Raw genomic sequence first — 57671 nt, 5'->3', positions numbered from 1 at the left:
AGTCGAGCAGGGCCGCGGCGATACCTCCGGCGGCGACGGCGGCGAGTATCCAGCCGATGACTGCGGCGAAGAACTCCGCCGAGACGGGCGATTCGACACCGGGGGTGTGCTGGTGATCCCAGGCCATGCGGGCACCGACGAAGATGATCTTTCCTACGCAGGCCACCGCGACGAGTCCGAGCATCCACCCGAGAGCGGTGTTGATGTTCTCGACGACATCGGCGGGCATGGCCAGGACAGTCCCGCCGTCGGTGGCCCCGGTCATCCGCCGGCGACGGCGTTGAGGATGGCGTTGGCGCTACCGGAGACGATCGCGCCGACCAGAGCGCCGAGCAGAATCTTCGGGGCTTGGATCGATCCCTGGTTCCACTTCTCCCAGGCCATCTTTCCGCCCGAGAACACGATCGCGGCCATGCAGGCCAGCAGCACTCCCCACAGCAGCCAGTTCAACAGTTTGAGCAGTCCGTTCGCACCGGGCGGGAGTTCGGCGGTGACGTTGAATTCGATGGCCTGGACCGAGAAGTCCTGCACGGCCTGTGCGGTTGCGAGAATCATGGGCGATCATCGAGCCTTTCGTGTCGTATTCGGGGAAGCGGTGAACATCGGTCGCATCAGTGCTGCGGTCCGAAACCGGTTGTGCTGCAAAGGCGCAACGGGGGATTCAAGTGAAGCTGGCAATGAACTGGTAAGCGGCGACGGACGCTACGAAGGCGAGCGCGGATCCGATCAGCCATTTCGTGTTCTCGGCTTCGCGGCCGTCGTCGTGTTTGTAGGTCCACACCATGCGTCCGACTCCGACCGCCAGCGCCGCCACCGAGACGACGCAGAGCGAGAGCAACATCCACCGAAACGTCTGCGAAGGCGGCACCCCGATGGGTGGGGGTTCTATGACTTCGGCCAGCGTCACGGTGCTCCGGGCGACGGTGAGCGCGGCGTTCACGAAGCGACCTGTCCGCTGAACAGCGACGGGATGCGTGCGTGCACGGCGTTGGTCAGGGCGATGCCGACGGTGTGGATATCGGTCGGTAGCGCTGGGTTGGGGGCGGTTGCGTCGGCGGCGAGGGGATGCCAGCGCGGGAGCCGATCCACCGACGCCGAGAGCAAGGTTCGATGCCATCCGATGTGCCAGGACTGCTCGAACGCCCCACCGACGACGTCGCGGTGTTGGCGTATCGGCTTGTCCAAGGTGGGGGCCGATGCAACGGTGATCAACCCGAGGAGCTCCGATCCGGACCCGATCTCCCCTCGCTGGTGCGCGAGAGCGAGATTCTGTGCGGCAGTGAGCGATTTGAAGCTGTCGCGTGCGACGATGACGACGTACGGGGAGACCCGTTCGCGGTCGTCGCCCGGTGGCCACGATCCTTCGCTGTCGGCGGTGAAGGACCAGAACTGTTCGAGGGTGCTCACCCCTGCTTCGCGGGTGGCACCGAGCAGCCACAGCGACGGTGAGATCCACTGTGCCGCTGAGTCGGTGGTGTCGATTATTTCGGTCATGCTTGCTCTCGCTTTCGTTGCTGGTCGGTCTCGAGGTCCGCGGCGGCGAGTGCGAGGGCCAGCGCGGCAGACGCAGCGGTGGACCATGCGGCCGTCGTGGCCGGGGCCACGCGGCGGTGATCGAACAATCCGGGTGCAGCCAGGGCACTGTCGAAGGGCACCTCGACCAATGCGCCGAGAACAGGGCTCAGTCCGGAGCGGACGGCGGTCAGATCGACGCTTCCGGCGGGGATGGTGTGGGAGATGACCACGATGGTGCGCGCGAGCGCATCCGCTCCGTGGGCGGCACGGATGTGCTCGAGGCGTCCTCGTAACCGGGTGAGTGGTTCGGCGCGTGCGATCGCGGTCAGGACGAGCACGGCCTGTCCTCGCAGGCTTGCCACGCGCGGTGCGTCGAGCGCCGTGCCGACGTCGTAGATGCGCGCTGCTTTGCGTGAGGCGAAAATGCTGTCGATCAGGGTCAGGTCGCTGCGGTCCGAGGTAGGTCCGCACACGGTTGCGTTCGAGGTGGTGGCGGCGCTGCTGACGGGTAGGCCGGCGGTGACCGGGGTGTCGAGGGTGTGCGCGGCGGCGCGCTCGAAGAGGTTGCCGCCGTCGGTGGTGGCGTCGGCCACCACGACCGGAAACTTCGGCGTGGTCATGGCGGCCGCGAGCCCGAGGGCGGTGGTGGTCGAGGACGCACCACCGGCGGACGACCCGACCACGATGCAGACCTGCTGCGGCGGTGGGGTTTTGCCCGGGCGGATGGGAACCACGGTGCTCACCGAACCTCCTCGACGTTGCTGATGGCGTAGTTCGCGCCGGTGCGCACGGTGGTGATCCGTGAGGCGATGGCCGATTCGGATCCGGACGGTGTTCGCAGTGCGAGTGCGACGGCATGAACGTCCGGGTTGTCGGTGGCGGCGATCGTCACGCAGTGCTCGGTACCGGCCGGGGTGCGGTCGATGACGGCCTGGATGCGTTCCGGTGGTGCCGGAGAGACCATGAGGGAGGCGACGGCCGTACCGGAGCGCTCCACGTAGTAGGCGTGCTCGAACGCTGCGATGACATCGACCGCGTTTCCGCGTCCCCCGGCGGCGTCGGTGGTCGTGGCGTCGGGGGTGCTGGCAGCTGTGCAGAAGGGAGCGGGGGCGGCGCTGGTGGGCGCGGTGGTGCTCGCTCTCGGTGCGGCGGTCGGGGCAGCCACCACGGTCGAGTTCGTAGGGTCGGGTGCGTCGTCCTGGCCGTTGACGACGACGACGGCACCGATCAGTGCGGCGGCCGCGACGCCGGCAGCAGCGATCCATGTCGGGGAGATCCGTCGACGCGGGCGCGCGGGCGATGGCGGGTGCTGCGATGTCGTGTCGTCGACCGGTGGAGTCGGCGCGGGTGCGGTGCGACGGCGACGAAACCGGCGTTGCGGCTGGTCCATCACGAGGCGGTCGGCCGGGACGTGTGCGGCGACCCAGTACGGAACGGGAACGGTCTCGGGGGCGATGTCGCCGAAATCGTGGTCGGCATCGGCGTAGGCGTGTTCGGTGCCGAGGTCGTGTGCCGGATCGGTTGTGGGGGAATCGTTGTCGCCTACTGCTGGCATCGCCGGTAGCGCAGGTGCGGGGGTCGTCGATGGGTGCACGGCGGAGTCTGCGGCCGGCTGCCACTGCGAGTGGTCGAAGTTTTCCTGGGGGTCAGGGAACAGCATCGTGCTGTCGCGGTGATTGTCGGTCGCCATTGTTTTCTCCTGTGTCCCTGAGACGTTCGATGAGAGCGCGAGGGGTTCGGGTGGAGTGGGAGCTTCGGGAAGGCCGGTTCCGGCCGCGTGCGGGTCGGTCGGAACGCGGCCTTCCCGAAGCAGGTCACTGGGTAGGTCAGGCAGGCACTGCCGGAGCGAGTGGGTTGGACAATCCGGCGGCCGCGAGAGCGTTGTCGATGGCGGCGAAGGCGGGTGCTGCATCGGCCACCGCGGCCTGCACCACAGGCGTTGCGTCGGCAACAGCCGCTTGCACCGCGGGGGTCGCGTCGGCCACAGCGGCATCGACGGTGTCGAGTGCCTGCTGGCCACCGGCGATCTGTGTCGTGACGAATCCGCGTGCGGTGTCGACAGGGTTGTCCGGAACGGTCCAGACCGGGGCGGCCTGCTCGATGACCGGGGCTGGTGCGGGAGCCGGTACGACCGGTGCCGGAGCGGGTGCCGGTGCGGGTGCCGGTGCGGGTGCCGGTGCGGGCTGCGGGAAGTCCGGCAGTTCGATCTTCTGCGGCTCGCCGAGATCGCCTGCACCGTAGGTCGTTCCGAGCGCAACGCCCGTAGCGAGACCGACTGCGCCGCCGAGAGCGGCCGAGGGCACACCTACGACCACTGCACCGATGGCAGCTCCCGCGGCAGTCCCGGCGACGCCGGTGGTGATCGGTGCGATGCCGGGGGCGATCGGGATCAGCCCGCCGGCGAGAGCGCCGCCGATACCGCCGATGGTTCCGCCGCCGAGAGCGCCGACCGCAGCTCCAGGTGTTCCGGCGGCGATAGCGCCGGTGACCAGGCCCGCGCCGCCTGCGGCGATCTGAGCAGCACCGAGGCGCTGGGCGCGGTCGGTCGGGACACCGATCGAGCGCCAGAAGTCGGTCACCTGCGCTTCGATGACGGCCGTGGAGTTGTTGGTGCGGTCACGGTCCTGGTCGGAGAGCCAGCTGGGCTGATCGGCGTAGAAGTCACCGATCTTGACCGTCTTGTCCGGGGCCGCGATCGGTGCGGTGGGGTCCTCGATAGCGGTCGGGCCGTGGAGGGTGTTCACGTTTAACGGAGCGGCGGGTTCAGCCGGTGCGGCCGGTTCTGCAGGCTCGACCGTGGTACCGGAGTTGTCCGAGGTCGTCGCCGTGCCGCTGTTGGTGCTGGTGGAGTCGTTGTCGTAGTACGCGTCCCAGGTCTTCCATTCGGTCTGGTCGTACTGCGCGGGCGGTGCAACCCAGTAGACACGCTTTTCGGGCTGCGGTGCGGGGGCGGTCAGTTCACCCTGTGTGGACGGTGCATCGGAGGTCAACGGGCCCTGGGTCGACGGGGCTGCGGTGGTGATGTCGCCCTGGGTTGCCGGGGCGTCTCCTGGTGCGGCCGATGCGGTGCCGTAGCAGAACACGGCCATGACCGATGCTGCGGTCGTGGCGGTGGCGATTCGGGTCAGTGACCGGGTGGGAATCTTGTGAGTGCCCATGAAGAAGTGGACCTTTCGTGTAGGTGGAGCTATTGGACGGGGCTTGCGGCCGGAATCGAGGTGACGGTTCCGGACGTGGTGGAGGGACGAGTCGAGGGCGTCGCCGTGGTAGTGCCGGCCGAGGTTGTGGGCGTTGCGGTGCGTGTCGTGGTGGAGCTCGACGGAGACGATGACGTCGACGTCGTATCGGTGGAACTGTCACCGAAGTCGGCTGCGGCGGCCGCGAGCCAGTCCGCGACGAACTGTGTCGTCGATTCGCCCTGTGGAGTCGCCGCCGCAGTGCCGTAACCGGTATGTGCGGCAATGGTGTTGGCGTAGGAGGTCAACGCTGCGAGGTCGAACAGGTCCTTGTTGGCCGTCACTTCGTTCTTGACGACGTCGAATGCCTGCTGCACTACCCGCTTCGATGTCGCAGGCGGGACGAGCTCTATGACGGCCTTGGCGGTCTTGGCTGCGATCACCGCGAATGCCGCTGCAGGATTGGACAATCCGGCGGCGGAGACTTCGGCGATGGTCTGCGGTGTGATGACCTTCTTCGCCACCGACACCACGGCATTGACCGCAACGAGACCGACCTTGGTCAGCGCTGCGATCGCTTCCTGCCCGGTCGGAGGTGTTGCCTTCGGGTCCGAGGCTTCGGCGAACCGTTGTGAGAGCGACTTCTTCGGTGCGATCGAGAGGTTCTCGAGGGAGTTCTTCGGGACCGAGACGTCTTCGTTGATGACGTCGACCGCGACGCCGAACGATGTCGAGGCCAACGCCATGCCGATGGACGACACGGCGCGGAACGGGTCACCACCGACCTCTGCCTGGCCGGCGACATTGGTGACCGCCCGCGCGATCGGTGCGTTCGCGGGTGCATCGCACGCGAGGTCGCCGGTCTGGCACATCGACGCCACCCGCCCGCTGAGCGATCCGTAGCTCGAGACGACGTCGCTGGCCGGGCCGATTCCCGAGCCGGCGGGTGCAGGGGCGGAGACCGGGGGAAGTTCGGCGACATGATTTCCGGACGAGCCGGGGGCTGGTGAGGGGTCGTCGCTACTGCTGCCAGGGAAGACAGGCGACCCGGCACCTCTGGTCGGCGAACCGAACAGCGCGCCGACCGCAACTTTGTCTGCGGGGATTGCGCTGGTGCCCGCGCCGACCGCCTCGAGGAAATTCGAGGCGGCGTGCGCACCCTGGCTGTAGCCGACGACGGCCAATCGGGTTGACGGGCAGCTCGAGATGACTTTCTCGGCAGCAGCTTCGAGGTTGGCTGCAGCTTCCTCCACCGAGACCGTGTAGGGCTGCTTCCCGCCAGGGACGGCACCGCCGAACGCAGCCGGGTACGGCACATACGCCCGATCCAGGGACGACCCAACGACCCGAGCCGCCTCGAGCGCAGGGCCGAGGACCGTTCCGAGCATTCCGGTGTCGGCCTTGATCGGTGCGTCCGGCGAGGACTGTCCGGTTCCCTGGACGGCGAGGGTGTAGAGGGCGGGGCAGTCGGTGACCAGTTCGTCGAGCCACGGCTGATCGGGGCTGGCTGAGGCCGTCGGCGGCGACACCAACAGGTGTGCCGCGCTGACCGACAGCGTGCACGCTGCGACGGCCATCATCGCGGCGATGGATCTGAAACGAGTTCTGTCGGACAATATTTCGACTCCTGTCAAAACCGAGAGAAACGTGGGCTGTGACGTCGACGACGCCGGAACGTGAAACTTCGGTGCGGCTTTCTGGTGGGTGTCAGGTCGATCGACAAACGCAGGCACCCACCGGCATGGTTGGAGAAGCGGTCAGCCCAGCAGGCCAATCCAGAACCAGAGCTGCGAGAAAATCCACGGCATCGGGCGTATTCCTTTCTGGCAGTGGAGGTCTAGGAATTCGGTGGATGTCCCGGCGGGTCGCGCAGCGCTGAACATGATGAAATGCGCTCGCTGCGCGACCCTCGCGCCGGTCCACCACCAAGTAAGGGGCTACGCGGAGGCCTCAGTGCAGTGAGTCCGCCGCGTAGACCCTCGCGACTGATCGCCTTTTCAGGCACCAGTCGAGATTGGGGGATTAGGCCACGTGGCTGAGAAGTGGAGAACGTGAGAGTGGTTCCAGGAACGCCGCATCGGCGTCAGTCCATTCACCGATCACCGAGCCCGTCTCTTCGCAGATCAGCCTGTGGTGGCTGTGGTGGGGCACGGCTGGGAGCGAACACACGGCCAGGCCCGCAACACGGTCGTTGACAGAGGTGCAGAGGGCGATGCCGGGACTGCAGGTGGAGCCCGGATGTAACGTTCGCGGTTGCGCGACAGATGTCATATGTGTCTCCGATCCGATTGCGGTTCTGCTAGATCCGCATAGGCTGGGAGGGCCTCTGCGGATACAAGTTGAGCCCGATATTGGGGCTTTGTTCTGTGGGTGGAGGGGACTCCGGATGCGTTTCGGGACGACCAATCACGGCGCATCTGGAGTCTGCTAATTCGAGTTACTTTGTGCCAGTTGGGCTCTCGCTTTCTATGGCGTATCAGCGATGTATAGACGCTGCGGTTGATGCGGTGTGCGCCTGTAAGCCGAATCTTGCTCTGTCGACGCCCAGGGGTGAACCGTTGTGCGTTGTCTAAACAACTGGTTCTATACACTAGCAGCGAAACATGCTTTATGTGCTACCGAATTGGGGCAAGTGGCATCGTGTCCTCTCGTGAGGTTCCATCGGTGAGGCGTCGGTTGCGTGGTTTCGCACCCGACAAGCTGCGGGCACGACGAATTGAACTCAAACTGAGTGGTGCCGAGGTTGCACGCGTTCTCGGCGTCGCTGTGACGACGTACTCACAGTGGGAACGAGGCCAGTCCCATCCCCGTATAGACACTCTTGCTCGATGCGCTAAGGAATTCGGCAGTGAGATCAGCGACTTCGTCTCAGTGCCGGAGGACGAGGAGTACCTCGGTGATCTGCGAATATCCAGGGGGCTGACCCAGGGGATGCTCGCGAGTGAAATCGGCGTCAGTAGCCAGTACATCGGGGCGCTCGAGCGCGGGCAGAGCAAGCTGAGCGCGCCGGCCGCCCGCCAGATAGCGGAAGCGCTGGGGTACCCGACGCAACGGGTCAGCGAGGCATACGAGCGTGTGCGGAAGCGGCCACGGGGCGAGCCGGCCTGACTGGGAACTTGACTCTGGATCGACATTCTGGCTCCAAGACGCGTGCTTGTTAGCCACGTGAAATGTGTTCCACGTGGTGCTCAAAGGCTGCGTCTGAGGGCCATGCGGCCGACAGGAAGTCTTCAACTCTTCGGGAGAGTGGAAGATGCCGAGGGCGAAGCTATCACGATCTGTCAGGGAGTGGGAACCTCGAGCGGCTGGTCGGAAGGTTGTAGCGCGGGGAGCACCGCGAGGACCAGACGGTCACCAAGTTGTCCGGGGTAGGGCCGTAGCTCGAGTCGGGTTTGCTGCCACTTCCAGCCGGCCACGTCGCCGTCGTCAATTGCACGGATGCGTACATCAGCTGACACGGGAGCCGTATCGTGGGTCCACTTTTCTAGAGCATCTGACAGTGTCGTCCGGTCGTCGTCGTGCAACACGCCGCAGCCGCTTGTGAGATCACGCCATTTCACCCAGGTTGGAGCTTCGGGTAACCACATCGTCAAAATCCCGGTTCGGCCGTCAAATACAGCGATGCGTGTTCCACCGCTCTCGAGTCCGCTCGGCATTCCCAGCTCAGCCAATGTCGGTTTGTCGGGTTCCGTGGTGTCTGTCACGTCGTGCCATAGCAGCCTGAGGCCGACGTTGGGAGGGTCAGTTCTCCCCCTGCCCCAGCAATGCCAACGCATGATTCGGCCATCTGCGTGGAGAACGGACATTGGGCCTTCCCACTTCTGACCGTGTGTAGGGACCAGCGCCTGGGCGAACAATTCCTCGGACCCATCGAATTTGACGGCCTTGGCGTTGTACTCCGCCGGTGTTCGTTCAGGTACGTGATCGGCAGCAGAGACGCCGGACATCATGGAAGCCTCGACTGTCTGCTCAATGACGGTGCGTTCGAGTAGCCAGGCTATTCCGGAAACGGTGCGCACAGGGTCGGGTTCGACCTCCCGGTCCCCCACCCAGACCTGTATGCCGTGGGTTTCCCCTGACGGCCCAAGAACTGGTACTGCGCGAATGCGAGCTTCACGCCGACGGCCTTTGAAGATCACATCTTGCTCGGCGCAAGAACTGCGTGTGAGTTCCAGAAAACCATGCAGATCGAACTCAGGACCAGGTGACAAGCGATCAATTTTGGTCCAATCTCGGACCTTCCCCCCAGTACTGATGACTGTCATCTGTTCTGGAACCAGGGTTTCCACCAGGTGCCAGCTGTTCACGATGTCCACAGGTTCCCCTTCCTGATCGACCTAGACAGACGACGGTACAGTCACGACCGCCGCGAAACAGAAAGTCTGACGCCATGTGGCCTCATTGTCACTGCTTCGCGCACGTCGAGCTGGTAATCGGGGTCTGCACGAATCTCGTACCGACGAGCTATGGACGCCAACGCAAGCACCGCCTCGTGTAGGGCGAATTGGCGGCCGATACACGCTCTCAGACCAGTGCCCCAAGGCTTGTATAAGCGGCGGTTGCTGTCGCTGGCCTGCCCTGTGGCGAACCTGTCCGGGTCGAAAGTGTGTGCCTCTGGCCCCCACTCCGGTGAGCGGTGCAGCTGTGGAAGGAGAACAAAAACCCATCCCTCGGGCACCTCATACCCGCCCAGCTTAGTTGCTCCGCGCTCACGTGCCTTGCGGAAGTAACCGGGTGCAGCGGGCCACAGGCGGAGAGTTTCGTCGACCACATGTCGTGTCCGTCGCAGCTTGGGCACGTTCTCGAACTCGATGTCGGTGCCATCAGGAGTGACGGCGTCGACTTCGGCCCGTATCCGCTGCATCTCATCGGGTCGGGTGCTCAGGAAATGCAACGCAAAGGCGATGGTTGACGCTGTTGTCTCGTTCCCCGCGATCAAGAAAGTGATGATCTGATTGCGGATGTTCTCCAGTGTCAGTCTGTCGCCCGTATGGGGGTCGGGCGTGTTGAGCATATGTTCGAGCAGATCCGGAGACGTTTTGCTGGAGTCAGGCTGGGCCATTCGCTGTTCGATCAGCGAGTCGACAGTGTGGCGTATGTACTGGAGGTCCTCATCATGCTGCCTCGTCGCTCGTCGACCTAGGACAGAGCGGATGATCGGCACATCGTTCGATGACTTGTTGACAAATTGAAGGACGCGAGCGATGGCGTCCGCAAAGGGTACGGGCTGGCGAAACGAGCCGAAATCATGCGACAGGGCGCAACGCCCGATCACGTCGAAGGTCAGTTTGGAGCACTCGTCGTAGGCGTCTACCGGACCCGATCCGCTATCCCACGAGGTCAGAAGTTCGTTCACTGACTCCTGCATGGCTTCGTGGTAACCGCGCATGGCCCCTTTGCTGAACGCCGGCCCTAACACGGCATGCGCGCGATGCCAGTTCGGCTCTGAGTTGAACGCGGTGAACAGACCGTCTTCGCCGATGGCGCGTAGCTTTCGATGTGGCAGGGCCAGAAATTTGGCCCAGTACTCCTCGTCGTTGACTTCCGCGACAAGCTCCGGTTCCGAGACCACGACGAGTCGGTGGCCAAGAATCTTGCGTTCGTAGATCCCCCCGAGTTCATCGGCCATTGCCATCTCTTTTTGAACTGGCTTGGTGGTATCGAGGCCAAGGATGTCTCCGGCAAACGGCAGTCGGTAGCGCGGGTGAGGCAGGGCCTTTGAGATGGTTTGGGCGATCTCCATGCCAGATAGTGTCCCCCACCTCCGCAGACACTGGTCGACGGCCATTATCTGACCACGCTGGGAGTGCTGACCGGGCAACGCGTGGAGACCGTTTGAATGACAAAGGTGTAATTCCTGGTGACATTCTCGGCGTGTCACCCACACCTCAAGGTGATTCTGCATCAGGATGGGGCGCAGGTTGGGAACGTACTTAGCCAGTCAGAAGGAGGCGCGTCATGCCGATGCCCAGTAAGGGTGACCGGAAACCATTGACCGTCAGACTCCCGTCGGAGCTGATCAAGTCCTTAGAGGCGCAGCGCAGTTCGGCTGGTGCGACCTCCCTCAGCCAGTACGTTTCGGATCTGCTGGCAATTGCGAGTGATCGGGAAGATCTTGCCCTTGAGCTCAATCGCCATCGTGACCAGGGGGTGCTACCTCTGACTGCGTAGAAAAATTCAGCCCGCCGGCTACCGGTGGGTTCGTAAAACTGCATCTGCGCAGCGCCTTACAAACGAAAAACCCCCGGCGTGCAGGCCGAGGGTCTTCGAAGTAAGAGAAACGAGCTACTAACTCGATTCTCGGTGTTGCGCATCCCCACGAAAGGGACTGTCTTGCTGGACAGGTCTCAGGGTACATCGTGCCCTGAAGTAGGTACAAGATTGAATGCTCGTGTCGTCCGTCCGGATGTTACGGCGGACCGGCTATGGCATCGATTCGCACCGGCCATTGCTGCTCGCCGATCGATGAGGCTCTACGACCCGACGACGGGCAAATACGTGTCGGCAGGGCCGTTGACGGTCAAAAGACCAGCATTGCCATCGGCTGTGCCGCTGTTCTCACGCGGGCGCGCCGGCATCGTTGCCCTGGACTTCGACACCAAACATCACGGCCACGCCGCCGTTGTCGCCGACGTGACGCGCCTGCTGGCCTGGTTGACCGAATGCGGTGGCCGCGCAGTAGTCGACGAATCGACCAGCGGCGGCCGACACGTACTCGTACCGCTGGCACCGGGAAAAACAGTCACCGCCCACGAGTTGCGTCCGTTGTTGCGCCTTCTCTCAGCACGGCTTCCCACCTTGGACATCACACCGATGACCAACGACTCCACCGGCTGCATCACCGTGCCAGGCTCGCACTGCAAAGAAGGTGGCTACCGCACCCTCGTCGACCTCGACCCGGCTACAGCGTCCGACATCCTGACCGTCGGGTCCGATGCCGGCACACTCCAGCGGCTCGAAGCCTTGCTCGGAGGAACGGGTCGATCGGCCTTAAGCCCCATCGACGCCCACGTCCGAGCCGAGACGTCGGCTGAACGGGTCCTCGGCAGCGGCGATGACGCCCGGTTGCATCCGCGTTTCTGCCGCTCCAGTCCGCCGCCGCGCTGCGTCCGCGACTTCGCCAGCAGCGGCCGCATCAATACCCGCCGCTGGCCCTCACGCTCGGAAGCACGCCAGTCCGTCATCACCCACGCAGTCCTCTCCGGTGCCAGCGCTGCCGACATCCTCACCCGCGTCACCGAACCTGCTTGGGCGGGTGTGCGGTCCGCGTACGCCCGCTACGCCGAACCCGAACGCGCCATCCGCCGCGATACTGCCCGTGCCCTCGACTGGGCCGCATCGGCACTCCCCGACCCAGTCCGGGATACCGGGCACAAGCAAAAGCACACAGGGGGCACCCACGATCCGATACTTCGTTTGTGGCTTACCCACGCCCAAACCTGGGTCGCTTCCGAGTTCCTTCACCGACGAGATCGCTGGACTACCCATGCAGTCGTTCAAGCACTGTCGTGGGCTGCAGCAGTGTCAGGGCAGATGGTCGAAGGGGTTCCCACTGTCGGTGTCGGTGGGAGGTCACTGTCCATCGCCGCTGGCATGCTTCCTGAATCAACGGTGTGGTCAGTTCTGGAGCGATTGCGGGATATGGAGGGCTCACCGCTGTTGCTGATTGAGCGCGGGGTGGGCCAGAATCCGGATCGGTATGCGTTGGTGCCCACGCCCGCGGGGCGAGCGGCGGTAATGGACACCGTGGCAGGGCCAGTAGAGGTGGAGTCTGTACACCCGGCGTGGAGTGTCATCGGATGGCGTCACCGCGTCCTCTACGACGCTGTGGTCGCCGCAGCGGAGCCTCTAACTCCGGACGAGTTGTTCACCGCCATCGGGGTCGGACGCACCAGCGGGTACGAGGCGTTGCTGGATCTGCGCATTGCCGGCCTGCTCACGGTCGAGAACGCCCACATCGGTGTCGGGCCGGTCGACCTCGACGACATCGGCCATCGTCACGGGCTTACGTCGGCCGTTCGTGCCCGCATCGTGCGCCACCGCGCCGAACGCATTGTTTGGCGAGAATGGCTCGCAGCTCGGGAGGACGCACGCACCCCGGCGGAACCGGATCGGTCGGTGTTCACAATTGCTGATGATCACCCGGCCGACCCACCGGACCACGACTACATCCTGGCCGTGATGAACACAGGACCACCAGACCCGCTCTGACGAACTGTATTTCACAGTCCACCACCTGGGGAAGACGCGGGCACGCCGGTCTGGATTTGCATCGCTCGCCCACCGCGAAGTTGGATGCTGCAACGCCGGACTTAACTGGATTCACATACCGCCGCCGCTGTGTGATGCCGGGCTGCGTGAGCGGGCGACGTGCTCGATGTCGACCCAGTCGACGTCCTTGGTCGTTGGGGTCAGATGACCGGTGCGTTGGGTTGACGGCGGATGAAGTCAGCCATCCCTGGGACGGTGAAGGCAACCAGGCCGCGCGGGCGGGAGACCATATGAGTCCCTTGCGTATGCAGGAGCGGGGCAACGAGTTGGGGTCCGATCGCTGTGTTCGACGGTGGGAGTCGCGTTGCGCCGAATCTCAAGCCCAACGTGTCAGGTGCTACCAGCTCTGTCGGATGAGCCAAGGAGGTGCAGGGTGCGTTCGAGGAGTTGCTCGATGCGGTCCTCGACGTCATCGACCATGTCCGGTACATCGGCCAGCGCCGTGTGGGCGCGACGACGTGCCTCGACACCCGATCGGTAGTACCGGGAGTCGAGGTCTGCAGAGACCGGCTCCGGCGCGGCGCTCGGGTCACGCCGATCGGTACCGTCGGACGGTCTGATGACGGGGCGACGTGGGGTGTGCAGCGGAGAAACGCCGGCGCGGTGCCTGGCGATCACCGCGCCGACCTCTGCTGCGGTCATCGCCGTGACCGGCAAGGGAAGGTGGCCCCACCGATCGATCGGCACCGCGACCGGACCGCGACGCTGCGGCAACCCGGTCATATCGGGAAAAGTATTGCGCTGCAGATGTTCTGCCAGCAGCGTCGTCGAGGGATAGCGCTCGGAAAACTGCAGGACCGTGTGCCATCGATCCCATATCGTGGCCGGCTCGACACCGGTGGTGCCGTTGGGGGCGATGCTGACTCGGTGGCGGCCGCCGATCCACACCCCGTCGCCGTCTGTGGTGATGTCTGTGCGGTCAAGTTCTGCAATTGCCCTGTGGGACAAACCCGCTCCGGCAAGAACGAGAAGAACGGCGTCGCGGCGGCCGAACAGTGCAGCTGTCGATCCGGAGATCGGTAGTCCGGCCGCGATCGCCTGGTTCTGCTCGGCACGCCGAAAAGTTCTGTCGCTACGTGCTGAGTCCAGTGCGATCCGAATCGACGTGACTCGCCCGGGAGCGGGCTGGCCGGCGTCGAGGTGAGCGCGGTTAATAGCGGAGACCCGGCGCAATTGGACCGCGTCGCCGGCGGGGTTTTCAGCGAGGAACTGCGCCAGCGTGATCGGCGACGCGGGTAGCGCCTCGACGTCGGCCGCAGCGCACCAATCGACGAACAGCGACCACTGATAGCTGTATCCACTCACCGTGCTGCCTCTCGGTGTCACAGGTGTGACGCTACCGGCTGAGGCCGACCGGATCAGACAGAGTTTGCCGCAGGTCGCTCGCCGCGAACCTTGGGCGTACGCGCGCGGACGGCTATCAATATCGACGATCGATGGCGCAGTATCACCGCTGATAGTGGCGTGGCCGAACGAGGGAGCACACAGCCTGCATAGCGTGAGTGCCGGGAGCCGATGCCAGGACCGGCACGTAAACATGTTCATGCGCAGGAATGATCTCGGCTTCAAGCTGGCCATGACAGCACTCGCCCAGCGCTCGCACCGACACGGTGATCATGGTCGACACTCCTCGCTGGGCAGGCGGCCGACTGCATGCTGGGCGGGCTTCCGGTCACGTGCCCGCGGTGGACGTCAACGTGTACCGCGCATCGAGAGACAGCTACAACATCAGCGTTGGAACCAACCATGGTGTGGTCGGCCAAGGTACAAGGTCCACCCAAACACAAACCAACAATCCGGCCCTCGCCGAAGTGGTCAAAGCCATCAGTCAGATACGCAATGCAGCGAGGCAGATCGACGACGACGAAGAACGATCCGACGCGGAACGAGCAATTGCCGATGTGGAAAGCGCAGTAACACAAAGCGATCCAGATGTTGCGACCGTCCACGGCCGGTTGCGCATGCTGCGCCGCATCGGTTCCGCTATTGGAGGTGCCTTCCTGACAGCAGTCACCTCCGAGAGCACCCAGCTAGCTTTCAACTCCGCAGGGTTCGGGGGCTAAAAGAACCCGGCAGACCTAGCAGCCGAAAGAGTGTCAAACGCTTCGCGCACTACAATCGGACTATGAGCTGGGACTGGGTGGGCCCCCTCGGCGGGGTCATCGGCGCGACCAGCGGCCTTATTGGCGGCTCTGCAGGCATCTGGGGCGGATACCGAGCAAGAGCAACAGACAACCGGGTCAAAGAGATCGACGCGAGAGCACAGGAGCGCAGCGATGTCGCGTGGGCCTGCGATTGGATCTCCGATCGTCCGGAGGAGCCGATTTGGCGGATCAAGAACATTGGCGCAGACACCGCTCACAACGTCGAAATCGTACTTCATGCGAATGACCCAACACACGAGCGTCCACGCCGCGTAAAGGTGGCCAGGGCCGACCCCGGCGCGGGAATTGACTTCGACCTGGCCCAAGAGTGGGCCGCAGAGCGGGTCCGCTACGACCAGGACTTCGAGTCAGGGACCGAAGACCCACAATTCCTTCATATCCCGCCGACAACGAGGGTGACCGTCACCGCCCGTATCCTCTGGACATCCGAATTGGGAACACCCCACCAGCAAGAACACCCCCAATCTAATTCAAGCTAGCTGAGCACCTCCTGCCCGAGGTGTTTGGGCTTCAGCCCCGCTTCGGGGATTAACTCAACAGACACTCCACACATCACCATCAGACAGGGTCTCGATGCCTCCGGTAGCTCATGTTCTCAACGCAGCACCTCACCCCCGCGTCCTGCTGTGGCTTGAGGACCGATATTTCGGTCCTACTGAGCTACTCGATGCAGCGCCACTCCCGCCTCAATGGGTGGATGTGATTGACCAACGACCCGGCACCTATAAGTTCATCAATGACTTAGATGAGGTAGATCTTACAGAGTGGGATGCCATAGTCACCGACAGTCCACTTATTCAGTACTTTCGAAGTTCTGCGCCTTCGAGTGGCCCAAGATTCAGGCAGCACATCCCCAAGAACCTCTTTGTCTTCCACATCTTTCGCCCCAGTAAAACGGCGTATACCAAAGTTGTCGATAACATCACAGATGCGAGCGGGAACAACAGATGGTTGCAGATCAGGTCGGTTCCTGGGTCGCAGATTTCAGCCGGAACAGTGGATCTAGACCCTTACACTGACCAGCTCCGCGACGCACTCTTGCTGGTCGCTTCCACACGGGACGAACAGATCGGCGCAACACTGCAATTGACAGCAGACGCCCATGACAGCCACCCCACCATCGAAGTGTTGGCGTTCGGACCATCGAACGTGATGCTCGCAGGCCGCTACCGCCATATCGACGGCGGCGCGGTTTGGTTCGTTCCCGAGGACATCACCGACTTCACGCCGTGGTGGGATGCAGCTCTTCGACACTGGCACACCATCGACAGCGACAAGTTCCCGGATCTCCCGGGGTGGGTCGAAAGCTACGACTGGCTCACATACGAGGAACGATCTGCGGTCGACGCGATAGCTGACGAAGAAGAACGGTTCGCCGCTGTCCAGTCGGAACACAGACAACGTATGGAAGACCTGCAAAGTAAGGCCGCAAACGCCACGGACAGTCACATGAAGGCACTGCTGACAGCGACCGGAGCAGAGTTGCAGAACGCAGTACGCGACGTTCTATGCGAATTCGGTTACGACGTCCTCGACATGGACAAAAAGTACCCCGCTCGCGAACCACGAGAAGACTATCGAATTACCGATCCTGACCTGCATGAATGGCTCGCCATCGGTGATGCAACGGGAATCGCAAGAGGGGCGAAGTCAGCCAAGGTCATGGCGCTGGCGCGGTACGCTGCCCACTTCGAACGCGAGGAAAAACCCCCGTTCATTCCGCGTCAGTGGTTGCTAGTCAATCGGATGATTGCACACGACCCCACCGCTCGGGGAGCGCACATCTACCGGGACGACGACCGAGAACAGCTCACCGCAGCACCAGGCCTCGCCATCGATACGCCCGCACTATTCATCCTTCATCGAGCCATGCGTAACGCCCAGATCACCGGGAAGCAGATACGAGCCTTCCTACGCGAACGAGCGGGCGAATTAACAATCCAAGATGCGTCCACATGGATCGAAAACCCCGAGGTCTAATTCGGGTCGAATCGTCGCGTGGGCGCAGAACGCTGACCTTTTAGTGGGGCCACAGCAGCAGGTTACTAAGCTATCGCTATTCTGATGTCTCGAATTATGACAAGTTCACTTTAGAGAAAAGGAATTTCTCACCATGGCAAAGCAATATGAGTACTCAGTTGATCGACGACATCGACGGTTCGGTCATCGACGACGAATCAGGCGAAACTATCGATTTCGCGGTTAGCGGTGTCGAATACGTGATCGACCTCAAAACGAAGAACACTACGGAGTTTCACCGCAAACTCGACTACTATATCGAGCACGCCACGCGGGTGGGTGGGTGGCCGCAAGCGCAAGCCGTCGTCGGCCGCTCCATCGATGGCGACGGTTTCGTCTTCTGTTCCGAAGAGCGATCCCGCTCAGACGCGCGCCATCCGTCAGTGGGCCGCTGACGAAGGCTACGAGATCAGCGATCGCGGTCGAATCCCGGAGAGCATCGTCGAGGCGTTCGACGCGGCTCACTAGGACGCCACGCGGGCTCAACAGCTACAGGTGTGGCGGCGATGAATTAAGGTTGGCTTTGTGTCTAGAGGAAGGGGACGCCGGTCGAAGAAGCGCGAGCCACGGTCAAGCCGTAGTTCGAGCCCTGTAAAACAACTCAGAGCAGCAGCTAATAGCGACGCCAGGAATCGGCACCTCCGGTACGCGCAAGCGTTGCTAGATGCAGGGGTGAGTGTCCGGCATGGAACTAGTGGCGATAGGGACACCGTTGAATCCCTTGTCCGTATGTACATCGACGGCATGTCTACTTGGTCTCTCGATGAAGACCTGAACGGTGTCTTGGTCTCAGTGGATAGGGACGAATCTGTCCTCGGCGTTTTGGTGGCCAGCGCCGAACAGTATGCACGCGGCAACGTGCTCTACGTACAGCATCTTGTCGTCGTACCTGAGGCCCGTGGACGGGGAGTTGGGACGGTCTCGCTCGGTATGGTGGAACAGCTACTGCCTGGGACCCCTTTGGCTATGATCTGGGGTCAGTGTGAGCCCAGCGCAACGGGATTCTACGAGCGTGCGGGGTTCACGGTGTTGGCACCGGGTGAACCGTTTCCGTTCTTGATGTCGGACTCGCCGTCTGTCATTGTGAATAGCAATCCAACCTACAACTGCTGGTTCTACCGGTAGCCACGACTTCATCTCCCTAAGCCCAGGACTGCGACGATTGGCCGGCGGCGAGGTCGACAAACATTGCGGCGCACAGTTCACGTTCATCTGGGTCCCTCGGGTGTCGATGGAATGACGACCCAGGCCCACAGCCAGCAGGTTTATCTCTAATTTAAAGTGCCAGAACGACGCGCGAGGGGTCGCAGACCGTGGACCACAGCGGTTGAAGAATGGAATACAGAACTAGGTGACCAGCCGGCCCAGCTGTTGCTTAGGCAGTCGCCTTTTGGCTGTGGCACAGCATGATCGGGTTCTACAACCCGATGTCGGTCACAGCATTGCCTACAAGAGGCGCGTGTTCGCGCCGGTACACCTCGACAGAGTCGAGGCTGGCGTGACCCGTCTGCCGCGCAATAGCAGATCCGTCGGCACCGTTACGGGTGCCTTGAGTGACGAAGCCAGCGCGCAGCGAGTGCCCACCGAGCTTCGCCAGCGCGGTCGGGTCGAATCCTGCGTGTTCAGCGCGGCGGCGGATGGTTTGGTGGATCGCAGCTCCGGACAGCGCGGTGGCACCGAGGTTGCCGTTTTTGGCAACGGCCCGGAGCAGCGGTGAGCGGGCGGCTGTGCGCGGTACTCCCCCAGGGCATACGTGTCTGTCGAACGGTTCCCGCTTACGAAGGAGCCGGATCACTGATGGCCTGCCGCTGACATCGAATGCGGCGACAACTTGGATCCAGCGGACGTAGGCGCAGGGTGGGCAGGTCTCGTGGCTTTCGGTGTACGGCAACGCCTTCACTGCTCCGCTGCCTTCTTGATCGGTCTTCGACTTCCGCAGCCGGATATGGAGTCCGTCGTGCCGGTGCACGGTCACGTCCCCACAGACGAGCTCCGAGAGTTCGCTGCGCCGGAATGCGCCGGCGAACCCGAGCAGGAGAATCGCTGAATCCCGGCGCTCGAGCACCTCGTCCGCCCAACCCCGGCAACGTTCGCGGGCCGTCCCGACAAGAAGCTTAATGTCGTCGACCAACAACGGATCCCGCGGTTTGCGAGGTCGGTCCCCCGCCGCGGCGTACTCCCGCCGGATCCCGGACAGGGTCGCAGTCACCAGTTCGTGCGCGGACGGAGATAGATGCCCGGTCGTCCGGTGCTGATGGTTGATCGCGGCGATCCACGTTCCGAAGGTGGCGACGGCGTATGCCCGTTCCCCTCCTTCGGTGCGGGTGTCGGCGGCGTCGACGAGGTAGGCGGCGACGGTGACCGGGTGGGCCGGCAACGTCACGTGACCATTCGACTCGCACCAGCTGGTGAAGCGTCTCCACGCCGCCGCGTAGGTCTTACGCGTTCCCTCCGATCGGGAGGATTGCACAGCGGTCGCGATCCGCTTCGCGACGGCGGGCGGGATCTCCGGCTCGACGGCCATCGGCCTGCCCGTGCCCGAAATGCCTGCGGAACGGGTCTCCGCAGGTGTTCGGCCCGGTCGGTAGTCCATATCTACAGTTTAGCGCAGGTCACCGACATGTCTGCAGAGCAAAACCGTGCTGATCTGGTCTTTTGACCTAAACGGCGCGGAAAATGCAATTTACATTGCTTAAATCTAGAAAAATATTGGTGACTATCAGATGTCGCTTCGCGCCGCGTTTTTCACCAGCGGGAATGCGAGGTGACGCGGGTATGTCATTGGGCTGAGCTGGGGCCCAATCTTGATCTGCTCGGTTGTTGACCTCGGTAGGTGTGATTGAGAGCCACGTACAACTCACAGCTTGAGCTGCAGAAAGGGTGTGTCAGCGTCTCATGCCGAGAGTGTTGGCGGACTGTGCTGACAGCCGCACCTATCGGCGCACGGGTGTTCGGGCGTCGCTAACACCTTCTCCCTGCGGTTTGTCCGCATCGGCCATCAGTGACGCTCGACGCACCGACTGGTTAGGTTGTCGTATCGACGGTTGTGACCTCTGCTTGGGGTGGCCCATCAATTCGTACCTGGCGTCGGTCCAAGTTCTGTAGGACGCACAGTGTCACGTGACGAAACCGACTGCCTGCCCTGGGCGGCACGATCCCTGCTTGATCCTGACTTGGTCGTCGAGCGTGAGACTACGTTCTGGCTGAAGTGTAAGGCGGGGATACGCCGGGTTAGTCCCATGTGTAAGCCCATACGTATGGCTGTATGGACAGCTAGAGGGCGGGCCTGGTAATGGGAGGTGCAAAGATGGTTTGTACCTGGCGGTTAAGTACTCGGTGTACTTCCCGCAGATGGTTTGCCGACGTGGACGGCCATCCGCCGCTCCCCTTGCGCGGTGTCATTTGACGCGTTCGCCGTCTAAAGCAGCCATGCCTGTGACTTGCTCGGTTCATCCGTTTTGGGTCGGGCTACTGCGCCTGTCGCGTTGAGGCCCGACTGCATACTGGTTGTCGGGATGCCTGTTCGAATCTTTCGCTGGTCGGTTCCTCGACCTGACGAATTGCATAGTCGCTGGTAGGTCACGAGGTGTGTCGGGGTACACGAATTGTCGATGTTGTCAGGGCAAACCTGGATCAAAGCCTTGTGGATTTGGCGGTGCTTGCTCTGCGTTTCATGGCTACTGCCGAGGTCTGGCCCTGATGAGCGGGAGTCGCGAGGCGCTACATGGGCGCGCCAAATGAGGGCGGAATGCCATATGGTTCATGCCGCTCGCTCCGTCCGGTCTGCCCTGTATACGCTACTGTGACGGTGGCTCAAGAGTATGGATGTCGGCAGTTCCTGGCGCTGTGCTAGTCGTGCAATGGCCGCTCCTAGCTGCAGGTATGCTTGCAACTATCGCGTAGGCCCTTCCTAAGGCCATAGCTAAGACCATACATAAGACCATATAGCAGGGTTGGTCGCGGACCATTAGTAAGGCCGAATAAAACGCGGCTGCACGATCCGTAAAGTAGGCAGGGTAAAAGGCGTCATGACCGGTCTTTTGCATCGCCGCATGTAAGCGCATAGTGCGGGTCGCATAAAAAGTGTTGTGTAGAGCTCTAAAACGGAGCGTACAGAAGGTCGTGCAGAGAGCCGCCCACGTCTCCATTGGTATAACTGGTGATACGACCTCAGACAAGCGCGTAACTCAGAACTTAATCCTGGCCCTATGCCAGGCTTGTTAAACAACTATTTTACTAGTTGCCGTACGGACAGGTTGTAGGGCTGCTAGCCAGGCTTGTTTTAGAGCTGTTCGGGACGACTGATGCCATGCGTGCTAGGCAGCCATGTGACCGGTCGGTGCGCTGAGCGTGTCGGAGGCGGTGTCTATAGCCCTTATGCGGTACTTTGAGCGTGTGACGACGACGGGAACTGCACGATCGGTATTGGTCGCCAATCAAAAAGGTGGTGTTGGCAAGAGTTCGATTGTCTCAGCCGTGGCGGGAATGGTTGCTGCTGCTGGCCGTCGTGTGCTCGTGGTCGACGCAGACCAGCAGGCCAACGTGACATCTTCAGACCTGGGCGTGGATGGCGACAAGGGGCGAGGTCTGAGCATGGCGTTGCAATTCGCTCAGCCTCTTACGCCGATTCGCGACGCACGCCCAAACTTGGACGTGATCCCCGGTGGGCCGGCTCTCGCCGTAGTTGCGTCCGTTGCCGCAACCGCCCAGCAGACAGGAATTGATCTGCGGGGGAACTTAACTCAGACGCTGAACGACTTGTGTGACGCCGAAGGTTACGACTTGGTGCTTATCGATTCGGGTCCAGGTGACGCGCCCCTGCTCGAAGCTCTGCTTGGTACGGCCCGGTACTTACTCGTCCCCACAAAGGACGACGATGCCAGCCTTTCAGGAGTTGAGTTGCTTGCAGCCAGGTACCTCAGAGCCCGTAAAGCCGGCTCTGAGATACAGCTGCTGGGGGTTGTGCTCTTTGACACGAACCCCCGTGCGACAGCTCGTAATCGTGAGGTGTTCGATCAAGTCCACGACCTTTTGGAAGGTAGTGGTGCAGATCCGTTCGAGACCTTCATTCGATCCGACCGAGCCGCGGCCGTCGATCTGCGAACACGTCACCTCACTCCGCTGGAGTTAGTCGACGTAGCCGAATCTGATCAAAAGAATCGTCTACAGCGCCTCCGCATTAAAGGAAAAGCTGCAGAGCGGTTGTGGTCGAGGGATCCCTCGGGTCTGGCGTCTGACTACCAAGCTTTGACACGAGAGATCCTGAGCCGCGTATCCACCGCGGAACGTAGCCGGACCAAAGGCGGTGTCGCATGAGCGCGAGGAAGCGGCGCGCCGCGTTTGATCCGAACGCCCTGAACGATCTAGACGACGTCTTGCCACCCTTGAATCTGGTCGGCGATGCCGCAGCGGCGAGCTCGGTCGGAGAAGATGCTGCGGATGCTCCTGAAGCAGAGACCGCTGGTGCTACCGTTGATCGGTCTAGAGCCTCTGAGACCCTTACCGCTGAAGCGCCGCCACAGCCTCGATCTGTGGCGCTGGATGAAGAGCCTTCGTCCAAGCGTTCAGGTCAGATCGAAGCGGCAACAACCGAGTTCGACGAAAAGCAAAGTTCTGCTCGCCGAGCGGACGCGCGTCGGAAGTCTGCTCGACGAGATGCGTCGATCGGCGCAAATCGCGTCGCACCGCCAGAAGTCGCGCTGCCGGAAGAAATTTACAGTGCCCTTCGCTCACTCACCCTTGAGGAGCGCAGCGTAGATCCGACGACGGCCCGTTCCTACGGGCAGGTTGTGCTCGACGCTGTGGAGCAACACGCGGACGAGTTGCAGGCCCACTGGGAACGATCTGCAGCTACTTCCAGCGGCGGGCTTTTCAAACGGGCGGAGGCCGGACGGCCGATACGCCGCCGACACAACGCACCCCGTGCACGGGTGCCGCTCGCCGGAGTGATCAACGCTGACGCGGCGGTACTTGACCAGCTGGCCAGTGACTGGGGCGCGGGGAGTAGAAGCGCTCTTGTCGAGCAAGCGTTGCGGTTATACCTGCGCGTGGACTAGTTGCAGCGACGAGCAAGACCTGAACATCGAGCTCGAACCGGTACGTATTTGAGCGCTCCGAACCCCCACGCTCGGTAAGCTATTCGTCGCAGAGTGTCCCGTGCGTCGTTGTGCTCTCCAGTTCGGATTGCCTTTCCCCGGAACTTCCTATCCGAAGATCGGTTGGCGTCTACGTGACTGGTTGGTGCGAACGCTGTCCTGGCTGAAGGTAGCCGTGTAGAGGCCGCAGGTCAGAGATGGAGAAGGAACGACGAAGCCAGCGATCGGTGCCGTCGTATCGGGGAATGAAAGACGTTCGTCCGTGGACGGCTCGCCTATTGTCGACAAGGATCATCTCCTGCGGCTGCAACGCAACACCGACAAGGTTGTCGATCATGACCTTTCTAAGGTGGAAATAGGCTTCCGACGCCGCTGGCGTCATTGGTTCGGTTGCGTTGAAGTCCACGACTAGATCCGGTACTTCTCCGTTCCCGGTGAGGATTGCGTGTGGAAGAGTCCACTGCTCTCGTGTGGGGTCGTCGACAAAGGAAGTACTGAATTTTGTCCGAAAGTTGCATCGGCGCAGTTCGGCGACTGCGGCTGCGTCGAGGTGAGGCAGGACATCCCCGACACCGCTAGTGACTGTCGCCGCTAGGTTGTCGTGGTCGCCGCGGAGGCAGTGCAGACTGAGAAAATGCGGTGGGTTTGGATGGAACCCGTCCTCCGTATGCAGCTCAAGGAGAACACAACCGCTGTTTTCTTGCCGAGTCTCGGATCCGCGTCGAGGTACGACATTTTGAATGAGGTGCCCTGACTTTTCGTCACTGTAGGAGACCGAGCGTCCCATCACTGACATCACCATGAGCTGAACGAGGCTCGACGTTGGTACTGATCTCCAATCCTCGGAATCGTCTGCCTCGGGGGTGACCGGGACAATTCCCGTGGGCATGCCACGTAGGAGTAGCGTTCCCCAGCTGTTGCTGTGATCGCGGAATTCGATCAGCTTCTCGGTGACATGAGTCGGAAGAGCTGATAGGGCGGCAACCTCTATGTCTCGTAGCAGGATAGGCGAGTGCAGGCTGCGATGGCTGTGCAGAGTGGCCAGGTGGGCGGCCGCCTGTTCAATACGGAATGCGTCAGCGGGGCCGACGTTGACTGCGTGCTCACGAATGTCGGTGTACGCCAGGGCAGCCGAGCCAATGCTGCTGGAGGGGTTCATTGTGGTCATCTGAGTGTCCTCTGCGTGCGAGAGTGCGCTTGTCACTGGGTGATACGGCGGGAGAATCGAAACAGTGAGGATGGGGCGAACCCGTTCCATGTCTTTCCGGCACCAATAGAGGTGGCGAATCGGACGAACTCCACCGGTCGGAGTGCGGTGGCAGCCATTTGTCCGGGCAGTGTTCGGGTGATGTTGTGCACGTCGACTGCAACGGTCTTGCGCAGGCGACCTCCCCCCACGATGACGTTGACCATGTGTACTGCGAGGGCACCGAACTGAGTTGCGGCCTCGGCAAGTTGCGGGACGCTGTAGTCAGCGGTCGCCATCCCACACCGCAGTTCCCGGTACATCTCAGCGGGAATGTGCCGGCGGGGCGCAATCCGGAAAATGACTTCCCATATCGACAGCTGGGACGCTTCCTCGGGCGTCACCTCACCTGCGAAAATCTCAGAGAGGGAACGGTAGTCGAAGTATTGCGCTGTAAGCATTCCCGCCATGTCCCACGCCGTGATCACCGGCTTGCGGGCCGCCAATGCAGCTATGTGGAGGGCGATCTTGGCTTCGAGGCCACTGGAAGTGGTCACGTCGACACCGTCGATGATCACGTCTGCTTCTGCGACGAGGTCCCCGACGTTGTCGACGGTGATACCACTGGTGTGGGCGACGCATTCAGCATGTGGATTGATGCGAGTGATTGTCTCAGCCGCGAAGTTTGCCTTGTTGTGGCCGAGCGCGTCGACGAAAGCGTGCTGTCGATTCAGGTTGTTCAGCTCGTACTCCCCAACGTCGGCGAGGGAGAAATACTGGTAACCCATGCGTGTGAGCGGCTGGATGGTTGCACCGCCGATAGACCCACACCCTGCAACGAGAATTCGAGTCTTACTGATTCGATGCTGCAGCGATGCCGAGATGAGGCCGCGGTTACGAGTGGTCAGGCCGCTGTAGAACTCTTCTCTGGTGAGCACTGTCGCGGCCGAGAAGGTTGCCGTGTCGCCGACCGGTGACGGCTTGGTGGTGGCGGTGGTCATCGTGTGACTCCTTCTCTTCGTTCGGACAGTTTCAGGCGCAGGCTTGTGGGGTCGCCGGATCGGAGGATGGACTCAAGTAGATCGAGAGTGTCGTCGAGCGTGCCTGCCTCATCGGTGAGAACGAACGGATAGGAGCGTTCGTTCTGGTCCCACATCGGGGCGAAAAGATCGTCGTCGGCCGGCGGCACTGGCGTGGTCTCATGGAGCACCTGCACGCTGAAGCCCAGAAGTCGAAGTTGAGAGATTGCCCCGTTCAGCTTGCCGTCCCCAACTATGGCTGCGTTTTGATTCGAGTGGAGGAATTGTGCGCACCCCCGGCCCCATGCGTAGTACACCCACCAGGGGACGGACGCGCCCGCGCTCGAGCGGGGCATCGCATAGTCGCGGATCAGCCGTTTGCCTTCGCGAACTCGGGCGCGCGGATCGAGGTGGTCGGCAAGATCAATGTTGTAGTCGCGCTCGACTACGAACCTCTGATGGGCCGAACTATCGAGGTCGATGCCCGGATTGTCGCGGCTATCAGCGAGAGTCCCGTAGCCCCTAAGTATCTGAGTATCGGACTCGATCACCAATGTGTGGAGATCTTGCTGCGCATGGGCCTGCGTATACGGTTCGTTCACCAAGTTGAGGTTGTCCGCCAGCTCGGTGTTGACCCATCTACGGGCGCGGTACTGGCGATATCGGAACGTGTAGATCATGTGAAGGTCGAACGCTGAAAGCTTCTCGCCGGCAACCGTGACGACCCGTAGGCCCTCAGGAGAGGTTGTATCGATTTGACGTTGTCCGGCACTGTCTGGGGCAACGATTTCTGGACTCAGAACGACCGGGCCCGTCGAGGGGATAGTAGTCATAGATAAGCGACTTGCTCGCTAGCACCGAATAGCTCCCCGGTGATGACCAAGGCGAGAGCTTCCGGGCTACCTTCGTAGATTCGCGGCCCGTACGCATCGCGCAGCACGCGGTCCATTCCGTCTTCACGCTGGAAGGCTTGGGCACCGATCAGCGACATAGCAGCATCCGCGTTGTCGATCGCCGCGCGGTCGGCAACTAGTTTGGCTACCGCCGGCTCGTAAGCTGGAGTGGGGATTTCGTTGTCGGATTTGACTGCCGCGTCGATGTAGAGGGCGCGAGAAGCTGACACCCGGGCAGCCATGTCGGCAAACTTCCGTGCAGACATTTGATGTTCATAAAGGCGGGCACCACTCTGTAGGCGCTGGCTGGACCAGTCGATGGCGCGTTGCAGAGCGTGGCGGGCGATGCCGGTGGAGATCGACGCGCAAGTCACCCTGGTGATGTTTCCGATGGCGACGTTGAGGTCCCAGCCTCCGAGCTCGTCGCCAAGAATGTTCTCGGCCGGTACGCGTGCACCGTCGAAGATGAGTTCGCCTGCGGGAGCGGTACGGTACCCGACCTTGTCGTGCACCTCGCCCCGTATCACTGCCGGCTGTTCGAGGTCGGTGACGAAACAGGTCATTCCGGTTGATCCTGGGTGACCGTCGATGTTGGCCATTACTGTGGCGTAGGTAGCAACCGGCGCGTTGGTGATGTACCGCTTGGTTCCTGTCAGTAGGTACGAATCACCCTCCCTGACTGCAGTAGTCATCGATTGTGCGTACGGCGCGTTCTGAGGAAGAACAAGGTCGGTTCCGTTGAGCTTTTCGGCGACAGCGTTGCATGCGAGGACCGGGGCAGGGCCTAGAAATTTTGTCAGGTAGCGCTCTTGCAGCTCCGTGTTTCCGCAGATCAGCAGCGGTGTTTGGAACAGGCCCGTTGCACCGAAGACGAGCGCCATTCCAGGGTCTGCGGCTGCGAGTTCTTCGAGTGCGAAGGCAACGGCGAGGTTACTCAAACCATGGCCACCGAGTTCCTGGGGCATTGCCATGCGAAGTAGTCCGATTGCATGCCCTTGTTCCACGATATCCCAAGCAAGATCACCTTTCTCGATCGCGTCGCGATGTGCTGCCCCGGGAGCGATCACGTCGTGCGCAAACTCGCTGATGGTTGCGAGGGTTGCTCTCTCGTCAGCGCGTAGCAGCGGATGGTCGTGCGACGGAGCAATTACGGGGCTCAGGGGTGTAGCGAGGGCGGCAGTCATAGGGTCTCCGTCTGGATTGAGGTGTACAGCGAGAGGGCGAATTAGGACTGCTGGCGAAGCTGGCCGAGTCCTTGAAGGGCTTGTCCGATGGCGAACGTCGTCATGATTGGCCCAAGAACGTGGACGCGGCGCGATGTGACGGCTCGTAGAAAGCTCAGATCGCCTGTGGCTAGCGCCGACAGCGTCTCCTGGTCCAAACGGAAGGTGTGGGTGGCTTGCTCATCCGTGAGCTCACCATCAGGGTTGATGGCGAAGGGCTCGTGTCCTGCAAACTCGAATCGAACTGTGGTGGCGATAGCTTTCCATGCGTCACTGTTGGCCGTCGCCGTCGCGATCGCCTCGGCCGTGATGAGGGGGGAGTGAGTTGTCGCTGTTGCCATGGGGCGTCCTATCCGTAGTGGGTGTCGCCGACGCCATGGAACGCGAGATTTTGTACCACTTCAACGTAATTAAGTTACTTACAAGTAAGTGACGGCTACTCCCAACTATCGGCTGAGATTCCGCACCCGCTCCGACGTGCTTCGAGCTCTGTCGGCTTGATTCTTCTAGCGGATCGATCAATCAATTCCGTTGCCAGGCAGTCAAAATGACGTTTCACGGCAGCTGCATCGTCATTAGTATTGGCGGAGCGAGCGGCAAAGGCTTTGTGCATATTTTCTTGGATTTGACCGATCAACGATCATCAATCGATGTGAGGGGAATCACCAATTGACCTCTTCCCTGCCTGATTTTCCATATCATCGCGCCGCGATTTGCCGTCGGTCTCGACCGCTTGCAAGTACGTCTCGCGCCGGTCCCTCGGCGTCCATCAGCTCTACAGCACCACCGGGGGCGTAAGCGACTTCAAAGGTGACAATTTGGCAAACATCGCCGTGATGCTATGCGAAGGTAACTATGTAGTGGTTACAATCTTGCTTGCTGCCGCAGTGCTCTGTATGTACGAGCAGAAGGAGCGGTGGGGGTGAGCGGCCGCGCATGAGACAAGGGGCCCTATGTAACCGGTGCGTTCGCCCGACTGGCAACAGATTTCTTACTCGGACTCTCCAGGGGGAACACAATGACTGCTGCCTACCAATGCCCAGCGCGTCCTGTGCTGGACCGAATTGGCGAGCGATGGACAATGCTCACTCTTCGCGAGATCGACAGAGGCGCAGTCCGATTCAAGGAAATCAAGGACAATCTCGACGGGATTTCCGCGAAAGTGCTGTCAGAGACTCTCTTGAGGTTGGAGCGTGACGGTCTCATTGAGCGCGCTGCGTGCAACGGCAGGACCCAGACGATTACTTACACGCTCACTGAAGTTGGGGGCAGCTTGCTCGTGCTCGGTCGCACCATCGTCGAATGGTCGTACAAGTACGGGCCGGAAATTTTTAGCGCCCGTCGAGATTTTGACGAGATGGCCTCGGATGTGATCCTTGCGCGCCTACCGCGTCCTCGAAGCGAATCGAGATCAGTGGCTGAATGCTGCGGTAAGCGCGCTTACGATCCGGTCGCGTGAAGGTGCGCGCTGATTTTGCAGACTGGCAACTTGCTCGAGGTTGGTCACTACTCCCGGTAGAAGTCCGCACGGCAAGATCTGCGAAAACCCGTCGAGGTCAATGTCCACGTTCAACGCAAATCCGTGTCGCGTGATGCGATCGCTGACGCGCATGCCGATTGAGGCGACCTTTTGTTTTCCGTTGGGAGTCCACACCCCACCGCGATCTGCGTCGAGTCCTAGTTCGCTATGTCCTCGCACGTCGAGTCCAGTACGACGGACTGCTTCAGCTACCTGATTGCATACGGCTGCTACGAAGTCGACTGGCCCAAGGGCTCCGACGGAGGCGATGACGTATCCCACGATCTGGCCTGGGCCGTGGAAGGATGCCAGTCCGCCACGATCCGACTTCACGACATCGAGCGTTGCGGTGGCGGGAGGGAGCTCATCTAGGCCGGGACCGCGGCGGGTTGTGGTGATCGTAGGCGGATGACTGAGCAGATAGAGCGTATCCAACTCCACACCCGTGCGCCGATCCTCGTGCCATTGCAGCATCTGTCGCATTGCTGACCGGTATGGAAGTTCGCCGAGATTCTCTACCCGCATCGGTGCGAGCGCGCGCGGGGTCGGGGTCGGGGTTGTCACTTAGTTACTGGACTTGAGTCACGACATCGGTATCAACTGTGCCGAGGATGCCGGTTAAGGTCTGTGCGATGGTTTGTACTGTTTTGAGGGCCTCACGGTCCTCGTCGGTGTATTGATCTTGTATGAGTGCGCGATCGTTCACCGGGGTGCCTCCATAGTGTGATGGTCGGTCACAGCTTGGAAAGCTGCAGCGACGCGAATCGCGTCTCGATCACGTCCACGTCGGGCAATGAGGCTCATGGAGAGCGGCATGCCGTTCGAATCCAGACCAATGGGCAGTGTTACGACGGGGTGGCCGGTGACGCTCCACGCTGTCGTGTGCATCGAGGGCAAATAGCTCGCGGGATTGAGTGGGTTTATATGGTCGATCAGCGGAGCGCCCACATGGTTGGTAGCGGCGAGAACGACGTCAACACCGTTGACGTCGAAGAGAGCATCGACTGCAGCCATGAGTACTCGCTGCAGCCTCCGGGCCCGCAGGTAATCGGCCGATGAGATCGAGGATCCGGCCGAGAAGACCCATCGAGCTCCGCGGCCGTACTGCTTCCAATGATTGGAGAGGGTGTCTCGGTGGATTTCGTGTGCTTCGGCGAGCATCAGCACATTTCCGACCACGTTGAGTAACGGATACTGAGGAAGCGCTAGTTCCACGGTATCCAGTTCAAGGTCATTCATAACGTTCCCGGTCTGCGAATACAGGAGGCCGTGTAGCGGATCGATTCCGTCGTCTGCGAACGGGTCCAGATTGAGGCGGCCGATTCGGAGTCCACCCGGGCTCTCGGTTGCGGCAGATGCGTAGCTCCGATCCCCGCCCGTGTCAGTCGAATTGGGCTGCGCCATGACATCGAGGAGCCGAGCGCACAGATCAACGGACCTCGCGATGGGGCCAACGGTGTCCATGGATGGTGCGAGCGGGTATATCCCGTCAGTTGATACCAATCCGAACGTTGGCTTGATGGCGGTGGCCCCTGTGTACGCTGCCGGGATTCGTAGGCTACCGGTGGTGTCAGTACCGATCGCTGCGGTAAAGCAGTCGGTCATGACGCCTACCCCGGAGCCAGAGCTGGAGCCGCCCGCCCAGCGAGCTGGGTTCCATGGATTTCGACTCGTGATGACATCTGGAACCCCCAGGGCGTATTCCATGGTTGTGGTCTTTCCTACCACCACTGCACCCGCCGCCTTGAGTCGCGAAACTGCGGTACTTTCCGGTTGATTTCGAGGCCATGGGGAGAGCTCTACTTTGCTTCCCGCCGCGGTCCGCGCGGTGGACTCGAAGATGATGTCTTTGACACCGAGGGTGACACCAGCGAGCGGTCCGGTCGTTCCCTGGGCCTCCTCGCGGGCGATGTCATAGAACGAGGTCGCGAATACGCCGAGATCTTCGGCATGTTCCCTGGCCATTGCTTCTGCATGCTCGACGGCTGAGACCGCTGCTGACGACTCAATTGTGTACTCGGTAGTGGACATACTCAGCCTGCCTTCGGTCGAGTCAGGGAACGGAGTGCGACTGCGACGACCAAACCGGCTGCGGCGGCGAGTGCAACGGCCAGGAAGCCTGCTCCCACTCCGTCCAATGTTGTCTGCGATGAGGTATCGCCGTTCGCGCGGATCACTGCCGCCATCACGGTGCCCACCACAGCGATTCCTAGGGCACCGCCGGTCTGGTTGAAGGTATTGAGAAGTCCCGATCCCACGCCCGAGTCCTTGAGTTCCACGTGGCTGGCCCCAACTCCGTACAGCGGCACGAAGGCGCTGGGTAGGCCGGCACCGATCAACGCCAGAAGCGCAATCGTTGCCGGGATGGTGTCGAGGCCGGAAGCGAGAACGCCCGCTCCGATAAGTTGTGCTCCCACACCGGCGATGTACGTGCGTACCGGCCCCTGAGATGCGATGAATTTCGGAAGTATCAATGCGACGAGCAACGACGCCAGGCCCATGGGAAGCAAGCTCAGGCCTGCGAGCAACGGGCTCATACCGTGCACGTCTTGAAAATAGAGACTCCCGAGGTACGAGCTGCTGATCATGACCGCCGCAGCAAGCATCAAGCCAATACTGGCGGCAAGGTACGTCCGGATTCGGAGTAGATATAGAGGGAGGAGCGGGTCCGTCGATCGTGCTTCGACAAAACCAATAGCACCCAAGATCACTACGGCGGCCGCAAAGAAAATCCACACGCGTGGCTCGCTGAGACCGTTTTGAAGTTCGATCAGGGCGTAGGTCAGAGCGGCGAGCCCGATGCTGACGAGGGCCGCCGTGGGGATACGAAGTGAACGTCCGGTGGTCGCGCGTAGCGGCAACAAGACTCGGTACGCAGCGATGCCTGCGGCTACTGCGAACACAACATTGATCAGAAATACCCAACGCCAGCTCAGCAGATCGACAATAACGCCGCCGAGCACAACACCGAGGGTTGCGCCGAGCACCCCGAGGCCGCTCCACGCAGTCAAAGCAACGCGCCGATTGCCTGGTTCGGTGTAGGTACTGATCACAATCGACAGCGCGGCGGAGGACAGTACTGCGGCGCTTGCACCTTGCAAGATCCGGCCCGAGATCAGGAGGGGGGCCGCGGTCGCGAGTCCGCACCAGATACTGGTCAACGCGAACAGGGTGAGCCCGGTGACGAAGGCTCGCCTGCGTCCGAGAACATCGGCTAGGCGCCCGCCGAACAGTAAGAGGCTGCCGTACATCAACACGTAGCCGCTGATGACCCATTGCAGGGCGGCTGTGCTCGTCGTCAAATCCCGCCCGATGCTTGGGATTGCGACGTTGACCACCGTGGCGTCGAGCATGACCATCAGTTGGGCGATGCCGACTACGGCCATAGGTGCCCAGCTGGGGGTTGTTGTGTCAGTGCCAGATTCGACCGATCCGGCCTGATTTGCACTGTGGGGAGAGGTTGCGCGAGTCATGTGAGCTCCTTTCGCTGTGAACTGTAATGCATGCGCATGCATTATTGCTAGTGAGGTGCGGTAGCCTGGAAGGCGTGGAAGACAACACCTCGCTGGCAGACCGTTGGCTTGCCCTCGTTCGTGCATGCGAAGCCTCGACGGCGAAAATTGAGCGAGTACTGGCCCGCGATCACCATCTGTGCGTCAGCGCCTACCAAATAATGGAAAAGATGAACGAGGCCGGAACGTGGGTGAGGGTCCCGGACCTGACCCACACGGTCTCTCGCAGCCAGCCGCAGATTTCACGACTTGTTACTCAAATGCTCGACGCCGGGTACATCGACCGCGAGCGTGACCCCAGCGACGCGCGAGGATCCCGAATCCGCCTGAATGCCAACGGCGAGCATGCATTCAGGAAAGCTGCCGCAACGGTGGACACCGAGTTGCGGCAGGTGGTCGACGAAGACCAACTCCTCACGCCGTTTCTGGGCACCAGGTCGCTAGCCAGAGACACGATTGGGCATTGACCAAGCCGCGCGACGAGTAAGTGGGTGACGTAAACGAACGTTTCTATCACCCCTGTCTCCAGCACCACCGCAGGTCCGCAGGCGCATTTCATCTGCGGCGTCGCCGAGCTCGGGCGCGGTGGATCATCGAAGGGGTGGACGCAGCGAACGCCGCGCGAGCGTCGACACTCGGGTCGTCGATCCGTCCCGGTCAGACGTCGTCGTGATTCAGCGATGTCGACAGAGCGCGGTGCGCGTCGACCTGGGCGAGCAGGGTGTGTGCCTTGTCGGCGGCGACGTCGACCGCATCGACGCCGGCGACCCACCGCAACGGCGGCTGCGGCGAATCGGTCAGTTCGATCAGGGCTGCGGCCAACTTGGCGGGGTCCCCGGGTCGCTGACCGTTCATCCCCTTCCACGCGTCGATGGTCGCTGCGGTGCGGTCGGCGTAGTCGTCGAGGGACAACTCGGGCCAAATGGTCGAGGACCCCTCGACGAGCAGCTCGGTCCGGAAGAAGCCGGGCTCGACGATGGTGGTGCCGATGCCGTACGGGGCGAGGTCGAACCGGAGCGACTCCATCCACCCCTCGACGGCGAACTTCGACGCGCAGTAAGCGGCGACGAACTCCTGCCCGACCAGCCCGGCTGTCGAACTGAGGGTGACGATGTGACCGCTGCGCTGCGAGCGCATCACCGGAAGCACCGCGCGGGTGACGGTGGTGGGGCCGACCCACATCAATGGGGGCCAGGACGACCTCGTTTGCGCGGTCCGGCCACGTGCCGCGTTGGGCAGTGAGTGCCAGATTGCAACCTCGACGATAGTCGCCACGACGAAAAGGCTAGTGGCCGGGCGACCGCCGCTGACTGTTATTGAATCTTTCCCAAGTTGCCGATACTCCAGCCGCTTACTTCGCTAAGTCTGCCTCGCCAGAGAGGGAACGTAACCTGAGTAGTTCCATTTTCGATCACGCTGGCCGATCGCAGGTGCACATAGGCTGGGAGAGGTGGGGAAAGGAAGGGTTTGTCATCTTCCTGATTTTGGCTGTAAACGCTGGAAAAAATATCAAAATATTGCGCTAAAGCAGCAGGCCCTTCCCCGGCTTCGGTCAGTACCACCTTTTGCTTGTCAAGGTAACTCTCCCCTGAAATCATGAGGCCCGAAAGGACTGTTCCTCTGACGTGTAGCGTGACGCCGAGTTCCGTTCCCGTAGAGCGGTTGATGAGTTCAACCAGTCCCGCCAGCATGAAGTCTTGTTCCGGCGGCGGAATTGGGGTCTCCTCATTGGAGATCGCGTCCTGGTATTTGTCCGTCGGTTTTGTCATCGCAACGATTCCTTGAAGCGCGACAAGCGTGCACCCTTAGTCATGGCTTCAACTATGGAGTCGAACTCGTCTCCCCGTGCGGGAAGGTGAGATCTAAAGGCGCCAACGGCCTCGATGGTCCAGGACGAGGTTATGGTCGCCGCCGACCCCGCGGCTGGAGGCGTGGAATCAACACGGGGGGTGTCGGGCGGGCTTGAGGTGTTTTGACCGACTGCTTGCTCCACCCAGTGGCGAATTAGTGTCGTCACACGTGTGCCGTTGTGGTCGGCAATCTGTCGTGCTTTCTGGAGTGTATTCCGCGGCAGTCGCACAGTTATGCCTACCATTGGGTTGTCATCGATATCGGTATCGAGAGTCGCGTCTGCCAGCAAGTGGCTAAAGTCATTTGTGTCCAAATTCCTTTGAAGCGCGGCCAGTCGACGGCCTTCCGCATTGTTCTCTGGCATGGACGTTTACCTCCCCTTCTTCTTGAAAAGAGTTTTCTCGGTGCTACTCATGTTTCGTGCTGTGACCACGTACGTACCTCCATCGAGTGCTGGCGCGGTTACGACAAACAAGTACCGACCAGCGTCAGTCTGTCCGAAGTAGTAGGTCAGCTCGTCTTTGCCCGTAACTCGTAGCCGGGGCCGTCCGAACAGGACTGCCTCGACCTCTTCCGGAAGGACTGAATGGAGCGCAATGTGGTCCTCACTGGCATCGGTCCACGTGATCGGGGGCGTAGACACATGTCTAGTGTAACGCGTTCTGTAACGCGGCACCCCGGCGATGCCACAACTCAACAGACGTGGACGCGGTCGTCCGTCGGACCTCGATGCGTGCGGGTTGGATCGAGTGCCGCAAACGATCGTTTCTGGCACCCAGTCAAGGGTGCTTCGGTGGCGCGCCCATCACTCTCGCTCTTATGGGACCCAGCCGTGCAGCCCCGAACCGACCTGAACACCTGACGCCCGCAGGCGGAGCGTGCGTACGGATAATTCAGACCGTGGACTATGACTTGGCTGTCCGGTCGGTACTGACCTGGGCGAAGCATAACGAGAATGTTAGGGCCGTCGTTCTAACCGGATCCGCCGCAACGCACGTAGCGCATCCGCTGTCGGACCGGGACATCGAACTGTACGTTCGCAACACAGAACTGCTGGAAAACGACGATTCCTGGTGGCTCGACCTCGGTGATGTGCTCGCCGTCGAACGGTTGGAGAACGGTGAAGACCAGCCCACACGCCTGGTCTACTACGTCGGTGGGAAGCTCGACTTCACTCTGGTGGATGTGGCCGATGCGGCCGGCGAATACGATCGACCGTTCCAGGTCCTCCTCGACAAGGACGGCCTGACAGCGTCCTTCTCGCTGCGGGCACACGAGCCTGAGCGTCCAGACCAAGAGCAGTTCGACGAGTGCTGCAACTGGGCTTCGGCAGCTGCGCTGATGGCAGCGAAAGCCATAGTGCGCGACGAACCGTGGTCCGCGATCACGCGTGATGCGGACCTCAAGGCCGAGCTGTTGCGGATGATCGAATGGGACCACAAAATCCGATACGGAACGACACGCGATGTGCGGTACCTGGGCACGCGCATGCGCCAGTGGATGGACGAAGACATACAGGCCCGCCTCGACAGGTGCTGGGCCCCGTTCGGCGATGTCGACGGCGGCGGCCAGGCCCTCATAGCGACCCTTGCATTATTTCAGGAGCTGGCCAATCGAATCGCAACAGCGACGAACCTCGCCCCGTTCCATCACACCGCCGTAGGCGAGGAAGTTGACCGCATCTTGACTGCGATCCGAGCCTCGGGCGCAAATTGGTGGTGACTCTTCCGGCGCAACGATGAGCCTGTCAGCCGGCTTCCGTGTTTGGCGCTACCGCCATGATCGAATGGATGGCGTACGTAGCGCGTATACGACGGGCCTCGACCGAATTGTCCTGTCTGTCAGGAAGGTGGTCGACACTGGGTGGGTCAGGGAATTCGCTGAGGTCCCATTCGTCGTAGGGGTAGATACTCTCGAATGGTTCGCGGTAGAAGCTCCCGTCTAGACCTTCTCTGATGTTGCTGTCTTCGGCTATCACTCGAGCCGCTACCTCCAGCTGGGTCAGCCCTGCGTCGTCAATCCGTTGACGAAGTTCGGAATACATGTCGGCGGTCAGAAAGTAGAGGAAGCTGAGGAGTCGTTTCTTGGAAGGCGCGTGTGGCGACGTCAAATCTGTCATACACACGTCCAGGACTTCGCGGCGGATGTCGACGATTGCGGCGGAGATTTCGACGGGGTAGTCGTCTCGGCCCCGTCTGAACTCGACAAGCACCGTAGCGATCTCGAAAAGCCCAATTTCTTGGCGCACTTTGTTCACTGCTGCTCGTGTATCGGCGGGGGTGAAGCTTGTGTTGACAGCTTGCCCGATCAGCATTGCGGCGATGTCGAATCCGGAACTAAAGAAGGACATCTGTCCGTGCTCGTTCACGAGTGATGGCCACAAGCTCACGATGATGGTTGCTGCGAGCTGTGGGGTAGAGATGTTGTCGATGACTCGCTCGAGTTCGCGCGCAATTTTGCGGAGCGCGAGTCGTTGTCTGTCATTGCCCGCGTTCAGGAATGCTTGCAACACCCCGGCCGGGAGAACGCCCATGTCGACAAGTGACGAAATCTCTGCGGCAGCGGTGACCTCGCTGATGTCGCCCTCAGGCAGGCTGAATGTGAAGTAGCGGTCGAAGAACTCATCCTGGTGCACCTGCGGAGTGGTGTTCGGCGGTCGAACGCGAGTGAACGCTCGACGTGGGAGTCGTGGGAACAGGTACACCAGAATGCGGTATGCCTCGGTGAGATCGGATTCCTTGATATCAGTGGTTTCGTTTCGAATCCGCGTCATCCAGTCCTCGGCGGTCTCTCGTTGAGAACCTGGTAGCACGATGTGGTCGGAAGAACTGCCGACCAGTTTTGCGCGCCACCCGGGGAGCCGGTCATAGACTTGTTCGTGGTGCAGCCGCAGATATGTGATCAGCGCTGCGTCAAGGAGATCGATATGGCCGGGTCCTAACAGCGTCAACAGCATGTCGACCTGCGCGCACCACCGGTAAATTGTGCGCAGAGTGGTGTTGTCCAGGAAGGTCAACAGGGTCATTAATTCGTCGACGGCGTTCCATGTTCTACCGGTTCGCGCGTCTGTTCCGGTAAGGCTGCACCCGAAACGGGTAGCGATCCTGGTGATTTGTTCGGTCACTTCTCGGCGGCTGTGTGCGGGTTGTAGTGGTGGCAGCTCGAAAGGGTATTGCACAATCTTTTCAAGATATGCGCGAGCTCGGTCGGAGTCTGCCCCTGCGAGGTCAGATGCCTTGATCAGGTCGAGGACAGTGCGTCGGTCGTACGACAGTAGGTAGTGCACTCCGGGGAATCTTCCGAGAAGGCGAACGGCTTTCATTACTACGAGAAGCTCGTCGGAGTGCAGTCTGTCAAGGTCGTCGACGATGACGAGCACTTTTGCACCGGTTCGTTCGATAGCTTCCGACATCTTGGCGAACTGACTTCGGAACGGGGCAGGCGCGGGCTGCTCAGAGGCGTGATTTTCGACTTCGTCGAGCGTGGCCGCAGCAGCAGCGTCGCCAAGCTTTTTGACGGTGCCGGCACCTAGTTTGTGGTCAATCAAGTTGCTGACTGCAACTTTGGCAACCGATGTAGCCACCGGCACAGCCGACATCAGCAGAGCGCGCGCGGTCTTGCCCTTTTTGCCTTTCGATGGCATTGCGGAAGCGATCGCTTCGTAAAACTCGCTGGTCAGGGCATCTAAATCTGTGGCTGCCCATGGGGTGAACTCGACAACCGTCCATTCCGGTGCGTCTGCTAACGAGAGTTGGATCATATTGAGGACCGACGTCTTGCCTGCGCCCCATGCTCCAGCTAAGCCGAAGACGACGCTCGGCCCGGTCCCAGCCATCCGGATGCGGTCGGCGATCCGGCGGGAGAACTCTTCGCGTCCGAGGTTGTCCTGGCTGAACGTGGTGATGGAGTCGTCGCTACGGGTGAGGCTGTCGGTCATGGACGGAATGCAATCACACCGAACAATTTGCAACTCATTGCAGACCTGAAGGCCAGGGGAGTGGCATTCGCGTCGGTCACCGAACAAATCGACACCACCACAGCCGGCGGGGAACTCATCTTCCACATTTTCGGCGCACTGGCCAGCTTCGAGCGCCAGTTACTCCGTGAACGCACCCACGCAGGCCTGGCTGCTGCCCGCGAACGAGGGAAAGTCGGCGGCCGCCCACCCGCACTTACAATCACCAAAAAGCGTGAAGCCACCCGAATGCGTAACCAGGGCAACACTATAGGAGACATTGCCGACGCACTCGGCGTCAGCAAACGGACCCTCTACCGCCACTTCACGAACACAGCCCGTGATCGGTCACCTGATTGAACTATCATCGAGGAATGTCTCCGAATCTTCCTCAAGCACAGTCGATTTTGGTCCGGACAGACTTCACCGACGACGCGGCATGGCGCGCGCTGCTGCAGGACGCGCAGGCTGTTCACGCGGATGCACAGGCGGTGCTCACGCCGGTGGACGACCGCGAATTCGACGGTTGGACGGTCGATATGCTGCTCGACCTCGACGTCGACAGTGGTTACCTGTTCGTTGCTGACGCGCGGACCTTCGCGGATCCGGAAGGGCCCATTCTTGTGCTGAACACAGACCAGGCGGAAGACGGTGATCCCGAGGAGCCGACCAGTTTTCGGGTGATCCCCGAACAGCTCGCCTCCGTCGAGAACAATCTGTCGATCGCGAATTTGGGCTTCATCGACTATGTCGAAAGTGCTGATGCGGACGGAGTGTTCCGTGGGCTGCCGTCGCAACCGGATGAGCGAACGTTGACGATCGAGGAACTTCTGGCTGCCGCGCCGGCTTCCCAACTGCCAGAACCGATTCTGGCATCGTTCATCAGCGATCTGGAAGGAGCGCGCGGGCAGGAGACAACTACTGCGACCTATGTCGTCGATCTGCGTACTTCCGCCGACTATCTCGAAGCGAACCGAGAGGGCTACGGACTGTCGAACGTCGTAGGGCTCGAGGAGACCATAGCTCGCACCCGCCAGGGCGGCTCCGCGCTGCTGTTCAGCTTCCCTGTCCGTGGCGGTTACTGGTCGGCCTGGATCTACCCGGACTCCCTTGTTCCGTTTGCATTGCTAGGGGTCAGCAGACGGGCTACCGATCGGTAGCCCGTCTGGTCCGGATCACGAGATGGTGAACGTGCCCACCTGAGTCGATCCGTCTTTGCTGTAGACCGGTACTGCTCGTTCTCCGGAGCTGAATACCTCTGCGCCGTCGATTACCTGCTTCTCGAGTGCGCCTGCATCAGAGGGGCTGGCAGCGATTTTGTTGAGGTCGTCCTTGCGGACGTAGCCCACCGTTCCGTCGTCACTGTATGTAGCTACCAGATCGGGGAGATCGGCATCGGTCTCTGCGCCTTCGCCCAGGCCGTACGTCTGACCGAGGGCGTTGGTTCCTGTTTCCACGTTCTCCGGGTCGGTGGCCGTCGGACCAGCCGACCTGGCTGCGGGGGCCGTCCAGTTCAGTGGGTTGCTCGGGAAAGTCAAGGCCTCGCGGTAGCTGTTCGTCCCGTTCCAGACGGCGGTGAAGCCGTGGCTGTTGTACGAGCCGGTTCCACATGTGGCCGTGGTGCCGACCGTCAATTCTGTTGCGCCAGTGGAGTTGTAACGGTAGTCGATTGCTTCGCAGAGCACTCCGCTCTTGAACAAGCGAGCGCGTACCCCGATGTCGCCGGGTGCTACTTCCTGGCCGAACACCGAGTAGATCTTCGATTGTGCGGTCAGGTTCGGGGAGTTGATGATGGTCGAGGTGTTGAGGAACTGAATTCCGTTCCCGTTGGCACCGGCAGGCCCGACCCAGCCGGTGAGCGCGTCGGCGTTCGCAGCGGTCGGGGCAAGGAGAGCGACGGCGCTCATCAGGGCCGCGACACTGATCGTTCTGCGTACGGATCGAACGTTCATGGGATCCTACTTTCTTCTCGATGGGAAAACGCGAATGGTCGTGGCAGGTAGAGCGGTAAGTACGAGCCGGAATCCGGTCAGGATGTTGCGTCGACCAGGTAGCCGTCGCTCGGCATGACCCGATAGTCCCGGTAGAACTGGGCCATCAACGTTCCCTGAGCGGTGTTCTCCGCCAACGGCACCCAAGCCACCGTCGCACCGGTGCCGCCTTGAACCGTCGAGGCGAACGGGTATTCGTCGCAACTTGGACTTGTCATGTTCGGAGGGGGAGTGGCCGCGATCTTGCGAAGTCGTGCAAGTGCGGTCGTTCCGCAGGCGTCGTCGCGGTTCTGTTTGATGAAGTCACCGAACTCTCGCTCGAGAAGCTGTCCGGTCGCGGGGTCGCCATCGCCGGTCGCGGCCTGTCCCGCTCGAATGTTGTCGACGATGTAGGGCATCGCGCTGCTGTAGTACTTCACGGTCGGCTCGAAAGACGAGTTCACGCAACCGGTGCCATTGTTCACCGGCGTCGCATTGTCGCAGCGGATCTTCTGGTTGGTGTATTGCGGGCCAGGGAGCAGCCCCTCGTACTTTGCGCCCGCTACCCACGCCTCCCACTGGTATATGTACGTCGAGGCACCGATGCTGACAGTGGTGACCGGTGACCAATCCGACCATTGCTTGCTGCCCGTGCTGTTCGGGGCGAGCACATTCGAGAAGACATCGGGAAAGGTGTACGGGTCTAATTTGTTCCAGCGCTGCGCTGCCAGGGCGAACCTGAACGTCCCAACAGGCGGTACTCCGCGGGTGACCGTCGCCCACGTCGTCAGGCGGATCGTCGACTTGACATTGTTGACCTCAGATCGGGTGGTCAGCGTCATATAGACGTCGTATGAGCCCGTGAACGATGTCACGCCCTCGAATCGGGTGTAAACCTCGACGGGCCCGATGTAAATCTTGCAACTATTGAAACGATCGTTGGTGCATCCCTGGTTCACCGGGTCTGCTCGTGCGCTCGGGTTCTGTTCCGCGTTGGCCTGCAGAACCTGGTCGCCCCTGCGCTGGGCCTCTGCTGGATCGGTGATCTCCACCGCGGGCTTCTGTACAACGATGGTGTTGGAATCGTCGTCGGTGGGTGGTGCTTCGGACTCGGGCAGAATCGAGTCAGGAAGGGGTGGCAGGGTCTCGGCACCGGGGGCCTGCGGCGGTGGTGGATCGACCGGTTGACTGTGTGCGACTGCGCCGCTGGCGAACGTCACACACAGGGCGAGGGCAAGGGCTGCCCCGATACGGCGGTTGATCATGTGACCTCTTCGTCTACGACATGGAAGGTCGCGTCCATCCCGATCCGGTCGGGAACAGTCGACGACAAGATCGGGCGTGGAGGCGAACGAATGCAGTTGCTGTTGATGCCGCCGGGCCTTGTGCGGCGCTCGGCAACGGTGACGAGAAGCGTTGCTCTCGCCGAGGTCGCATCGAGACGACAGATGCGAAGCTCAGGTCACCCGATGAACGTGTGACTTGCTTACCGTAGCTCGAGTTATGTTGGCGCGCAGCTAAATCGATTGGTCTCGGTCACTAGTGAACCGCGGCGAAATGGTGACAAGACCTGCGAGGACATCCGGTCTCAAGCTGACGGCCGCTGCCGATACGTCGAAAGAGGCGTACGACCCGTTCAGTAGGCGATACCGCAGAACCCTGGTCGTCGAGACGTTGGTTGCTCCGTGTGAGCGCATCTGATTGGCGATAGAGCGAGCGAGGGGTACATCATCGGGATGCAGGCACGAGGGGTGGCCGCGACGGTCTTCCAGACGCCACGCGATGTCGCGAGGCGCGGGGCCGTACCAGTACACGAACTCCAATGATTCGAGATCGACAATGGCTCGGTAGCGGGGGCGTTCGCTGGGAGCATCGGCCACGAGCTGCGCGATAGCCGTAGGTGACTCGGTGGCCGACTGGGCAGGGCCCAGGTCGTAGCCCAGTCCCCGCACTGTCCGTCGGCCGCGCTCGTTACGTACTCGAGCGCAAAACTGAACACGCCGACCAGGGCTCGCGGGGGATTCGTCCGCAACCGTTGCCTGCGCGTTGTAGACCGTGTCTTCAGGCTCCCCGACGACAGACGCGAGTACGGGAACTGTTGCTTCCTGCAGATCGATGCGTTCCAACACTTCGGCAATCGACCATTCGCTCGGCTCGGTCTGCGACGCATATGGTCGCCATGCCACGCGGCGGTCCAGATCCCACCGGATGGCCCAAGCGTCTGCGCGCTCCGGGGCGGGGGTCTCGCTGCGTGCGGCTCGCAGCCAAACCCCGTGCACACTACCGTCATCGGCAATGATGGGATCCGCCGTGATCATTCGCCCCGATCCCCCTGGGCCGACCCGCGCAGAGCGACGACGCCTGACTTCAGTCACCAACGCCGACATCGCTTCTCGGTCCGTGTGCCCCCTCAAGAAACTGTCGAGCGGAACCCGATTCTTGACGGCACCGCCGGCCACCACGACAGCTGCGCCAACGTCGAGAGTGTCGACCAAAAGCCACCTGGAATCCGACCGCATAGTTTAATTCTGGCACAAATCGGTCAGGGCACGTGGAACGGCCAGTAGACAGACCGTCGTAGAAGCAGCTGATGTCACCGGGTGCAGACCCGGCGAACTCGTCGCGAACAGCTACCCGTACCGGAATTCCGGTTCGTCGTACATCTCCGAAGTATTACCGCGCACTGCACCTCGAACCGGCGGAATCGACGGACTCGCTGTGACGTATCGGTGGACACTAGCGGGGCACCTGTGGCGAGCTTCCTCTACCGAAGTCGCATGATGCGTGAGCTGCGCAGCGCACTGCATCTGAACTCTGAGCTGGGGATTGATGGCTGGTTGTGATTGTAATGATTCGCAAGTCCGGCTACAGTCGACTTAGGCAAACAGTGGACACAAACCCACAAAGGGCGACTACCAAGGTGCGGGAACACCGTGATAGTCGCCCTCGCCCGGGACCTCCGATTGTCAGCGCCTCCGAAAGAAGCTTGCAGTCAAGTGGAGTCCTAGAGCCAGCAGCTCGACTACCAGTAAAACGGTGGTCGAGCTGCTGCTGTATGCGAGGAGCATCGCTGCTCCTCGCATACAGGTCGCGGTCTGCGAAAGAGCAGTCGCAACACTCTCGGCCCGTGAAGGCCCCGGTTCTTGAGGTGGATCCGGCGTGACAGCCATCCCGCCCCCTTTCTCTGTCGAACCCCGTCGGACCTTCCGATCGGGGCCAGGCAATCTCCAACATTGGGGACTGCCGAACGGAGAAGGCGCGGTTTCAGCACCTAGGGGACAGTGAGGGCGAGAATTGCATCCCGCCGATCCACTCGCTATTAAGTTGAAAGATCGGACCACGCCCGGGTCCATGCGTTTGTTCCGGGCTTGATGTCGTACCGGTCCATAGTACTGGGTGGCTGCGACAGCATGGGCACGATGACACCCCTAAAAGGCCCCTGATTGCTTCACAGGCGCATTTTCTCGACATCGGACGACAAAGATGAAGGGTAAAACCGGCGATTCGCTACAGATCGAGGACGATCCGTTCTCCGTCCAACCGCGAGACACAGATCAACATCTCGTGCCGCTGTTCCTCGGTTGTCAGCTTCGAGCGTCAGCTCCTCCGTGAACGCGCACCCACGCGGGCCTAGTCGCGGCCCGCGATCGAGGAAAAGTCGGCGGCCGCCCACCAGCGCTGACCGTCGGCAAGAAGCGAGGAGCAACCCGAATACGCAACCAGGGCAGAACTATTGGCGATATAGCGGACGTGCTCAGGGTCAGCAAGCGCACCTTGTACAGATACCTCGAGAAGAACTCCGTGCAAAGCACGACATCCAACCCAGTGCCGGAAGTAACGTCACCAAGTGACGACAACGGCCAGTAGCTGGTAAGCAACTGTGCGCGAATCGCACCTCACGGAGTGACCGTACTATTTTTCGTTACGCACACCCGCGGCTCGCTGCGAGAGCGCCTTACGGGGCTTCTTCCGCGGAGGAACCGGACCTGCAGGTCCCACAAGTCGATACACGTTACGCACCCGCTCACGCGAAAAGTCCCTCGTCGAAAAATTGGACTCACCGACCCTGGTTTTTCTCACCTTCAGCAGATCTTCGTCGACCAGTTCTCTCGTACCACGCGCACGCGTGGCCGGCCGCAAACCGAATTGATCGTCGAAAAAGTTGACCGACCACCACACTTCCTTGCCGGGTGCCTCCTGCGTTGCGAGCACCGCCAAAAGCACCGCCACCGCTGGTGCAGAGAGGAGCTGAATCTTCCCCGAGGTCCACAACCGCGTAGGAATTTTGAAATACAGATGCCTATCGCGATCCTTACCACCAGCGACGTAAGCAGACGACGGCAAGGAGTAGTTCGCCCCGGAACCACTCTCTTCACGCAAGGTGATCGTCGGCGACAAGCCGGGATTGTGCGTGATCGTCACCAAGCGCTCAGCCTCAAGGGTCTTGAACGCCTCCGAAATACGTTTCACGCCAGCACCGTCTGGATCATCGAGACTCAGCAGTGCAGCCCACTTGCGATACGGGATCTCTGTATCGAACGGCGGCGCTGCGCAGCGCCAGATCAACGCGATATACAACTTGATTGCCACCGCGTTCCCGCGTCCCCGAGTCGCCACCAGACGCGCAAGAGGCGTGTTTCCCTCGCCCTTCGGGTCTCGTACGAACGACCGACGGACTGGAATGTCGACCCGTCGCTGCGCGGTTCGAGCGATTTCAGACGCCAGCTTCAAAGACGTCCGACTCGCGACCGGAGCCAGCTCAACAACCACTTTCGGTCGCCCGGCGCGCGGCTCACGTTCTATGGCGTCCACTGGTATCCAATGTCCTTCCTAATACCTCACTCCACTGACGTCGCAGTGACTTATCTACTAGGACTATACTGGATTCGCAACTGAATCAGTACTAAATTATGCACTGCACTACCTCGACGGTTCGCAACTCCCAGGTCAAGGCTACTCCTGGCGATGCCCCGCTGCCTCAGGATCGCGACCGACGCAGTAGGTAGCCACCTCGTGTCGGCCGGAAGACGACGGGACAACTCCCAGGTAGGCGAAGTATTCGCACCCCAGAACCAGTTCGACGTGGTGCGTCAAACTGTCCGAGCCTCGCCGCTGACGACGGCGCGAGACGCAGCGTCGCGCGAACGTTGCGGATGCCAGGAACCCCATGTACGCTCCTAACTACGGAGGGGATCGACTTATCCGCATTGACGGCGATCAGCGGCCAGCTGACCTGCATATTGTGTGGTGACGTCATCTCCAATGAGCCTCGACACGGTCTAGGATTGTCCACGCCTGCCGGAGGATGGTTCGCCGCGAGTCGACAGCCAGTCGAACGTGGTTGTTCCCCCTACTTGGCGAGAGGAGCCGCCCCGATTGGACCCGGAGGCGGCTCCTCTTTTTTTATTGCCTTCTGCTTCGTCCTGGCAGCAACCGTGACTGCCACCTCAGCCGCTGGCCCCCAGCACCTCGCGCGCCTTCTTCCGACGAAGCCCGGCACTGAGGAGCGGATCCCGATGTGGGATCAGGAAGGCCGCCCTCGTGTTGTGGGTTCCCTCGTTCTACGGCATCCCTGCTGACCGCAATCAGCTCGAGGACTCGACCGCGATCACGTCCTGGCCCTCTTGATCAACGCACAGGCAATCGACAACCCAGCTCCCACGGCGGTCACCACCGCTACGAGAGCCCCGCCACTGCCCGATGCCGCGACCAAGTCCGAAAACAGTCTGAACCATAGGACCGCCTCCTCGAACCTCCCGACGGACTCCGGTGACAACGACAACGCCCAACGACGCCACCTTGCCGCGAACCAGTCGACCACCCAATCCGCCGCCGTCGCTACATGGCTAACGCACTGGTGGAGCCATGTAGCAACCCACAGCATCACGGTCACGGTCAGCATTAAAATATCATTTACATTAAAGCTGTTGAAATTCATTTCTTTTCCTTTTTTCTGGTTAATGTTATTTGTGAATCACCTTCTCTGAGCGTCCGAAAATGGCACAGCTGACCCCTTCGCTCCTTCCTGGAATGACGCATTGCGGTTCGTTCGCTCGAATACTCGAAGCGAGACTATTCGACCGGCAAGACGAAGTCAACCCCGGCCCAAATGATGCATGATGCCTGGTCAGAGCATCATTTGGACAATATGAATTTCCCATAAATACCGTCTCGATGAACCCGCAATGATTAATTAGATAAACGCCGATAACGATAATTTATAAACTATCAGCCACGCCAAATGGAATTAGATTCTAAGTGGAGACGTGAAAAATTCGGTGATGCCAGTGTCCGACACCGAGATGCTCGGGCTACCGCGACACCGAGCGGGCCGGTCTCCGCCGCTCCCGGATGGTCGACCGGGGAGTGCGCCACACCGTTGGGGTTGGCCGCCTGGGTATCGACTGAGGCCGGACTCCTGCAACGGCGATCATGCTATTTGCGCCCTGCAGGTTCACAGCGAGTGCACGACCGAGCTGTCAACGCGATTACCTCGACGTTTGCGATCCGATACGGTCACACCGTGAGCAGCCCGGCGGTCCCCACCCCACCCGACGGCACCACAACGCCCACAACCTCAACCAACGAACCAACCCATCTACAAGACCGAGCATGGATCAAGCGGCACAAGATCGCCCTCGTGACCTGCTTCGTAGTCGGATTCCTCGGCGGCTTCGCTGGACCGAGTGCCTGGGACTGGTACCTACGCCAAGACATCACCCCCGGTCACGGAACCATCATCGGCGGCCTGTTCGTCGTCATTGCCGCCGCCATCGCCTACACCGGCACACACCTCACACGAACCAGCACCGAACGCATCGCAATCGCCAAGAACGACCTCGACAAAACCAACGCCGAGAGCGCCCACAACCTCACCGACATCCAAGAATTACGCCGCAGATTCGTCACCACCACAGCACAATTCGCAGACCCATCACCCGAAGTCAGACTCGCCGGCGTCTACGCCCTCGAAGCACTCGCCAACGACTGGATCGACCGCGAAAACCACACCGACGCTCAAACCTGCATCAACTACCTCTGCGGTTACCTCACCCGCCCCTACACACCACCCACCCAAGACCCTCACCTCCGGCAAACAGTCGTCACCCCCGACATCGCGACCACGGTCCAACGCACCTACATCCACCCCCACGACGACCTCAACGTCCGACAAGCCATCACCCGCACCATCGCCAAACACCTCCAACCCGACAACCACCACAGTTGGAGCAACTACGACTACGACCTGACCGGTACCTACTTCCGCAACGCCGATTTCACCGGGTGCGTCTTCCGTGGGACCATCGTGTTCGCCAACGCTCACTTCGACGGCCTGCAAACATCTTTCGCCGACACCGAGTTTTACGGCACTAAGACCTCATTCCAACGGGCACGGTTCTACGGCTATCAAGCATCCTTCGCCCGAGCCCGTTTCCACAGCCCCATCACCTCATTTTCCCAGACGCAGTTCCACAGCGACAGGGCAGTTTTCGACAAGTCAGAGTTCCACGGCGAACGAACCGTGTTCTCGCACGCACGGTTTTACAGCGACTGGACCTCATTTATTCAAGCCCACACTCATGGTGACGTGACATTCTCATCTGCTCGGTTTGAAGGTGAAAACACCACCTTCGGCAATGCCCAGTTCCACGGCCCGAACACAGATTTCCCCGGCTCACTCTTCGCCGGGAAAACAACCACTTTCGTAGATGCTCAGTTTCACAGCCCAAGAACATCGTTCGCTCGGACGCAGTTCAACGCGGCGTCGACATCGTTCCGCCTCGCCCTGTTCCGCGGTACCCGAATTATGTTTCGCGAAGCCTGGTTCGTCGGACAGAAGACGACGTTCGATGCGGCACAGTTCCACAGCGACTGGACCAAGTTTCACGAAACACACTTTCTCAGCGCGTCGACATCCTTCCAGAGCACCGACTTCAGTGGCGCATCAACACGTTTCACCAAAATTGACTTCGGTAACGGGGTGACGTCGTTCGACAACCCGGTTACGTGGAACAACGTCTACTTCGACTGGGACCCACCGATCCCATATGCGGTCATAGCCAGCCAACCCCCCAACGTCACCCCGCGCAACTGGCCACCCACCACCACTCCGTTGCCCTAACGCTACCGCGACACCCAGCGTTGCTGGTCTCCGTCGCTCCCGCACAGTCACCGCGCCAGCTCCACGGGTGGGAGGTGGCCACCCCCGCGGACGCCGACGAGTGTGTGAATGTTCCGCCTGCCGGCGGTGCCGGCCACCCTGCGGGCGTCCCCCGAACCGAGCTCCGCTGCGCTCCGCACCTTGGAAGAGCGTCCGATTTCTTGTCGCACATCTGGCTCCCGGCGATACTGCATCACCCGTGACCGCCGCCTCAACCCCTCGCTCCGCTGCGCTACGACCGAAGGCTCCGAACACTTTTCGTAGAGCAGTCGCTTCGCTCCCACGAAAACTGTCCGAGACGAGTGGTTGCCCCGTCGTCCCCGTGCGCTGCTGTCTCTCCTCACGCCAGATGACGGCGACAAGAAATTGGCAGAGCAGGCCGGGGGACCGGTCACGACGCAGGAGGCACCAGTCATGGCCACACGAACCAAGACCAGCGCAGCGGACAAGGCCGACGCACGCCGCGAGCTGGCGGCATCACTGCACACCTCGATCACCGACAAGGTAGCCGAGCTGACCAGCTCCGCCACCTGGCGCGCCTACCTCGACCACGTGGCCTCGTTCCACTCCTACAGCTTCAACAACGTCCTGTTGATCCTCACTCAGAAGCCCGAGGCAACACAGGTCGCCGGATTCCGCGCGTGGCAGCAACGCGGACGGCAGGTCCGCAAGGGCGAGAAAGCGATCCGGATCTACGGCTACAGCTCCCGCACCGTCACCGAAACCGACCCCGACACCGGCGACGAAGAAACCCGCAAGGTGCCCACGTTCCCGATTCTGTCGGTGTTCGACCACTCCCAAACCGACCCGATCGCCGGACACCCGCAACCCGCGGAGATCACGCAGCTCCTCACCGGCGCCGATCCGGACGCGATCTACGACCGCGTCGCCGCGATCATGACCGCACGTGGTTGGACCGTCACCCGCGAGGCGATCATCAGCAGCGCCAACGGCTACACCACCACAGACGGCTCCCACCGCATCGTCGTCGACGCCGCCCTCGAACCCGCAGCGGCCGCGAAAACGATGATCCACGAGGCAGCGCACGCGATCATGCACGCACCCGACCTCATCGGCCCCGAAGCCCGAAAAGACCTGCACCGGGGCCGGATGGAAGTCGAAGCCGAATCCGTCGCCTACGTCCTGGCCGGGATGCTCGGACTCGACACCAGCGCCTACAGCGTCGGCTACATCGCCGGATGGGCAGCAGGAGACCTCGAGCAGGTCACCGCCACCGCGAAAGCAGTACTGACCGCAGTCCACGAGCTGGCCGACGCCCTCGACCCTGCCGCCGCCGAGTCGGACGACGGCGAGGACACCGGGACCGGGGAGGCCGCGTAGCCGGTCGGGGAGGGTTCGCCGGCCGAGAGTTCCGGCCGGCGGATCAGGCCACCTGCGGTGTCCACCGAATCGAGCTCCGCTGCGCTCCGCACTCGAAAGGGCACAGACGTTTTTCACAGCGGTTCTGGCTACCGGCGAGCATTCATCACCCGTGCCCGCCGCCTCAACCCCTCGCTCCGCTGCGCTACGACCGAAGGTTCCGAACACTTTTCGTCCCGTGCTCGCTGCGCTCCCACGAAAACTGTCCGGCCGAGGGGTTGCCCCGTCGGCCCCGTGCGCTGCCTTCTCTCCTCACGCCAGAAGCGGCGAAAAAACGTGGGGAGGACGCAAGACCGACCCGGCACCAGTTCCGAAGGGCAGCAACAGTTATGACCGAGACCACGAACACCGAGACCGCTACCTGCATCGCGGACGGACCCGACTGCACCGGCGACGTCGAATACCGGGACGCACTGTCCGGAACCGGAGTAGCGCACCCGAGATGCGACAAGCACTGGCAAGACCGCCTCGACCTCGAGGACGACCTCCGACGCCGCTACCCGGCCCACGCACCCGCCGACTTCGACCCCACCTACGCAGGCGAGCACTGGGACGAGAACTACTGACCCGGCCCGCTCACCACACCACACCCCATCCGACCGACCAGACCGAGGAGTACAAACCATGACCACCAACGACAGCGATGGCATCGACGACTACTGGACCATCTACGACAGGGCCCTCGACGCGGCCGCAGAATGCCGGAGCGTCGAATCGCTGATCGACACCCTGAACCGCTACTACCCGCCCTCGTCCGGAGTGGCGTTCTTCCCCAACGGGGCCGACCGCGACCTACTCGGCACACTCACCGACGCCGGACACTTCGATACCGTCTGGATCCAAGCGGACTACCACTTCGCGCTCCGTGACGGCCGCGGGGACGGGTTCACCTACATCGAAGGCGACATCGTCCGCGGAACCTCACGACTGTGACCACCCGCCCCGGTGCCTGACGGCACCGGGGCACCAACCCCAACACCTGGAAGGAACGCCCCTGATGCCCGCTCAAGCATGGGTCACCCTGATCGTCGGCGTCCTCGCCGTCGTCGGCGTCGCCCTGACCGTCCGCCAACGCACCGTGGCCGACAAACGCGCCCAAGCCTGGCAACGGATCACCTGGTGCCTCGAACGCACCACCAGCGCCGACCCCGCCGAAGCCGAACTCGGATGGGACATCTACGCCACCGTCACCGACTCACCGCTCATCACCACCACCGAACAAGACGTCCTCGTCGCCGTCGCCGACCGATCCGCCCGACGCGCACTGGCGGAACCCGACGAAACCGAGGACACTGACAACCAGAACGAGCAGGAGGACCCACGATGACCACAGCAGAAGCTCGCAAGACCTGGACCCCTAACGAACGGCGCAGTGTCGCTGCCGCAGCAGCCCGCGCCTCGATCGCACTCCGTGAACGCAGTGGCCGTGAGGTACCCCAGTGGATCCGCGACGCCGCCGAAGGGCGCCCGACCACCCCACCGGCCGAGCAGCCCTGACACAGGCACCAGCCGCAGACCGAAAGGCCCGCACCCGACACCGGGTGCGGGCCTTCTCCGTTGCCCAAGATCGGGAAAGCGTGAGGGAGCAGGGCCGGGCCACCCTGCGGGCGTCCAACCGAATCGAGCTCCGCTGCGCTCCGCACTGCCACACCACGACAACAGCGCACACAGGCCGCCCGTGCACGTGCGCTCGAGTCTTCAACCCGTTGCAGCGCAACGCAATCTGTCGGTACCTATTGCGATACTCGTGGCCATGCGAATCAGAACAATCGACGGACCGCCACTACCCGCGGAAGTCGCCGCGCACACCGCAGTCGCACTGTCGCTCAACGAATTACACCAGCCCAGTGGAAGACGCACCTGCGCGGGTCAGGGTTGTCCGGCGGTCGAGGCGGACACTATCGCAGGAACAGCGCTCTACGCCGTCAACTGGTGAACGGGGCGAGAAGATGCTGCTGGGTGCGGGAGACGATCCCGAGGAACGTCGCATCGTCGTCGTAGGCGCGGGCCAGGATCAGACCACCCTGGATTGACGCGACCGCGTCGAGCGCGTGCGCCGCCGCTTCCTGCGGATCGAGTCCACCAGAACACAATGCCGCAGTGAGAGCGTCGACCCAGTCGGTGAAATAGGACCGGACTGCGTCGGTGAAGATGCCCTGCTCCTCGCTCAATGCAATTGCAGCGAACAGGCACACGCGTTCGCGTGAGATGAAGTACTCGGACACTTCCTTCGACATCGCCTCGACCGCCGTCGCGGTATCGGTTGCGGTGCGCAGGGGGATGAAGATTCGTTCCTCGAACCACTTGTCCACTTGCTCGAGGACGGCGCGAGCCATGTCCGTCTTCCCCTCAGGGAAGAAGTGGTACAGGCTGCCGCGTCCGACGCCCGCCTCCCGCTGGATGACGGTCAAGGAGGCACCGTCGAAGCCTCGCTTGCGGAAGACTCCGGCGAGAGCGTGGACTACGTCTGCCCGGTCGAGGACGGTTCGGGCCATTACAGGCCGAGCTCACTGAGGCCGGGGTGATCCGCTGGGCGGGGTCCGGTTGCGTCCCAGAAGAACTTGCGCTCGGACTCGTCGATGGCCACGTCGTTGATGCTCGCGTGGCGGTGCGTCATCAGGCCGTCCTTGTCGAATTGCCAGTTCTCGTTGCCGTACGCACGGAACCACTGACCCGTTGCGTCATGGTACTCGTAGGCGAAGCGGACGGCGATGACGTTGCCGGTGTACGCCCACAGTTCCTTGATGAGGCGGTAGTCGAGCTCCCGGTCCCACTTGTCGGCGAGGAACTCGACGATGGCGGGTCGACCCTGCACAAACGTCGACCGATTACGCCACCAGCTGTCCTCGCTGTACGCGAGGGAAATGCGCTCGGGATCACGAGTGTTCCAAGCATCCTCAGCAGCGCGTGCCTTCTGGATGGCGGTGGCTTCGGTGAACGGTGGCAGCGGTGGACGGGACATGTCGTCTCCTCGGGCAGGAATGGACACTGTACCGATTGATACAGTGTGTACTGATTGTTTTAGTGTGTACCTAAAGGTACAGAGTGTCCAGTGGTGAGTCAACACCGCATTAGCCGGCCAACGGCGGTGTGCGCACCGAATCGAACTCCGCTGTGCTCCGCACTTCCGCACTTCCGCACTTCCGCACCCCGGCCCACCGGCCTCCGTCGCCCCGCCGCCGGCGTCGACCAACGGTCCCGCATTCCGCCTGCCGGCGGTGCCGGCCACCCTGCGGGCGTCCCCTGAATGGAGCTCCGCTGCGCTCCGCACCGTGGAAGAGCAAAGACGTTTTTTCACTCCGGTTCTGGCTACCGGCGAGCATTCATCACCCGTGCCCGCCGCCTCAACCCCTCGCTCCGCTGCGCTACGACCGAAGGCTCCGAACACTTTTCGTCGAGCAGTCGCTGCGCTCCCACGAAAACTGTCCGGCCGAGGGGTTGCCCCGTCGTCCCCGTGCGCTGACTTCTCTCCTCACGCCAGAAACGGCGAAAAAACGTGGCAGGGCAGCAGGTCCGGCCACCAGTTGAGAAGGGACGTAGCGACATGCACGACACCATCACAGAACCGAGGACGGTGGGACTGCACACGGCGATCATGGCCGCGATCGGTCAGGTACCGGGCCAGGTCAAGACCCACGCACTCGCGCAGGTCACCGCCTACACCGAGCAGGTCAACCGGGCCGCAGCGGATGCGAACTCGACCACCGTCGATGCGCACCTCGAGCGGGCCGCGTACTGGGCCTGCATCGCCCGCGAAAACGGAGCCAGCGAGGACGAAATCCACGCCGCACGGCTCGCAGGCCACCACCGGGCAGCCACCGCTCAGCAGTAACCCCAGGGCCACACCGGCCCCGGAAAACAAGAAAACACCGGACAGCTCTTACCTGCCCGGTGTCTCCAACCGAAGAATCTACCAGGGAGAGACACCACCATGACCGCAAGCATCGAAACCGCCACCGCCGCAACCGAAGCCCCCATGACCGGCACCACGCCGGTCGTGGGGGCGGGCGAGGAGTTCGCCCGCCTGCACCCCACCGTCCTCGAGGTCGGCCCGAACGTCCGCGACGAGGTCGACACCGATTCGGACGAGTTCCGCGCCGTCGTCGCCTCGATCACCGAACACGGTGTGCTGCTGCCGATCCTCGCGCGACGCGACGAGGAACGCATCGTCGTCATCGACGGTCAGGTCCGCACCCTCGCAGCGATCGAAGCCGGGGTCGACAGTGTGCCGGTGTTGATTCGGCCGACTGCCAGCAAGACCAAGGACCAGGAGATCGAACGCCTCACGCAGCAGGTGAGCACCAACGACCGCCGCATCGCCCTCACTGACGGTCAACGCGCGAAGGCCGTGACCGCGATGTTCGAGCTGGGCCTCTCGGCTACCAAGATCGCCAAGACGATGCAGTACGACAACCGGGACACCGCCAAAGCCGCAGGGACAGCGGGTAGGTCGCAGACCGCCCGCGAGGCGCTCGATTCCGGGCAGCTCGACCTCGAGCAGGCCGCGGTCGTGGCCGTGTTCGATGCTGACGGCGACACCGAGGCGGTCGAGAAGCTGCTCGACGCCGGGTCGTGGTTCCACTCTGTCGCACAGGAGTTGATCGCGGACCGCGCCGAGCGCAAGGCCCGCGCCGCAGCAGGTACCCCGTATGCCGAGAAAGGTTTGACCGTCCTTGAGGAAGAACCCGACTACGACAGCCCCTACGTCGCCGCTGAGGACTTGGTGACCGCAGACGGAGACCCGATCACCGAGGCCGTCATCGACGGCGCAGCCGAGCACTGGGCGGTGTGGCTGACTGCCGACGAGCAGATCACCCTCACGGCCAGCGGCGAGGTGATCGAATCCGAGTCGATCGACTGGGCCACCGAAGGAGCCCCGAAAGCCGTCGCCGCAGAGGGCTACCACCACCACAAGGACGTGACAGTCGCCCAGGTGTGGGTGCCGGAATACTTCACTGCCGACCCCGGCGCCGCCGGTGTGAAACTGGGGCCGATCCTGGCCGCAGCGTCGAGCGAACCCGATGCGTCCGACGACCAGGCCGCAGCCGAGCGGAAAACACGCGAGAAGAAGGCCGCGCAGGCAGCGCTCGCGGAGAGGGAAGCCGAGAAGGCCGCTCGGCGGCGCACCGTCGCATTGAACAAGGCCAGCGCCGCCGCGACGATCGTCCGCAAGGAATGGCTGACGAAGTTCCTGACCCGCAAGACTCTGCCGAAGGGGGCAGGGAAGTGGATCACCGAAACACTCGTCGACGAGCCGGGACTGTTGACCGAGAACAAAGCGCCGCAGTACCTCGCGGAGCTGCTCGGTGTCACCGTGCCCGCCGACACCAGCCCCAGTGCCGGATACCCCGGTGTCGCGGACAAGGCCGCGCGTCGAGCGCTCGCCGCCACGATCGACAAGGCCAGCGAGACTCGCGCGCAGGTGATCCTGCTCGCGCAGATCCTCGCCGCCTACGAAGCACGAGTGAGTGGCAAGGGCCACGACTCGTGGCGGCGTACGTCCTGGGGTAACCAGGACAACTACCTGGGCTTTCTCGACCAGCACGGCCACGTGCTGACCGTGGTAGAGCAGGCCGCAGCCGGAATCCTCACCCCTGAGCAGGCGTACGATCAGCTCACCGCGTCCACCGAGTAGCAAAGGGGCCGGTGGCGGGTACCTCGACGGTGCCCGCCACCGGTAGCGCCCGTCCCTGGCCCGGGTCGAGGGGGCTGCCGCCGCCCTCGAGCTCCCCCGCTCGACGCCCCACCACCGCACTGCTGACGCCGGGCAGGCGGCTCACGGCAGGTCAGTGAGCGGCGTTGTACGCCTCTTCGATATCGGCCGGGATGCGGCCGCGATCGTTGATCTCGTAGCCCTCATCTGCTGCCCACTGCCGGATCGCGCGTGTCTGCGCCGGATCACGCTTGGCCGGTGTCCCGGTCTTCGCGGGCGTCGCCGCGCCGGCGGGGGAGGGCTTACGTTTGCGGCCACCGACCCGAGTGGAATGCTCGATGTAGTAGTCGAGCTTGCGGTGAAACTCGGTGGCGTTCTTCGCTTTCAGGTCGATCACGTACTCGACACCGTTGACTGCGAATTCGATAGTTTCGCCGGACTCGTCGTCGATGACCGACCCGTCGATATCGTCCACCAATTGGGTTGTCACTCTTTTGGCCACAGCCGGAAAACCTTTCGATCACACACATTTGTCAGGGACTCGGGTAGCGGCCAGCGTAACCAACGAATGTGGCGATGAGCTGCAGCCTTGTCATTTGACGACGTCGCGGGGAGCGATATCGGATCGGATGCCTTTGAATGCGGGATGCCGTAAACGCCCCGTTGCCGATTGCTCGCGGTATTCCACAGTCGCCACCAATTCCGGCGTCACCCAGGACACTCCGACCGCGTCGGCGCGGGGAACCGGACCGTGCAGCGCACTGTCCGGACGAGTGCGCTCGGTGAGCGCGCTCCGCAGCTCACGGCGCATCCGATCGGTGAAACCCGTTCCCACACGGCCGATGTAGACCAACTCGCCCGCCTCGTCGTACGCTCCGAGGAGCAGAGCCGCCAGTGTTCCACCGGCGCGGCCGCCGGTAGGAACCCATCCGCAGATCACGCCTTCGCGGGTGTTCCGGATCGGTACCTTGATCCACGACGGCGACCGGATCCCCGGCCGGTACACCGACCCGGCTTTCTTCGCCACGACCCCCTCAATACCGTTGTCGGCGGCAATGCCCATCAACGTCTCGCCGTCGATCCCCGTCATGGTCGGCGGCACCTGCACCCGCCGCCCGTCGGCCACGCCGAGGCCCTCGAGCAGCGCACGGCGCTGCGTGTAGGGCAGCGTCCGGACCGATTCGCCGTCGACGTCGAGGACATCGAACACGAAATACGTCACCGGGGTCGACCGCAACAACGCCGCCGACGGGCGCGCGACATGCATTCGGCGTTGCAGCAGCCCGAAATCGGGCCGACCGCCCGAATCCAGTGCCACCAACTCACCGTCCAGGGTCACCGATCGACCCGCCGTCGTATCCGACAACGCCGCCGCCACGTCCGGGAACGAGGCGGAGATGTCGTTTCCGTTGCGCGAGAACAGCTTCACCCGCGATGTGCCGTCGACAACGCTGACCCCGCGTTGGCCATCCCACTTCCATTCCCACACCCAGGCCGGTCCGGACGGGAGCGGCCCAGCAGTGGCGAGCATCGGAGACAACGGATTCGGGGGCATCGACGACGAATGCCCGCGTAGGGGATCGGCGAACCATCGAAAGCCGACCGCAAGCGGTCGCACGTCCCCTCCGGGGCCGCCCCATATGGGTCACCAATTTGGTCGTACGAGTCGCCCGAGTCTGACATGCCGGGGACCCCGACCAGTCAACCCACGGTCGCAAGCTCCCTCTTCGGGGTTGACAGGCCACCCTCGTCATGTCGATCGGGGACGTCTCATCCGAACCTGTGGAAGGTGTCCCTGCCATGAACAACAACCTGCTCAACGATCACCAGATCATCACCGAGCTCATCGGCACTGCCGCTCAGCTCCCCGCCGAAGATCCGCGCGCGGCCCGGTGGGCTACCGAAGCGCTCGCGCTCGCCAGCGCAGCAGAGCTGCCCATCCTCATCGAGGAGGCCGAGGGAGTGCTCGGCCGGATCGAGCACGACACCACCTGCCGGTGGTGCGCCGGACAGCCGGGAGCAGCCATCCCGGTCGGGTCCTTCTGGTGCACCCACTGAGCACCAGGCTCTCCGGGGTCCCGGTCCCACCACGGGACCGGGACCCCCCC

The 57671-nt window shown here is 61.9% G+C and carries 55 protein-coding genes and 1 pseudogene (1 of these 56 running past the window's edge); 24 read left to right on the top strand and 32 right to left on the bottom strand.

Going from position 1 to position 57671, the window contains the following annotated elements; translation table 11 throughout:
* The 8 genes from J2X62_RS24450 to J2X62_RS24415 form a co-directional block, all read right to left on the bottom strand.
* A protein-coding gene (locus J2X62_RS24450; protein WP_310184047.1) for a hypothetical protein crosses the window boundary here: on the bottom strand, positions 1–265 show its 5' portion. 92 nt of this gene lie to the left of the window's left edge; only the first 265 of its 357 coding nucleotides appear in the window; it begins with the start codon at positions 263–265; its stop codon lies beyond the left edge, outside the window.
* A complete protein-coding gene (locus J2X62_RS24445) occupies positions 262–555 on the bottom strand; it encodes a hypothetical protein (protein WP_008720862.1) in 294 nt (97 codons plus the stop codon). Before J2X62_RS24445 ends, J2X62_RS24450 begins: the two co-directional genes overlap by 4 nt.
* 106 nt (positions 556–661) lie before the next feature.
* Positions 662–940 carry a hypothetical protein gene (locus tag J2X62_RS24440; RefSeq protein WP_310184046.1) on the bottom strand — a complete coding sequence of 93 codons (279 nt, stop codon included), beginning with the start codon at positions 938–940 and terminating at the stop codon, positions 662–664.
* Positions 937–1494 carry a hypothetical protein gene (locus J2X62_RS24435; RefSeq protein WP_310184045.1) on the bottom strand — a complete coding sequence of 186 codons (558 nt, stop codon included), beginning with the start codon at positions 1492–1494 and terminating at the stop codon, positions 937–939. Before J2X62_RS24435 ends, J2X62_RS24440 begins: the two co-directional genes overlap by 4 nt.
* Positions 1491–2258, bottom strand: a complete 768-nt coding sequence (locus J2X62_RS24430) for a hypothetical protein (RefSeq protein WP_310184044.1) — start codon at positions 2256–2258, stop codon at positions 1491–1493. The genes J2X62_RS24435 and J2X62_RS24430 overlap by 4 nt, the downstream gene beginning before the upstream one ends.
* A complete protein-coding gene (locus tag J2X62_RS24425; protein WP_310184043.1) occupies positions 2255–3205 on the bottom strand; it encodes a hypothetical protein in 951 nt (316 codons plus the stop codon). Before J2X62_RS24425 ends, J2X62_RS24430 begins: the two co-directional genes overlap by 4 nt.
* Before the next feature lie 136 nt (positions 3206–3341).
* Positions 3342–4673, bottom strand: coding sequence for an insoluble domain protein (locus J2X62_RS24420; protein WP_310184042.1), 1332 nt, complete (start codon positions 4671–4673; stop codon positions 3342–3344).
* Between the two features lie 29 nt (positions 4674–4702).
* Entirely contained in the window at positions 4703–6307 is a 1605-nt protein-coding gene (locus J2X62_RS24415) for a cutinase family protein (protein WP_310184041.1), read from the bottom strand.
* A 1048-nt stretch (positions 6308–7355) separates the two neighbouring features.
* Between J2X62_RS24415 and J2X62_RS24410 the strand changes: the two genes are divergently transcribed.
* A complete protein-coding gene (locus J2X62_RS24410; RefSeq protein ID WP_310184040.1) occupies positions 7356–7799 on the top strand; it encodes a helix-turn-helix transcriptional regulator in 444 nt (147 codons plus the stop codon).
* 173 nt (positions 7800–7972) lie between these two features.
* Here the strand turns inward: J2X62_RS24410 and J2X62_RS24405 are convergent, their stop codons facing one another.
* Both J2X62_RS24405 and J2X62_RS24400 read right to left on the bottom strand, forming a co-directional pair.
* Entirely contained in the window at positions 7973–9007 is a 1035-nt protein-coding gene (locus J2X62_RS24405; protein WP_310184039.1) for a GAF domain-containing protein, read from the bottom strand.
* Between the two features lie 41 nt (positions 9008–9048).
* Entirely contained in the window at positions 9049–10434 is a 1386-nt protein-coding gene (locus J2X62_RS24400) for a cytochrome P450 (RefSeq protein WP_310184038.1), read from the bottom strand.
* 722 nt (positions 10435–11156) lie between these two features.
* Between J2X62_RS24400 and J2X62_RS24395 the strand changes: the two genes are divergently transcribed.
* Positions 11157–12902 (top strand): hypothetical protein, encoded by a 1746-nt coding sequence (locus J2X62_RS24395; RefSeq protein WP_310184037.1) that lies wholly within the window; start codon positions 11157–11159, stop codon positions 12900–12902.
* Between the two features lie 390 nt (positions 12903–13292).
* On the opposite strand, the gene J2X62_RS24390 is transcribed toward J2X62_RS24395, so the two are convergent.
* On the bottom strand, positions 13293–14288 hold the full coding sequence (locus J2X62_RS24390) for a hypothetical protein (RefSeq protein WP_310184036.1): 996 nt from the start codon (positions 14286–14288) through the stop codon (positions 13293–13295).
* A gap of 359 nt (positions 14289–14647) precedes the next feature.
* Here J2X62_RS24390 and J2X62_RS24385 point away from each other — a divergent pair, with 359 nt between their 5' ends.
* The 5 genes and pseudogenes from J2X62_RS24385 to J2X62_RS25495 all read left to right on the top strand — a co-directional run bounded on the left by J2X62_RS24385 (position 14648) and on the right by J2X62_RS25495 (position 18271).
* Positions 14648–15025 (top strand): hypothetical protein, encoded by a 378-nt coding sequence (locus J2X62_RS24385; RefSeq protein WP_310184035.1) that lies wholly within the window; start codon positions 14648–14650, stop codon positions 15023–15025.
* Positions 15026–15087: 62 nt separating this feature from the next.
* Positions 15088–15606 carry a hypothetical protein gene (locus tag J2X62_RS24380; RefSeq protein ID WP_310184034.1) on the top strand — a complete coding sequence of 173 codons (519 nt, stop codon included), beginning with the start codon at positions 15088–15090 and terminating at the stop codon, positions 15604–15606.
* Positions 15607–15820: 214 nt separating this feature from the next.
* Positions 15821–17107, top strand: coding sequence for a hypothetical protein (locus tag J2X62_RS24375; protein WP_310184033.1), 1287 nt, complete (start codon positions 15821–15823; stop codon positions 17105–17107).
* A gap of 146 nt (positions 17108–17253) precedes the next feature.
* Positions 17254–17614: pseudogene (locus J2X62_RS24370) on the top strand (Lsr2 family protein).
* Between the two features lie 261 nt (positions 17615–17875).
* Positions 17876–18271 (top strand): GNAT family N-acetyltransferase, encoded by a 396-nt coding sequence (locus J2X62_RS25495; RefSeq protein WP_371832765.1) that lies wholly within the window; start codon positions 17876–17878, stop codon positions 18269–18271.
* 292 nt (positions 18272–18563) lie between these two features.
* Here the strand turns inward: J2X62_RS25495 and J2X62_RS24365 are convergent, their stop codons facing one another.
* Positions 18564–19739 carry a site-specific integrase gene (locus J2X62_RS24365; RefSeq protein WP_310184032.1) on the bottom strand — a complete coding sequence of 392 codons (1176 nt, stop codon included), beginning with the start codon at positions 19737–19739 and terminating at the stop codon, positions 18564–18566.
* A gap of 1802 nt (positions 19740–21541) precedes the next feature.
* Between J2X62_RS24365 and J2X62_RS24360 the strand changes: the two genes are divergently transcribed.
* Together J2X62_RS24360 and J2X62_RS24355 are read left to right on the top strand one after the other, a co-directional pair.
* Positions 21542–22462 carry a ParA family protein gene (locus tag J2X62_RS24360; protein ID WP_371832764.1) on the top strand — a complete coding sequence of 307 codons (921 nt, stop codon included), beginning with the start codon at positions 21542–21544 and terminating at the stop codon, positions 22460–22462.
* Entirely contained in the window at positions 22459–23202 is a 744-nt protein-coding gene (locus J2X62_RS24355) for a hypothetical protein (RefSeq protein ID WP_310184030.1), read from the top strand. Before J2X62_RS24360 ends, J2X62_RS24355 begins: the two co-directional genes overlap by 4 nt.
* A 169-nt stretch (positions 23203–23371) precedes the next feature.
* Here J2X62_RS24355 and J2X62_RS24350 read toward each other — a convergent pair whose 3' ends face one another.
* The 5 genes from J2X62_RS24350 to J2X62_RS24330 are packed head-to-tail and all read right to left on the bottom strand — an operon-like array spanning position 23372 to position 27903.
* Entirely contained in the window at positions 23372–24409 is a 1038-nt protein-coding gene (locus J2X62_RS24350) for a TauD/TfdA family dioxygenase (protein ID WP_310184028.1), read from the bottom strand.
* 32 nt (positions 24410–24441) lie between these two features.
* Entirely contained in the window at positions 24442–25428 is a 987-nt protein-coding gene (locus J2X62_RS24345; protein ID WP_310184027.1) for a ThiF family adenylyltransferase, read from the bottom strand.
* Positions 25425–26279, bottom strand: coding sequence for a hypothetical protein (locus J2X62_RS24340; RefSeq protein WP_310184025.1), 855 nt, complete (start codon positions 26277–26279; stop codon positions 25425–25427). Before J2X62_RS24340 ends, J2X62_RS24345 begins: the two co-directional genes overlap by 4 nt.
* Positions 26276–27523 (bottom strand): acyl-CoA dehydrogenase family protein, encoded by a 1248-nt coding sequence (locus tag J2X62_RS24335; RefSeq protein WP_310184023.1) that lies wholly within the window; start codon positions 27521–27523, stop codon positions 26276–26278. The genes J2X62_RS24340 and J2X62_RS24335 overlap by 4 nt, the downstream gene beginning before the upstream one ends.
* A gap of 41 nt (positions 27524–27564) precedes the next feature.
* Complete coding sequence (locus J2X62_RS24330; protein ID WP_310184022.1) at positions 27565–27903, bottom strand: hypothetical protein; 339 nt, start codon at positions 27901–27903, stop codon at positions 27565–27567.
* Between the two features lie 677 nt (positions 27904–28580).
* Between J2X62_RS24330 and J2X62_RS24325 the strand changes: the two genes are divergently transcribed.
* Positions 28581–29021 (top strand): helix-turn-helix domain-containing protein, encoded by a 441-nt coding sequence (locus tag J2X62_RS24325; RefSeq protein WP_310184021.1) that lies wholly within the window; start codon positions 28581–28583, stop codon positions 29019–29021.
* On the opposite strand, the gene lipB is transcribed toward J2X62_RS24325, so the two are convergent.
* The 3 genes from lipB to J2X62_RS24315 form a co-directional block, all read right to left on the bottom strand.
* Positions 28974–29555: a lipoyl(octanoyl) transferase LipB gene (lipB, locus tag J2X62_RS25490; protein WP_371832768.1), complete on the bottom strand. Its 582-nt coding sequence runs from the start codon at positions 29553–29555 to the stop codon at positions 28974–28976. The two genes, J2X62_RS24325 and lipB, sit on opposite strands and share 48 nt — an antisense overlap.
* 228 nt (positions 29556–29783) lie before the next feature.
* Positions 29784–31112 (bottom strand): amidase, encoded by a 1329-nt coding sequence (locus J2X62_RS24320; RefSeq protein WP_310184019.1) that lies wholly within the window; start codon positions 31110–31112, stop codon positions 29784–29786.
* A gap of 2 nt (positions 31113–31114) precedes the next feature.
* Complete coding sequence (locus J2X62_RS24315) at positions 31115–32467, bottom strand: MFS transporter (protein WP_310184017.1); 1353 nt, start codon at positions 32465–32467, stop codon at positions 31115–31117.
* A 161-nt stretch (positions 32468–32628) separates the two neighbouring features.
* Between J2X62_RS24315 and J2X62_RS24310 the strand changes: the two genes are divergently transcribed.
* Complete coding sequence (locus tag J2X62_RS24310) at positions 32629–33060, top strand: MarR family transcriptional regulator (protein ID WP_310184015.1); 432 nt, start codon at positions 32629–32631, stop codon at positions 33058–33060.
* A 190-nt stretch (positions 33061–33250) separates the two neighbouring features.
* Here J2X62_RS24310 and J2X62_RS24305 read toward each other — a convergent pair whose 3' ends face one another.
* Together J2X62_RS24305 and J2X62_RS24300 are read right to left on the bottom strand one after the other, a co-directional pair.
* Positions 33251–33868, bottom strand: a complete 618-nt coding sequence (locus J2X62_RS24305) for an SDR family NAD(P)-dependent oxidoreductase (protein WP_310184013.1) — start codon at positions 33866–33868, stop codon at positions 33251–33253.
* 38 nt (positions 33869–33906) lie between these two features.
* Positions 33907–34362: a hypothetical protein gene (locus J2X62_RS24300; RefSeq protein WP_310184011.1), complete on the bottom strand. Its 456-nt coding sequence runs from the start codon at positions 34360–34362 to the stop codon at positions 33907–33909.
* A gap of 982 nt (positions 34363–35344) precedes the next feature.
* On the opposite strand from J2X62_RS24300, the gene J2X62_RS24295 reads away from it, so the two are divergent.
* Positions 35345–36166 carry an aminoglycoside 6-adenylyltransferase gene (locus J2X62_RS24295; RefSeq protein ID WP_310184009.1) on the top strand — a complete coding sequence of 274 codons (822 nt, stop codon included), beginning with the start codon at positions 35345–35347 and terminating at the stop codon, positions 36164–36166.
* Between the two features lie 25 nt (positions 36167–36191).
* Here J2X62_RS24295 and J2X62_RS24290 read toward each other — a convergent pair whose 3' ends face one another.
* Positions 36192–38381: a P-loop NTPase fold protein gene (locus J2X62_RS24290; protein ID WP_310184007.1), complete on the bottom strand. Its 2190-nt coding sequence runs from the start codon at positions 38379–38381 to the stop codon at positions 36192–36194.
* A gap of 27 nt (positions 38382–38408) precedes the next feature.
* Here J2X62_RS24290 and J2X62_RS24285 point away from each other — a divergent pair, with 27 nt between their 5' ends.
* Together J2X62_RS24285 and J2X62_RS24280 are read left to right on the top strand one after the other, a co-directional pair.
* Positions 38409–38759 carry a recombinase family protein gene (locus J2X62_RS24285; RefSeq protein WP_310184005.1) on the top strand — a complete coding sequence of 117 codons (351 nt, stop codon included), beginning with the start codon at positions 38409–38411 and terminating at the stop codon, positions 38757–38759.
* A 14-nt stretch (positions 38760–38773) separates the two neighbouring features.
* Positions 38774–39559 (top strand): DUF6924 domain-containing protein, encoded by a 786-nt coding sequence (locus tag J2X62_RS24280; protein ID WP_371832763.1) that lies wholly within the window; start codon positions 38774–38776, stop codon positions 39557–39559.
* Between the two features lie 15 nt (positions 39560–39574).
* On the opposite strand, the gene J2X62_RS24275 is transcribed toward J2X62_RS24280, so the two are convergent.
* The 3 genes from J2X62_RS24275 to J2X62_RS25485 form a co-directional block, all read right to left on the bottom strand.
* Positions 39575–40351, bottom strand: coding sequence for a hypothetical protein (locus tag J2X62_RS24275; protein WP_310184001.1), 777 nt, complete (start codon positions 40349–40351; stop codon positions 39575–39577).
* A gap of 77 nt (positions 40352–40428) precedes the next feature.
* Positions 40429–41634 carry a NucA/NucB deoxyribonuclease domain-containing protein gene (locus J2X62_RS24270; RefSeq protein ID WP_310184000.1) on the bottom strand — a complete coding sequence of 402 codons (1206 nt, stop codon included), beginning with the start codon at positions 41632–41634 and terminating at the stop codon, positions 40429–40431.
* A gap of 252 nt (positions 41635–41886) precedes the next feature.
* Positions 41887–42888, bottom strand: a complete 1002-nt coding sequence (locus J2X62_RS25485; RefSeq protein ID WP_371832762.1) for a GAF domain-containing protein — start codon at positions 42886–42888, stop codon at positions 41887–41889.
* A 1159-nt stretch (positions 42889–44047) separates the two neighbouring features.
* Here J2X62_RS25485 and J2X62_RS25480 point away from each other — a divergent pair.
* Positions 44048–44236, top strand: coding sequence for a helix-turn-helix domain-containing protein (locus J2X62_RS25480; protein ID WP_371832767.1), 189 nt, complete (start codon positions 44048–44050; stop codon positions 44234–44236).
* Positions 44237–44281: 45 nt separating this feature from the next.
* On the opposite strand, the gene J2X62_RS24265 is transcribed toward J2X62_RS25480, so the two are convergent.
* Positions 44282–44959, bottom strand: a complete 678-nt coding sequence (locus J2X62_RS24265) for a hypothetical protein (RefSeq protein WP_310183999.1) — start codon at positions 44957–44959, stop codon at positions 44282–44284.
* A gap of 1933 nt (positions 44960–46892) precedes the next feature.
* On the opposite strand from J2X62_RS24265, the gene J2X62_RS24260 reads away from it, so the two are divergent.
* The 6 genes from J2X62_RS24260 (at position 46893) to J2X62_RS24235 (ending at position 51407) form a co-directional block, all read left to right on the top strand.
* Positions 46893–48491, top strand: a complete 1599-nt coding sequence (locus tag J2X62_RS24260) for a pentapeptide repeat-containing protein (protein ID WP_310183998.1) — start codon at positions 46893–46895, stop codon at positions 48489–48491.
* 453 nt (positions 48492–48944) lie between these two features.
* Positions 48945–49871 carry an ArdC-like ssDNA-binding domain-containing protein gene (locus J2X62_RS24255; RefSeq protein WP_310183996.1) on the top strand — a complete coding sequence of 309 codons (927 nt, stop codon included), beginning with the start codon at positions 48945–48947 and terminating at the stop codon, positions 49869–49871.
* 368 nt (positions 49872–50239) lie between these two features.
* Positions 50240–50476 carry a hypothetical protein gene (locus tag J2X62_RS24250; protein ID WP_310183994.1) on the top strand — a complete coding sequence of 79 codons (237 nt, stop codon included), beginning with the start codon at positions 50240–50242 and terminating at the stop codon, positions 50474–50476.
* A gap of 58 nt (positions 50477–50534) precedes the next feature.
* Entirely contained in the window at positions 50535–50843 is a 309-nt protein-coding gene (locus J2X62_RS24245) for a hypothetical protein (RefSeq protein WP_310183992.1), read from the top strand.
* 64 nt (positions 50844–50907) lie between these two features.
* Entirely contained in the window at positions 50908–51237 is a 330-nt protein-coding gene (locus J2X62_RS24240) for a hypothetical protein (protein ID WP_094622114.1), read from the top strand.
* A complete protein-coding gene (locus tag J2X62_RS24235) occupies positions 51234–51407 on the top strand; it encodes a hypothetical protein (protein ID WP_155289420.1) in 174 nt (57 codons plus the stop codon). Before J2X62_RS24240 ends, J2X62_RS24235 begins: the two co-directional genes overlap by 4 nt.
* A 428-nt stretch (positions 51408–51835) precedes the next feature.
* Here the strand turns inward: J2X62_RS24235 and J2X62_RS24230 are convergent, their stop codons facing one another.
* Together J2X62_RS24230 and J2X62_RS24225 are read right to left on the bottom strand one after the other, a co-directional pair.
* Complete coding sequence (locus J2X62_RS24230) at positions 51836–52405, bottom strand: TetR/AcrR family transcriptional regulator (RefSeq protein ID WP_094622070.1); 570 nt, start codon at positions 52403–52405, stop codon at positions 51836–51838.
* Positions 52405–52872 carry a nuclear transport factor 2 family protein gene (locus J2X62_RS24225; RefSeq protein WP_094622071.1) on the bottom strand — a complete coding sequence of 156 codons (468 nt, stop codon included), beginning with the start codon at positions 52870–52872 and terminating at the stop codon, positions 52405–52407. Before J2X62_RS24225 ends, J2X62_RS24230 begins: the two co-directional genes overlap by 1 nt.
* A 582-nt stretch (positions 52873–53454) precedes the next feature.
* On the opposite strand from J2X62_RS24225, the gene J2X62_RS24220 reads away from it, so the two are divergent.
* Together J2X62_RS24220 and J2X62_RS24215 are read left to right on the top strand one after the other, a co-directional pair.
* Positions 53455–53742, top strand: coding sequence for a hypothetical protein (locus J2X62_RS24220; protein ID WP_094622072.1), 288 nt, complete (start codon positions 53455–53457; stop codon positions 53740–53742).
* Between the two features lie 99 nt (positions 53743–53841).
* Positions 53842–55545 carry a ParB N-terminal domain-containing protein gene (locus tag J2X62_RS24215; protein WP_310183985.1) on the top strand — a complete coding sequence of 568 codons (1704 nt, stop codon included), beginning with the start codon at positions 53842–53844 and terminating at the stop codon, positions 55543–55545.
* Here J2X62_RS24215 and J2X62_RS24210 read toward each other — a convergent pair.
* From J2X62_RS24210 to ligD, 3 genes are all read right to left on the bottom strand, one after another.
* Positions 55526–55690: a hypothetical protein gene (locus J2X62_RS24210; RefSeq protein WP_310183983.1), complete on the bottom strand. Its 165-nt coding sequence runs from the start codon at positions 55688–55690 to the stop codon at positions 55526–55528. The genes J2X62_RS24215 and J2X62_RS24210 overlap by 20 nt on opposite strands.
* Positions 55691–55696: 6 nt before the next feature.
* Complete coding sequence (locus tag J2X62_RS24205; RefSeq protein WP_310183980.1) at positions 55697–56065, bottom strand: Lsr2 family protein; 369 nt, start codon at positions 56063–56065, stop codon at positions 55697–55699.
* 90 nt (positions 56066–56155) lie between these two features.
* Positions 56156–57181, bottom strand: coding sequence for a non-homologous end-joining DNA ligase (ligD, locus tag J2X62_RS24200; protein WP_310183977.1), 1026 nt, complete (start codon positions 57179–57181; stop codon positions 56156–56158).
* A 182-nt stretch (positions 57182–57363) separates the two neighbouring features.
* Between ligD and J2X62_RS24195 the strand changes: the two genes are divergently transcribed.
* Positions 57364–57621, top strand: a complete 258-nt coding sequence (locus tag J2X62_RS24195; RefSeq protein WP_310183974.1) for a hypothetical protein — start codon at positions 57364–57366, stop codon at positions 57619–57621.
* The last annotated feature ends 50 nt before the right edge of the window (positions 57622–57671 follow it).

Origin of the sequence: Rhodococcus sp. 3258, from assembly GCF_031456475.1 — a bacterium.
Classification (GTDB): domain Bacteria; phylum Actinomycetota; class Actinomycetes; order Mycobacteriales; family Mycobacteriaceae; genus Rhodococcoides; species Rhodococcoides fascians.
The sequence above is the reverse complement of the archived record's forward strand: the minus strand, read 5'-3'. Positions and strand labels throughout refer to the sequence as shown.

Bases quoted from the DNA above. Each gene is read 5' to 3' on its own strand.
- J2X62_RS24225 (WP_094622071.1), bottom strand. From the start codon at position 52,872: ATGTCCCGTCCACCGCTGCCACCGTTCACCGAAGCCACCGCCATCCAG.
- lipB (WP_371832768.1), bottom strand. From the start codon at position 29,555: ATGCTGCAATGGCACGAGGATCGGCGCACGGGTGTGGAGTTGGATACG.
- J2X62_RS24340 (WP_310184025.1), bottom strand. From the start codon at position 26,279: ATGACTACTATCCCCTCGACGGGCCCGGTCGTTCTGAGTCCAGAAATC.
- J2X62_RS24275 (WP_310184001.1), bottom strand. From the start codon at position 40,351: ATGAACGTTCGATCCGTACGCAGAACGATCAGTGTCGCGGCCCTGATG.
- J2X62_RS24215 (WP_310183985.1), top strand. From the start codon at position 53,842: ATGACCGCAAGCATCGAAACCGCCACCGCCGCAACCGAAGCCCCCATG.
- J2X62_RS24395 (WP_310184037.1), top strand. From the start codon at position 11,157: ATGAGGCTCTACGACCCGACGACGGGCAAATACGTGTCGGCAGGGCCG.
- J2X62_RS24435 (WP_310184045.1), bottom strand. From the start codon at position 1,494: ATGACCGAAATAATCGACACCACCGACTCAGCGGCACAGTGGATCTCA.
- J2X62_RS24420 (WP_310184042.1), bottom strand. From the start codon at position 4,673: ATGGGCACTCACAAGATTCCCACCCGGTCACTGACCCGAATCGCCACC.
- J2X62_RS24300 (WP_310184011.1), bottom strand. From the start codon at position 34,362: ATGACAAAACCGACGGACAAATACCAGGACGCGATCTCCAATGAGGAG.
- J2X62_RS24400 (WP_310184038.1), bottom strand. From the start codon at position 10,434: ATGGAGATCGCCCAAACCATCTCAAAGGCCCTGCCTCACCCGCGCTAC.
- J2X62_RS24330 (WP_310184022.1), bottom strand. From the start codon at position 27,903: ATGGCAACAGCGACAACTCACTCCCCCCTCATCACGGCCGAGGCGATC.
- J2X62_RS24335 (WP_310184023.1), bottom strand. From the start codon at position 27,523: ATGACTGCCGCCCTCGCTACACCCCTGAGCCCCGTAATTGCTCCGTCG.
- J2X62_RS24270 (WP_310184000.1), bottom strand. From the start codon at position 41,634: ATGATCAACCGCCGTATCGGGGCAGCCCTTGCCCTCGCCCTGTGTGTG.
- J2X62_RS24445 (WP_008720862.1), bottom strand. From the start codon at position 555: ATGATTCTCGCAACCGCACAGGCCGTGCAGGACTTCTCGGTCCAGGCC.
- J2X62_RS24255 (WP_310183996.1), top strand. From the start codon at position 48,945: ATGGCCACACGAACCAAGACCAGCGCAGCGGACAAGGCCGACGCACGC.
- J2X62_RS24230 (WP_094622070.1), bottom strand. From the start codon at position 52,405: ATGGCCCGAACCGTCCTCGACCGGGCAGACGTAGTCCACGCTCTCGCC.
- J2X62_RS24355 (WP_310184030.1), top strand. From the start codon at position 22,459: ATGAGCGCGAGGAAGCGGCGCGCCGCGTTTGATCCGAACGCCCTGAAC.
- J2X62_RS24315 (WP_310184017.1), bottom strand. From the start codon at position 32,467: ATGGCCGTAGTCGGCATCGCCCAACTGATGGTCATGCTCGACGCCACG.
- J2X62_RS24350 (WP_310184028.1), bottom strand. From the start codon at position 24,409: ATGACCACAATGAACCCCTCCAGCAGCATTGGCTCGGCTGCCCTGGCG.
- J2X62_RS24245 (WP_310183992.1), top strand. From the start codon at position 50,535: ATGACCACCAACGACAGCGATGGCATCGACGACTACTGGACCATCTAC.
- J2X62_RS24290 (WP_310184007.1), bottom strand. From the start codon at position 38,381: ATGACCGACAGCCTCACCCGTAGCGACGACTCCATCACCACGTTCAGC.
- J2X62_RS25485 (WP_371832762.1), bottom strand. From the start codon at position 42,888: ATGCGGTCGGATTCCAGGTGGCTTTTGGTCGACACTCTCGACGTTGGC.
- J2X62_RS24380 (WP_310184034.1), top strand. From the start codon at position 15,088: ATGAGCTGGGACTGGGTGGGCCCCCTCGGCGGGGTCATCGGCGCGACC.
- J2X62_RS24240 (WP_094622114.1), top strand. From the start codon at position 50,908: ATGCCCGCTCAAGCATGGGTCACCCTGATCGTCGGCGTCCTCGCCGTC.
- J2X62_RS24320 (WP_310184019.1), bottom strand. From the start codon at position 31,112: ATGTCCACTACCGAGTACACAATTGAGTCGTCAGCAGCGGTCTCAGCC.
- J2X62_RS24345 (WP_310184027.1), bottom strand. From the start codon at position 25,428: ATGACCACCGCCACCACCAAGCCGTCACCGGTCGGCGACACGGCAACC.
- J2X62_RS24425 (WP_310184043.1), bottom strand. From the start codon at position 3,205: ATGGCGACCGACAATCACCGCGACAGCACGATGCTGTTCCCTGACCCC.
- J2X62_RS24280 (WP_371832763.1), top strand. From the start codon at position 38,774: ATGTCTCCGAATCTTCCTCAAGCACAGTCGATTTTGGTCCGGACAGAC.
- J2X62_RS24325 (WP_310184021.1), top strand. From the start codon at position 28,581: ATGACTGCTGCCTACCAATGCCCAGCGCGTCCTGTGCTGGACCGAATT.
- J2X62_RS24250 (WP_310183994.1), top strand. From the start codon at position 50,240: ATGACCGAGACCACGAACACCGAGACCGCTACCTGCATCGCGGACGGA.
- J2X62_RS25495 (WP_371832765.1), top strand. From the start codon at position 17,876: ATGTACATCGACGGCATGTCTACTTGGTCTCTCGATGAAGACCTGAAC.
- J2X62_RS24195 (WP_310183974.1), top strand. From the start codon at position 57,364: ATGAACAACAACCTGCTCAACGATCACCAGATCATCACCGAGCTCATC.
- J2X62_RS24365 (WP_310184032.1), bottom strand. From the start codon at position 19,739: ATGGACTACCGACCGGGCCGAACACCTGCGGAGACCCGTTCCGCAGGC.
- J2X62_RS24220 (WP_094622072.1), top strand. From the start codon at position 53,455: ATGCACGACACCATCACAGAACCGAGGACGGTGGGACTGCACACGGCG.
- J2X62_RS24235 (WP_155289420.1), top strand. From the start codon at position 51,234: ATGACCACAGCAGAAGCTCGCAAGACCTGGACCCCTAACGAACGGCGC.